52 protein-coding genes and 1 tRNA gene (1 of these 53 running past the window's edge) are annotated in these 57671 nt (G+C 38.7%); 48 read left to right on the top strand and 5 right to left on the bottom strand.

What is annotated here, in order from left to right; all coding sequences use genetic code 11:
* On the top strand, positions 1-55 hold the 3' end of the coding sequence (locus ACYQ2D_RS04200) for a uracil-DNA glycosylase (RefSeq protein ID WP_022303609.1). The gene continues 620 nt to the left of window position 1, outside the view; the window shows 55 of its 675 coding nt (coding positions 621-675); its start codon lies off the left edge, out of view; its stop codon occupies positions 53-55.
* Between the two features lie 36 nt (positions 56-91).
* Complete coding sequence (locus tag ACYQ2D_RS04195; protein ID WP_459784735.1) at positions 92-1720, top strand: putative polysaccharide biosynthesis protein; 1629 nt, start codon at positions 92-94, stop codon at positions 1718-1720.
* A 64-nt stretch (positions 1721-1784) separates the two neighbouring features.
* Here the strand turns inward: ACYQ2D_RS04195 and ACYQ2D_RS04190 are convergent, their stop codons facing one another.
* A complete protein-coding gene (locus ACYQ2D_RS04190) occupies positions 1785-6044 on the bottom strand; it encodes a 2-hydroxyacyl-CoA dehydratase (protein WP_187558117.1) in 4260 nt (1419 codons plus the stop codon).
* A gap of 313 nt (positions 6045-6357) precedes the next feature.
* On the opposite strand from ACYQ2D_RS04190, the gene tgt reads away from it, so the two are divergent.
* The 20 genes from tgt (at position 6358) to ACYQ2D_RS04090 (ending at position 27615) form a co-directional block, all read left to right on the top strand.
* A complete protein-coding gene (tgt, locus tag ACYQ2D_RS04185; protein WP_459784734.1) occupies positions 6358-7494 on the top strand; it encodes a tRNA guanosine(34) transglycosylase Tgt in 1137 nt (378 codons plus the stop codon).
* Between the two features lie 141 nt (positions 7495-7635).
* Positions 7636-7956: a preprotein translocase subunit YajC gene (gene yajC, locus ACYQ2D_RS04180; protein ID WP_459784733.1), complete on the top strand. Its 321-nt coding sequence runs from the start codon at positions 7636-7638 to the stop codon at positions 7954-7956.
* A gap of 153 nt (positions 7957-8109) precedes the next feature.
* Complete coding sequence (gene sdaAB, locus ACYQ2D_RS04175; protein WP_444139183.1) at positions 8110-8778, top strand: L-serine ammonia-lyase, iron-sulfur-dependent subunit beta; 669 nt, start codon at positions 8110-8112, stop codon at positions 8776-8778.
* Between the two features lie 19 nt (positions 8779-8797).
* Positions 8798-9679: an L-serine ammonia-lyase, iron-sulfur-dependent, subunit alpha gene (gene sdaAA / locus ACYQ2D_RS04170; protein WP_459785304.1), complete on the top strand. Its 882-nt coding sequence runs from the start codon at positions 8798-8800 to the stop codon at positions 9677-9679.
* Positions 9680-9822: 143 nt separating this feature from the next.
* Entirely contained in the window at positions 9823-10908 is a 1086-nt protein-coding gene (leuB, locus tag ACYQ2D_RS04165; RefSeq protein ID WP_022303602.1) for a 3-isopropylmalate dehydrogenase, read from the top strand.
* 31 nt (positions 10909-10939) lie between these two features.
* The gene (gene ilvD / locus ACYQ2D_RS04160) at positions 10940-12607 is read left to right on the top strand and encodes a dihydroxy-acid dehydratase (protein ID WP_022303601.1); all 1668 of its coding nucleotides are present in this window, start codon (positions 10940-10942) and stop codon (positions 12605-12607) included.
* Between the two features lie 23 nt (positions 12608-12630).
* On the top strand, positions 12631-14316 hold the full coding sequence (gene ilvB, locus ACYQ2D_RS04155) for a biosynthetic-type acetolactate synthase large subunit (protein WP_459784732.1): 1686 nt from the start codon (positions 12631-12633) through the stop codon (positions 14314-14316).
* A gap of 157 nt (positions 14317-14473) precedes the next feature.
* Positions 14474-15556, top strand: a complete 1083-nt coding sequence (gene serC, locus ACYQ2D_RS04150; protein WP_022303599.1) for a 3-phosphoserine/phosphohydroxythreonine transaminase — start codon at positions 14474-14476, stop codon at positions 15554-15556.
* A 2-nt stretch (positions 15557-15558) separates the two neighbouring features.
* Positions 15559-16722, top strand: coding sequence for a phosphoglycerate dehydrogenase (locus tag ACYQ2D_RS04145; protein WP_117456671.1), 1164 nt, complete (start codon positions 15559-15561; stop codon positions 16720-16722).
* An 87-nt stretch (positions 16723-16809) separates the two neighbouring features.
* Positions 16810-18048, top strand: a complete 1239-nt coding sequence (locus ACYQ2D_RS04140) for a DUF1015 domain-containing protein (protein WP_187558116.1) — start codon at positions 16810-16812, stop codon at positions 18046-18048.
* A 112-nt stretch (positions 18049-18160) separates the two neighbouring features.
* Positions 18161-20731 (top strand): 1,4-alpha-glucan branching protein GlgB, encoded by a 2571-nt coding sequence (gene glgB / locus ACYQ2D_RS04135; protein WP_459784731.1) that lies wholly within the window; start codon positions 18161-18163, stop codon positions 20729-20731.
* An 11-nt stretch (positions 20732-20742) separates the two neighbouring features.
* Positions 20743-21594 (top strand): mechanosensitive ion channel family protein, encoded by an 852-nt coding sequence (locus ACYQ2D_RS04130; RefSeq protein WP_117456674.1) that lies wholly within the window; start codon positions 20743-20745, stop codon positions 21592-21594.
* A gap of 113 nt (positions 21595-21707) precedes the next feature.
* Positions 21708-22373 (top strand): GerMN domain-containing protein, encoded by a 666-nt coding sequence (locus tag ACYQ2D_RS04125; RefSeq protein ID WP_117456675.1) that lies wholly within the window; start codon positions 21708-21710, stop codon positions 22371-22373.
* A gap of 194 nt (positions 22374-22567) precedes the next feature.
* Entirely contained in the window at positions 22568-23077 is a 510-nt protein-coding gene (gene bilS / locus ACYQ2D_RS04120) for a flavodoxin family protein BilS (RefSeq protein WP_117456676.1), read from the top strand.
* 18 nt (positions 23078-23095) lie between these two features.
* Positions 23096-23503, top strand: a complete 408-nt coding sequence (locus ACYQ2D_RS04115) for a TFIIB-type zinc ribbon-containing protein (protein WP_117456677.1) — start codon at positions 23096-23098, stop codon at positions 23501-23503.
* 54 nt (positions 23504-23557) lie between these two features.
* A tRNA-Thr gene (locus tag ACYQ2D_RS04110) sits at positions 23558-23630 on the top strand.
* A gap of 128 nt (positions 23631-23758) precedes the next feature.
* Positions 23759-23977 carry a hypothetical protein gene (locus ACYQ2D_RS04105; protein WP_459784729.1) on the top strand — a complete coding sequence of 73 codons (219 nt, stop codon included), beginning with the start codon at positions 23759-23761 and terminating at the stop codon, positions 23975-23977.
* Positions 23889-24692: a leucine-rich repeat protein gene (locus ACYQ2D_RS04100; protein WP_459784728.1), complete on the top strand. Its 804-nt coding sequence runs from the start codon at positions 23889-23891 to the stop codon at positions 24690-24692. Before ACYQ2D_RS04105 ends, ACYQ2D_RS04100 begins: the two co-directional genes overlap by 89 nt.
* A gap of 21 nt (positions 24693-24713) precedes the next feature.
* Positions 24714-26099 carry a vWA domain-containing protein gene (locus ACYQ2D_RS04095; RefSeq protein ID WP_459784727.1) on the top strand — a complete coding sequence of 462 codons (1386 nt, stop codon included), beginning with the start codon at positions 24714-24716 and terminating at the stop codon, positions 26097-26099.
* Positions 26089-27615, top strand: coding sequence for an ATP-binding protein (locus tag ACYQ2D_RS04090; protein ID WP_459784726.1), 1527 nt, complete (start codon positions 26089-26091; stop codon positions 27613-27615). The genes ACYQ2D_RS04095 and ACYQ2D_RS04090 overlap by 11 nt, the downstream gene beginning before the upstream one ends.
* A 57-nt stretch (positions 27616-27672) precedes the next feature.
* On the opposite strand, the gene ACYQ2D_RS04085 is transcribed toward ACYQ2D_RS04090, so the two are convergent.
* A complete protein-coding gene (locus ACYQ2D_RS04085; RefSeq protein ID WP_022303588.1) occupies positions 27673-28320 on the bottom strand; it encodes a tetratricopeptide repeat protein in 648 nt (215 codons plus the stop codon).
* A 179-nt stretch (positions 28321-28499) separates the two neighbouring features.
* Between ACYQ2D_RS04085 and ACYQ2D_RS04080 the strand changes: the two genes are divergently transcribed.
* The 14 genes from ACYQ2D_RS04080 to ACYQ2D_RS04015 all read left to right on the top strand — a co-directional run bounded on the left by ACYQ2D_RS04080 (position 28500) and on the right by ACYQ2D_RS04015 (position 43078).
* A complete protein-coding gene (locus ACYQ2D_RS04080; protein ID WP_372554187.1) occupies positions 28500-29435 on the top strand; it encodes an alanine-tRNA synthetase second additional domain-containing protein in 936 nt (311 codons plus the stop codon).
* A gap of 63 nt (positions 29436-29498) precedes the next feature.
* Positions 29499-30239, top strand: coding sequence for a zinc metallopeptidase (locus ACYQ2D_RS04075; protein WP_459784723.1), 741 nt, complete (start codon positions 29499-29501; stop codon positions 30237-30239).
* A 24-nt stretch (positions 30240-30263) separates the two neighbouring features.
* Positions 30264-30446 (top strand): hypothetical protein, encoded by a 183-nt coding sequence (locus ACYQ2D_RS04070; RefSeq protein WP_022303586.1) that lies wholly within the window; start codon positions 30264-30266, stop codon positions 30444-30446.
* 367 nt (positions 30447-30813) lie between these two features.
* Positions 30814-31809, top strand: coding sequence for a 2-hydroxyacid dehydrogenase (locus ACYQ2D_RS04065; protein WP_117456684.1), 996 nt, complete (start codon positions 30814-30816; stop codon positions 31807-31809).
* A 2-nt stretch (positions 31810-31811) separates the two neighbouring features.
* Positions 31812-32471 carry an epoxyqueuosine reductase QueH gene (locus ACYQ2D_RS04060; RefSeq protein WP_022303584.1) on the top strand — a complete coding sequence of 220 codons (660 nt, stop codon included), beginning with the start codon at positions 31812-31814 and terminating at the stop codon, positions 32469-32471.
* Between the two features lie 53 nt (positions 32472-32524).
* A complete protein-coding gene (argH, locus tag ACYQ2D_RS04055) occupies positions 32525-33904 on the top strand; it encodes an argininosuccinate lyase (RefSeq protein WP_459784721.1) in 1380 nt (459 codons plus the stop codon).
* Positions 33905-34021: 117 nt separating this feature from the next.
* Complete coding sequence (gene asd, locus ACYQ2D_RS04050; RefSeq protein ID WP_117456685.1) at positions 34022-35107, top strand: aspartate-semialdehyde dehydrogenase; 1086 nt, start codon at positions 34022-34024, stop codon at positions 35105-35107.
* Between the two features lie 79 nt (positions 35108-35186).
* Entirely contained in the window at positions 35187-37253 is a 2067-nt protein-coding gene (locus ACYQ2D_RS04045; RefSeq protein ID WP_459784720.1) for a DNA topoisomerase, read from the top strand.
* Positions 37231-37899, top strand: coding sequence for an acyltransferase (locus ACYQ2D_RS04040; protein WP_459784719.1), 669 nt, complete (start codon positions 37231-37233; stop codon positions 37897-37899). The genes ACYQ2D_RS04045 and ACYQ2D_RS04040 overlap by 23 nt, the downstream gene beginning before the upstream one ends.
* A gap of 52 nt (positions 37900-37951) precedes the next feature.
* Complete coding sequence (locus ACYQ2D_RS04035; protein WP_459784718.1) at positions 37952-38707, top strand: TraX family protein; 756 nt, start codon at positions 37952-37954, stop codon at positions 38705-38707.
* Between the two features lie 139 nt (positions 38708-38846).
* Complete coding sequence (locus tag ACYQ2D_RS04030) at positions 38847-40574, top strand: [Fe-Fe] hydrogenase large subunit C-terminal domain-containing protein (protein ID WP_459784717.1); 1728 nt, start codon at positions 38847-38849, stop codon at positions 40572-40574.
* Positions 40571-41743: a PP2C family protein-serine/threonine phosphatase gene (locus ACYQ2D_RS04025; RefSeq protein WP_459784716.1), complete on the top strand. Its 1173-nt coding sequence runs from the start codon at positions 40571-40573 to the stop codon at positions 41741-41743. Before ACYQ2D_RS04030 ends, ACYQ2D_RS04025 begins: the two co-directional genes overlap by 4 nt.
* A 292-nt stretch (positions 41744-42035) precedes the next feature.
* Positions 42036-42797, top strand: a complete 762-nt coding sequence (locus tag ACYQ2D_RS04020; RefSeq protein WP_459784715.1) for a Sir2 family NAD-dependent protein deacetylase — start codon at positions 42036-42038, stop codon at positions 42795-42797.
* A 125-nt stretch (positions 42798-42922) separates the two neighbouring features.
* Positions 42923-43078 (top strand): hypothetical protein, encoded by a 156-nt coding sequence (locus tag ACYQ2D_RS04015; protein ID WP_187558113.1) that lies wholly within the window; start codon positions 42923-42925, stop codon positions 43076-43078.
* Positions 43079-43179: 101 nt separating this feature from the next.
* Here the strand turns inward: ACYQ2D_RS04015 and ACYQ2D_RS04010 are convergent, their stop codons facing one another.
* Together ACYQ2D_RS04010 and ACYQ2D_RS04005 are read right to left on the bottom strand one after the other, a co-directional pair.
* A complete protein-coding gene (locus ACYQ2D_RS04010; protein ID WP_022303574.1) occupies positions 43180-44190 on the bottom strand; it encodes a GGGtGRT protein in 1011 nt (336 codons plus the stop codon).
* Between the two features lie 71 nt (positions 44191-44261).
* On the bottom strand, positions 44262-44954 hold the full coding sequence (locus tag ACYQ2D_RS04005; protein ID WP_022303573.1) for an iron-sulfur cluster assembly scaffold protein: 693 nt from the start codon (positions 44952-44954) through the stop codon (positions 44262-44264).
* Between the two features lie 228 nt (positions 44955-45182).
* Here ACYQ2D_RS04005 and ACYQ2D_RS04000 point away from each other — a divergent pair, with 228 nt between their 5' ends.
* Together ACYQ2D_RS04000 and ACYQ2D_RS03995 are read left to right on the top strand one after the other, a co-directional pair.
* Positions 45183-45485, top strand: a complete 303-nt coding sequence (locus ACYQ2D_RS04000) for a cysteine-rich small domain-containing protein (protein ID WP_022303572.1) — start codon at positions 45183-45185, stop codon at positions 45483-45485.
* A gap of 186 nt (positions 45486-45671) precedes the next feature.
* Positions 45672-46913, top strand: a complete 1242-nt coding sequence (locus ACYQ2D_RS03995; RefSeq protein ID WP_207726626.1) for an HAD-IA family hydrolase — start codon at positions 45672-45674, stop codon at positions 46911-46913.
* Positions 46914-46988: 75 nt separating this feature from the next.
* Here the strand turns inward: ACYQ2D_RS03995 and ACYQ2D_RS03990 are convergent, their stop codons facing one another.
* Positions 46989-47867, bottom strand: a complete 879-nt coding sequence (locus ACYQ2D_RS03990; protein ID WP_022303570.1) for a DMT family transporter — start codon at positions 47865-47867, stop codon at positions 46989-46991.
* A gap of 108 nt (positions 47868-47975) precedes the next feature.
* On the opposite strand from ACYQ2D_RS03990, the gene ACYQ2D_RS03985 reads away from it, so the two are divergent.
* From ACYQ2D_RS03985 to ACYQ2D_RS03940, 10 genes are all read left to right on the top strand, one after another.
* Positions 47976-48998, top strand: a complete 1023-nt coding sequence (locus ACYQ2D_RS03985) for a nucleoid-associated protein (protein ID WP_117456693.1) — start codon at positions 47976-47978, stop codon at positions 48996-48998.
* Between the two features lie 60 nt (positions 48999-49058).
* Positions 49059-50426 (top strand): sodium-dependent transporter, encoded by a 1368-nt coding sequence (locus ACYQ2D_RS03980; protein ID WP_187558111.1) that lies wholly within the window; start codon positions 49059-49061, stop codon positions 50424-50426.
* Between the two features lie 130 nt (positions 50427-50556).
* The gene (pyrH, locus tag ACYQ2D_RS03975) at positions 50557-51252 is read left to right on the top strand and encodes a UMP kinase (protein WP_022304118.1); all 696 of its coding nucleotides are present in this window, start codon (positions 50557-50559) and stop codon (positions 51250-51252) included.
* Positions 51253-51273: 21 nt separating this feature from the next.
* Positions 51274-51828 (top strand): ribosome recycling factor, encoded by a 555-nt coding sequence (gene frr / locus ACYQ2D_RS03970; RefSeq protein ID WP_022304119.1) that lies wholly within the window; start codon positions 51274-51276, stop codon positions 51826-51828.
* A 67-nt stretch (positions 51829-51895) separates the two neighbouring features.
* Positions 51896-52615 carry an undecaprenyl pyrophosphate synthase gene (gene uppS, locus ACYQ2D_RS03965; RefSeq protein WP_459784714.1) on the top strand — a complete coding sequence of 240 codons (720 nt, stop codon included), beginning with the start codon at positions 51896-51898 and terminating at the stop codon, positions 52613-52615.
* Positions 52608-53414, top strand: coding sequence for a phosphatidate cytidylyltransferase (locus tag ACYQ2D_RS03960; protein ID WP_459784713.1), 807 nt, complete (start codon positions 52608-52610; stop codon positions 53412-53414). The genes uppS and ACYQ2D_RS03960 overlap by 8 nt, the downstream gene beginning before the upstream one ends.
* Positions 53415-53430: 16 nt before the next feature.
* A complete protein-coding gene (gene dxr / locus ACYQ2D_RS03955; RefSeq protein WP_117456697.1) occupies positions 53431-54573 on the top strand; it encodes a 1-deoxy-D-xylulose-5-phosphate reductoisomerase in 1143 nt (380 codons plus the stop codon).
* Positions 54542-55867, top strand: coding sequence for an RIP metalloprotease RseP (gene rseP / locus ACYQ2D_RS03950; protein ID WP_459784711.1), 1326 nt, complete (start codon positions 54542-54544; stop codon positions 55865-55867). The genes dxr and rseP overlap by 32 nt, the downstream gene beginning before the upstream one ends.
* 99 nt (positions 55868-55966) lie before the next feature.
* Complete coding sequence (locus ACYQ2D_RS03945) at positions 55967-57232, top strand: peptidoglycan-binding protein (protein WP_207726625.1); 1266 nt, start codon at positions 55967-55969, stop codon at positions 57230-57232.
* 189 nt (positions 57233-57421) lie between these two features.
* The gene (locus tag ACYQ2D_RS03940; RefSeq protein ID WP_022304124.1) at positions 57422-57649 is read left to right on the top strand and encodes a helix-turn-helix domain-containing protein; all 228 of its coding nucleotides are present in this window, start codon (positions 57422-57424) and stop codon (positions 57647-57649) included.
* Positions 57650-57671: the final 22 nt, after the last annotated feature.

Here is a 57671-nt window from a genome sequence, read left to right as displayed (position 1 = left end):
ATTTTTAATTCAGCATGGAATTGAACCGATTGACTGGCAGATAGAAAATAGATAGAAAACAGATAGAAAACAGATAGAGGACACAAGAAAGATGAGTAAAAAAGAAAATAATAATACCCTGGTAAAAAATGCAACGTTTCTGATGGTTGCTGCTTTGATTTCCAAAATTATAGGTATGCTTTATAAGAGTCCGCTGACTACGTTAATTGGACGAGAAAGTTTTGCCTGTTTTCAGTTTGCACAGAATGCGTATTTTATTTTGTTGATGATTGCTTCCTTTAGTATTCCGCAGGCAGTATCAAAAATCATGTCAGAGAGAATTGCATTTAAACGTTACAGGGATGCTCAGAGAGTTTTTAAAGGAGCACTCTTATATGCTGTAATAGCAGGTGGAATTGCAGCACTTGTTTGTATTTTCGGTGCGTCTATTTTAGTACCGGATAATATGGCAAATGCGAGACTGGCGCTTCAGATGTTAGCACCAACGATTTTTGTATCTGGTATCTTAGGTGTGTTTCGTGGATATTTCCAGGCATATCGAAATATGCTTCCAACTTCGATTTCACAGATTTTAGAGCAGATTGCAGTGGCGACAGTAGCTCTTTTAGCTTCTGGATTTATGGTGCGCCACTTTGCTAATGCAGGAGAAGATACTCTGCAAAGATGGAGTGCAGCAGGTGCTACAATGGGAACAGGAGCCGGCGTCTGCACCGCCTTTTTATTTATGCTTTTTGTCTATAGAGTGAATCATAAGATGATTGCAAAGAAAATAAAAAATGACAGAGTATCGGTAAATGAAAGCTATCGCTCCATTATGAAAATAATTTTGCTGATTGCAGCTCCGATTATCTTAAGCGCATTTATTTATAACGTAAACGGTTATATTAATGGAGTGATGTATACTTCGATTCTTGGCTGGAAAGGTGTTCCAAACAGTCTGGTAAAACAGAATTATGCAGAGTATGGCTTCTTTATGACATTGATTAATATTCCGCTGACTCTTGCAAGTACCGCACCGACTTCCATGATGCCTGAAGTATCTGCACAGTATGCGATTGGTGATTTAGAAGAAACAAAAAGAAAGATTGACCAGGCAACATGGATTGCGATGCTGATTTCGATTCCGGCGTCTGTGGGACTTGCCGTGCTTGCACAGCCGGTTACACGCCTGATTTTCCCATCCACAGAGGGAGTTGCAGGACAGCTGATGGTGATTGGCGTTATTACGGTTATCTTAAACAGTACTTCAAATATTTCAAATGGTGTGCTTCAGGCAATCGGAAAAGCCAATATTCCTATGATTAATGCAGCAATTTCGCTGGGAGTCGATATTGTTTTCCTTGCTCTGGTGTTAGTATTTACCAATATGGGAATCTATGCAGTCGTACTTGCGATGGTGGTATATGCACTGGTTATGTGTGTCTTAAATGATCGTGCATTAAAGAAATACTTAGGATATAAAAATCCATGGAGATCTGCCTATTTTGTTCCAATCTTAGCATCGATTCCAATGGGAATCGTTGCAGTTGTTGTATATAAACTGGTGTACGTAGTGATTGGTTCGAATTTTATTTCCCTGATTCCATCGATTGCACTTGCAATGGTTGTTTATTTTGTGGGATATTTAGTGGTTGCAAAACCGAAAAAAGAAGATTTGGCAGCACTTCCGGGAGGAACAAGACTGGCACAGGTTGCACAGAAATTAAAGATTTTAAAATAAACCAAAAAGACCATTTCATCCATTCAATTTCGGATGAGACGGTCTTTTTTAGTTCAGCTAAGAATTAGCTATTTGTTTCATCAAGTCGTTTAAATGCAGTAGAAAGCATTAATTTAATTCGATTTAATTGGTTTACTTCACTTGCACCTGGATCATAGTCGATTGCCACGATGTTTGCCTTTGGATATTCTTTTCGGATGGCTTTAATAACACCTTTTCCTACGATATGGTTTGGCAGGCAGGCAAATGGCTGGATGCAGACAATGTTTGGAGCATCGGAGTGAATCAGCTCCATCATTTCTCCGGTTAAGAACCAGCCTTCACCGGTTTGATTTCCCATAGAAACAATTGGTGCAGCCATTTTTGCCAAATCTTCGATTTTGGCAGATGGTGTAAAGTGACGGCTCTTTTCAAATTCTTTATTGGCAGTACCTCGGATAAATTCAAGAGCTTTGATTCCAAGGTTTGCTGCATTTGCAGTGGATTTTTTAAATCCAAGTTTTTCTGCTTTAAAATTCTGGTTATAGAAGCAGTAGTTCATGAAGTCCAGTAAATCCGGACATACGGCCTCTGCACCTTCTTTTTCAAGCAGTTCTGCCAGATAGTTGTTTGCAGCCGGAAGGAATTTGACAAGGATTTCTCCGACGATGCCAACACGTGGTTTCTTTTCGTTTGTGATTGGCAGGGTGTCAAATTCTCGTATCATCTGGCGGCAGATACGGTTAAATTGTGCGAAACTTGCATGTTTTCCGGAAACAAATTCCATACAACGGCGTTCCCATTTGCGGTGCAGGGCATTTGCAGAACCCTTTACGGATTCATAAGGACGCATCCGGTAAAGACATTTCATGAGGACATCACCAAATACTGCACCGTAAGCGAGACGGGTTGCAAGTTTTGGTGTAATCTTAAATCCGGGATTGGCTTCGAGTCCGCTTAAGTTAATAGAGATAACCGGAATAAATCCTAAATCTGCTTTCTTTAAAGCACGGCGGATAAATCCAATATAGTTGGAAGCACGACATCCGCCACCGGTCTGTGACATGATAATTGCCACTTTATGTACATCATATTTTCCGGAAAGCAGAGCCTGCATAATCTGACCGACTACCATTAAGGATGGATAGCAGGCATCGTTATTTACATATTTTAAGCCAACATCAACCGCTTCTTTGTTATCATTTGGAAGTACCTCTAAATGATAGCCACAGGAGTTAAAAGCAGATTCCAGGATAGAAAAATGAATCGGTGACATCTGAGGACACAGAATCGTATAATCTTTTCTCATTTCCTGAGTAAACGGAACTTTCTTGATGGAGGATGGTACAATTTTGCGGGTAGCGTTTTGTTTTTCTTTAATGCGCAGGGCTGCGATTAAGGAACGAATACGGATTCTGGCAGCACCTAAGTTATTGACCTCATCAATTTTTAAGCAGGTATAAGTTTTTCCACTGTTTGAAAGAATTTCATTGACTTCATCGGTTGTAACTGCGTCGAGTCCACATCCAAAAGAGTTCAGCTGAATTAAATCCAGATTGTCTTTTTCTTTTACAAAGTTTGCAGCAGCATAAAGACGGGTGTGATACATCCACTGGTCATTGACACGAAGCGGACGTTCAATCGGTGCTAAATGAGAAATCGAATCTTCTGTCAAAACTGCAATTCCGTAAGTGTTAATCAAATCCGGAATACCATGATGGATTTCAGGGTCAATATGGTACGGACGTCCGGCGAGTACAATTCCACGACGACCGGTTTTTTCCAGATAATCTAAAGTTTCTTCCCCTTTTCTGCGGATGTCTTCCCGACAGTGTGCCATTTCAACCCATGCAAGGTGAGCTGCATTTTGCACTTCTGAAGCCGGAATATCCGAAAATTCTTCGATAAGGCGTTTCGTTACGGTTTCCTCGTTGGTTAGGGCAAGAAATGGATTATGAAAACGAATATTTGGATTGTCCAGTTCATCAATATTATTTTTAATATTTTCGGCGTAAGAAGTGACAATTGGACAGTTATAATGATTAATGGAATCTTCAAATTCCGTACGTTCATAAGGAACGCAAGGATAGAAGATGTAATTGACGTTTTGTTTAATCAGCCAGGAAACATGTCCATGTGCCAGCTTTGCAGGATAACATTCCGATTCACTTGGGATGGATTCAATTCCAAGCTCGTAAATCTTTCTGGTAGAGGTTGGAGAAAGGACAACCTGATACTTTAATTGTGTAAAGAAGGTATACCAGAATGGATAGTTTTCAAACATATTTAAAACACGAGGAATTCCGACTTTTCCTCTGACTGCCTTATCTTCGGTAAGCGGTTCATAAGAAAAGAGCTTTTTGTATTTGTATTCATAAAGATTTGGGATTCTTTCTTTATTTTTCTCTTTTCCAATCCCACGTTCACAACGGTTTCCTGAGATAAACTGACGACCTCCTGAGAATTTATTGATAGTCAGACGGCAGTTATTGGTACAGCCTTTACAGTTTGCCATTGTGGTTGTGTATTTTAATTCATTGATTTTATCAATGGATAACATGGTCGTTTCAGTACCGGCACTATAACGTTCTCTTGCAATCAAGGCAGCACCGAACGCTCCCATGATACCGGCAATGTCCGGACGGATGGCTTCACAGTTGGCAATTTTTTCAAAACTTCTAAGGACTGCGTCATTATAAAAAGTACCACCCTGTACGACGATGTGACGTCCAAGTTCAGAAGCATCGGAAACTTTGATTACTTTGTACAGGGCGTTTTTGATAACGGAATAGGCAAGACCGGCAGAGATATCGGAAACTTCTGCACCTTCTTTTTGAGCCTGTTTTACTTTTGAGTTCATAAATACGGTACATCTTGTACCGAGGTCAATCGGGTTTTTCGCAAATAATGCAGCTTTGGCGAAATCCTGTACACTGTAATTTAAGGAATTTGCAAAAGTTTCGATGAAAGAACCACAGCCGGAGGAGCAGGCTTCATTAAGCTGTACACTGTCAACGGTCTGATTCTTGATTTTGATACATTTCATATCCTGACCGCCGATGTCTAAGATACAGTCTACTTCCGGGTCAAAGAAGGCAGCTGCATAGTAATGAGAAACGGTTTCCACTTCACCTTCATCTAACATTAAGGCAGCTTTGATTAAAGCTTCACCATATCCGGTAGAACAGGAATAAGCAATTTTTGCACCCTGTGGCAGTTCTTTATAAATCTGCTGAATGGCGCGGATACTTGTAGCAAGCGGATTTCCGTTGTTATTGCTGTAAAAAGAGAACAGTAAAGAACCATCTTCACCGACAAGGGCTGCTTTGGTTGTAGTAGAACCGGCATCAATTCCAAGGAAACAGTTTCCTTTATAAGAGGCTAAGTCTCCTGTTTTTACGGTATACTGACTCTGACGCATGTTAAATGCATCATAGTCTTCTTTTGAAGCAAAAAGCGGTTCCATACGATTGACTTCAAATTCCATTTTAATGTTGGCAGAAAGACGGTCTCTCATCTCGGTAATAGAAACATCGGATGCATCTTCTTTGGCGTTTAAAGCAGAACCGATAGCGGCAAATAAGTGGGAATTTTCCGGAACAATGGTATGTTCTTCATCAAGTTTTAAGGTACGGATAAAGGCTTCTTTTAATTCAGAAAGAAAGTGAAGCGGACCTCCAAGGAAGGCAACATGTCCACGAATTGGTTTTCCACAGGCAAGACCACTGATGGTCTGATTGACAACTGCCTGAAAGATAGAAGCGGACAGGTCTTCTTTTGTGGCTCCTTCATTGATTAACGGCTGAATATCAGTCTTGGCAAATACACCGCAACGGGCTGCAATCGGATAAAGTGCTTTGTAATGTTTTGCATATTCATTTAAGCCAGGAGCATCCGTTTGAAGAAGAGATGCCATCTGGTCGATGAAAGAACCGGTACCACCGGCACAGATTCCGTTCATACGCTGTTCTACATTTCCGCCTTCAAAATAAATAATTTTTGCATCTTCCCCACCAAGTTCGATTGCAACGTCGGTAAGCGGAGCACGTTCCTGAAGAGAAGTAGAAACTGCGATAACTTCCTGTACAAATGGAACTTCTAAGTGATTGGCAAGGGTAAGTCCTCCGGAACCGGTAATAACCGGATGGACAGAAATTGCACCCAGTTTCTGATAGGCTTTATTTAAAAGAGAGGCCAGTGTATTTTGAATATCTGCAAAATGACGTTCATAATCAGAGAAGAGCAGTTCATTTTCCTGACCCAAAATGGCAATTTTTACAGTTGTAGAACCGATGTCGATTCCAAGTGGATAGACGAACGGTTTGGTATCTTGTAATGTTGGCATAAAGAAACCTCCTTAATTTGAGTAAATACCAATGTAAAAAAATGGGACGGCAAAAAGCCGCCGTTAATGAGTTATTTCCTATTTATTATAAAAAAAGAAAAAAAATATCGTAACAAATCCAAAAAAATTCAGACCGGTTACAAATCAAAGTACATTATACGACAAGATAGATAAAAAAACAATTGGAAATTTGTCTGACTTATGATAAAATATCTCCGTATCTATTGTTGTATTTAGAGACAGGTTTGAAGAAAATAATAGAGTACAAGACCAAAAATACAGGAAATTTTTCAATTAGAGAGAGGAAGTTTTTATGTATAAAATTTTAAAAAAAGATGGGATGGCAAAACGTGCTCACATGGAAACGGTGCATGGAAGCATTGAAACACCGGTGTTTATGAATGTAGGTACGGTAGCTGCAATTAAAGGTGCAGTTTCAACAACCGATTTGCATGAAATAAAAACACAGGTGGAGTTGTCGAATACGTATCATCTTCATGTCCGTCCGGGAGATCAGGTTATTAAAAAATTAGGCGGACTTCATAAGTTTATGAACTGGGATCGTCCGATTCTTACAGATTCAGGTGGATTTCAGGTGTTTTCGCTGGCAAAATTAAGAAAAATTAAAGAAGAAGGCGTTTATTTTAATTCTCATGTTGATGGAAGAAAAATCTTTATGGGACCGGAAGAGAGTATGCAGATTCAGTCGAATTTAGGCTCTACGATCGCAATGGCATTTGATGAATGTCCGTCAAGTGTGGCAGACAGAGAGTATGTTCAGAATTCCGTAGAACGTACAACAAGATGGCTTGCAAGATGTAAAGCTGAGATGAACCGCTTAAATTCTTTAGAAGATACGGTGAATCCGCATCAGTTGTTGTTTGGTATCAATCAGGGAGCAATCTATGATGATATCCGTATCGCACACGCAAAAGAAATTTCTAAAATGGATTTGGACGGTTATGCAGTTGGTGGTCTTGCGGTAGGAGAAAGCCATGAAGAGATGTACCGAATTTTAGACAGTGTAGTACCATATCTTCCGGAGAATAAACCAACTTATCTGATGGGAGTAGGAACCCCGGCAAATATTTTAGAGGCAGTTTCAAGAGGTGTGGATTTCTTTGACTGTGTTTATCCAAGCAGAAACGGACGACACGGACACGTGTATACCAACTTTGGAAAACTGAATTTATTCAATGCAAAATATGAACTGGACAGCCGTCCGATTGAAGAAGGATGCCAGTGTCCGGCCTGCAGAAGCTACAGCAGAGCCTATATCCGTCATCTTTTAAAAGCAAAAGAAATGCTTGGAATGAGACTTTGTGTGCTTCACAATCTGTACTTCTATAATACAATGATGGAAGAAATTCGCGGAGCAATCGAAGAAGGACGTTACGAAGAATATAAACAGGAAAAATTAGAGCGTATGGCAGCAGGACCAAAAGATTGATTTTTGGTAGAGAAGCTTGAAACCAGTCTTTGATAGAAAAACGAAAAATAAAAAATCTATGAAAAAGAACAAAAAGGCTTGAAGTCACGCATAAAATTGTGTATTATGGTAATAACGTTCAAATAGGCAGGAGGAACTAAAATGTTTTTAGCACAGGCAAGTGCAAGTGGAACAGGAGCAATGGCATCCATGTTAATACCGCTTGTTATATTTTTTGTTTTGATGTATTTCATGATTATGAGACCTCAGAAGAAAGAACAGCAGAGAGTCAGTTCTATGTTATCTTCTATGGAAGTAGGAGACAGCGTGGTAACAACCAGCGGTTTTTACGGAACTCTGATTGATATTACAGAGGAAGATGTAATCGTAGAATTCGGAAACAACAAAAACTGCAGAATTCCGATGAGAAAAGCGGCAATCGCGGAAGTAGAAAAAGCAAGCGATGGAATCGTAGAAAAATAAAACGGAAAAACAAAAATAGAAACAAAAAAACAGAAACAGATGTTACGGGCTTTTAGCAGGTGGCATCTGTTTTTTTAAATTCATAGGAAATTTCGTCCTGTGAATTCAAAAAAACATTAAAAATTCATTCTGTCTTAAAAAGGAGAAGAGGTTATGGCATTTATCAGTTTATTCGAAGTAATCGGACCAAACATGGTAGGTCCGTCGAGTTCACATACAGCGGGGGCGGTTTCTATGGCACTGCTTGCAAGGAAATTATTTCCGGCGGAAATCAAAAAAGTTGAGTTTACGTTGTATGGTTCTTTTGCAAAAACATATCGGGGACATGGAACAGACCGTGCACTGCTTGGGGGAATTATGGGATTTGAGACAGATGATTTGAGAATTCGGGATTCTCTTTCAATCGCAAAAGAACGAAATCTGGACTATCATTTTTCAATTGGACAGGATACAGGAGAAGAACACCCAAATACAGCAGATATTGATATGACAGGGGTAAATGGAGAACGGCTTTTTGTAAGAGGCGTATCCATTGGAGGGGGAAAAGTAAAAATTGTACGTTTAAATCAGATTGATGTGGACTTTACAGGAGAATACAGTACCTTAATTATTAGTCAGACAGACCGTCCGGGAGTTGTAGCGCATATTACAAAAGTGCTTAGCGAAAGAGAAGTAAATATTGCATTTATGCGTCTGTTTCGGGAAGAAAAAGGTGCAAAAGCATTTACAGTTGTAGAGTCAGATGAGAGAATTCCGGATGAGGTTGTGGAACGGATACGGGAAAATCCTCTGGTTTCGGATGTTATGCTGGTACAGATTTAAGAAGAGGCAGGAGAGAATGATGGATTTTAATTATGCAGGAGAGTTGTTAAAATTATGTGAGGAAACAAAACTTCCGATATCCGAGGTGATGAAACGGCGTGAAATGGATTTTTCTTCTATGACAGCACAGGAAGTTGAAGAAAAGATGAGAAAGTCGCTGGAAATTATGAAGACGGCGGCAAAAGAGCCTTTGGAAAATGAAAAACCGTCGATGGGAGGACTCATCGGAGGAGAAGCGAAATTATTATTTTCACAAAAAGGAAAAGAGAAAGATATCTGTGGAGATGTCGTGTTAAAAGCAATTACTTATGCGATGGCAGTTTTAGAAGTAAATGCCTCAATGGGTGTGATTGTTGCAGCACCGACGGCAGGTTCAGCAGGAGTCATTCCAGGGGTATTTCTTGCCTTAAAAGAAGAAAAAGCATTGTCAGATGAAATCTTATTAAAAGGTCTGTATACTGCAGGTGCAGTGGGATATCTGCTTATGAGAAATGCATCCGTAGCAGGTGCGGAGGCAGGCTGTCAGGCAGAAGTCGGTGCTGCAAGTGCAATGGCGGCAGCAGGTGTAGTAGAAATGTTTGGCGGAACACCAAAGCAGTGTCTGGACGCAGGCTCTCTGGCACTTTCTAATCTGTTAGGTCTGGTCTGTGACCCGATTGCAGGACTTGTGGAAGCACCCTGCCAGAACCGAAACAGTATTGGAGCGACGAATGCATTAATCTGTGCACAGCAGGCATTAGCAGGAATGAAAGCCCTGATTCCATTTGATGAAATGGTAGAAGCGATGTATCATGTAGGAAGAAGCCTGCCATTTGAACTGCGGGAAAGTGCACTTGGTGGGTGTGCGGGAACAAAGACGGGATGTCAGAAAACCTGTGAAATCTTCCGGAAAAATGAATAAAAATGCATAAAAAAAAGAAGTGTTATAGCTTATATAACGAAAAAGAATAGCCAAACACTTTATTATGCCTTGAAATAAAGCCCAAAAAGGATTATCATATTTAGATAAAAAGTGACAAAATTTCTGGAAGGGAGAGAGAACTCATGAATTATAATATTGCACTTATTTCAGGAGATGGCATTGGTCCTGAGATCGTAGCAGAAGCAAAAAAAGTACTCGATAAAGTGTGTGAAGTATACGGACATACTTTTTCATATAAAGAGGTTTTATTAGGAGGAGCATCCATTGATGCTCATGGTGTACCGCTTACAGAAGAAGCAATTGCCGATGCAAAGGCTTCGGATGCAGTTTTGATGGGTTCTATCGGAGGAGATGCAAAAACTTCCCCATGGTACAAATTAGAGCCATCCAAACGTCCGGAGGCAGGTCTTTTAGCAATCAGAAAAGCCCTGAATTTATTTGCAAACTTAAGACCGGCTTATCTGTACAATGAATTGAAGGGAGCCTGCCCGTTAAAAGAAGAAGTAATCGGTGATGGATTTGATATGATTATCGTTCGTGAACTGACAGGCGGTCTGTATTTTGGAGACAGAAAGACTTATGAAGAAAATGGTGTACAGACAGCAGTAGATACCCTTTCTTATAATGAAAATGAAATCCGCAGAATTGCAGTCAAGGCGTTTGATATTGCAATGAAGAGAAAGAAAAAAGTGACAAGTGTGGATAAAGCAAATGTGCTGGATTCTTCCAGACTTTGGAGAAAAGTAGTAGAAGAAGTGGCAAAAGATTATCCGGAAGTTACATTGGAGCACATGCTGGTTGATAACTGCGCAATGCAGTTAGTACATAATCCAGCTCAGTTTGATGTGATTTTGACAGAAAACATGTTTGGAGATATCTTATCTGATGAAGCAAGTATGGTAACAGGTTCTATCGGTATGCTTTCTTCTGCAAGTTTAAATGAAACCAAATTTGGTTTATATGAACCAAGCCACGGTTCTGCACCGGATATTGCGGGAAAAGGAATTGCAAATCCGCTGGCTACCATTTTATCCGCAGCAATGATGCTTCGTTTCTCTCTGGACTTAGACAAAGAAGCCGATGCAATTGAATCCGCTGTTCAGAGCGTTTTAACAGAAGGATACCGTACTGTAGATATCATGCAGGATGGAATGAAACAGGTAGGGACGGCAGAGATGGGCGATTTAATTGCAGGACATATCGCATAAAAGTATCGTATCAAGAAAGGATGTTAAGAAAATGAAAAGTGATGCAGTAAGAACAGGCATGCAGCAGGCACCTCATCGTTCCCTGTTTAATGCTCTTGGAATGACAAAAGAAGAGATGTCAAAACCGTTAGTAGGTATTGTAAGCTCTTATAATGAAATTGTACCAGGTCATATGAATCTGGATAAAATTGTAAACGCAGTAAAACTTGGAGTTGCCATGGCAGGCGGTACTCCGGTTGTATTTCCGGCAATTGCAGTCTGTGATGGAATTGCAATGGGACATATCGGTATGAAATACTCTCTTGTAACAAGAGATTTGATTGCAGATTCTACAGAAGCGATGGCTCTGGCTCATCAGTTTGATGCCCTTGTTATGGTGCCAAACTGTGATAAAAACGTACCGGGTCTTTTAATGGCAGCAGCAAGAATCAATGTACCGACTGTTTTTGTAAGTGGCGGTCCAATGTTAGCTGGTCATGTAAAAGGACAAAAAAGAAGTCTTTCTTCCATGTTCGAGGCAGTTGGTTCTTACAGCGCAGGTACAATGACTGCAGAAGATGTAGAAGAATTTGAAAATAAAGTATGCCCGACCTGTGGTTCCTGTTCTGGCATGTATACTGCAAACAGTATGAACTGCCTGACAGAAGTATTGGGTATGGGATTAAAAGGAAACGGAACGATTCCGGCTGTTTATTCTGAAAGAATTAAACTTGCAAAACATGCAGGTATGCAGGTAATGGAAATGTACCGCAGAAATATCCGCCCACGTGATATTATGACAAAAGATGCAATCATGAATGCGTTAACAGTTGATATGGCGCTTGGATGTTCTACGAATAGTATGTTGCATCTTCCGGCAATTGCACACGAAATCGGATTTGATTTTGATATTACATTTGCAAATGGTGTCAGTGCGAAAACACCAAACCTCTGTCATTTGGCACCGGCAGGTTCTACTTATATGGAAGACTTAAACGAAGCAGGCGGTGTTTACGCTGTTATGAACGAGCTGGCTAAGAAAGATTTATTAAATCTGGATTGTATGACAGTAACCGGAAAGACAGTAGGAGAAAATATCAAAAACTGTGTTAACTTAAATCCGGAAGTCATCCGTCCAATCGACAATCCATACAGCCAGACAGGTGGACTTGCTGTTCTGACAGGAAACCTTGCTCCGGATGGTGGTGTTGTAAAACGTTCTGCAGTTTGTGAAGAAATGATGGTTCATGAAGGACCGGCAAGAGTATTTGACTGTGAAGAAGATGCTATCGCAGCAATTAAAGGCGGAAAGATTGTAGCAGGAGATGTTGTAGTTATCCGTTATGAAGGACCAAAAGGCGGTCCGGGTATGAGAGAAATGTTAAATCCAACTTCTGCAATTGCAGGTATGGGTCTTGGTTCAAGCGTTGCTTTAATTACAGATGGACGTTTCTCAGGTGCCTCAAGGGGTGCATCCATTGGGCATATTTCTCCGGAAGCAGCAGTAGGCGGACCAATTGCACTGGTAGAAGAAGGTGATTTAATCCGTATCAATATTCCGGAAACAAAACTGGAATTAGTGGTATCAGATGAAGAGCTGGAGAGAAGAAGAGCAAACTGGCAGCCGAGAGAGCCAAAAGTAACAACTGGATATCTGGCTCGTTATGCTTCTATGGTTACAAGCGGAAACCGTGGTGCGGTTCTGGAAATAAAGAAATAAAAAAACGTTGGGAGGGCTTCGAGATGCAGTTGACAGGATCAGAGATTGTAATCGAATGTTTAAAAGAGCAGGGTGTGGATACCGTATTTGGATATCCAGGCGGAACCATTTTAAATATTTATGATGAATTGTATAAACACAGTGATGAAATCCATCATATTTTAACATCCCATGAGCAGGGTGCTGCGCATGCAGCGGATGGATATGCACGTTCAACCGGAAAAGTAGGCGTCTGTTTTGCAACCAGTGGACCAGGAGCAACCAATCTGGTAACAGGTATTGCGACCGCATTTATGGATTCTGTTCCGGTTGTTGCAGTAACTTGTAATGTAGGTGTTCCGCTTCTTGGAAAAGACAGTTTCCAGGAAGTAGATATTGCAGGTGTGGTAATGCCGATTACAAAACACAGCTTTATCGTAAAAGATGTTACAAAACTTGCAAAAACACTCAGACGTGCGTTTGCGATTGCAAAAAGTGGCAGACCAGGACCGGTCCTGGTCGACATTACAAAAGATGTAACAGCTGCAAAAACTGAATATACACAGGTTGAGCCAAAAGAAATCAAACCGTTTGTCTCTGAAATTAAAGAAGAAGATTTAGAAAAAGCGGTTGAGATGATTCAGGAAGCAAAACGTCCATTTATCTTTGTAGGTGGAGGTGCAGTGGCTGCCAATGCATGGAAAGAAGTTCGTGAACTGGCACATAAGATTCAGGCACCGGTTACAGATTCTTTAATGGGAAAAGGTGTCTTTGACGGCGAAGATGAACTTTATACTGGTATGCTGGGTATGCATGGAACAAAGGCATCCAATCTTGGTGTGACCAAATGTGATTTGTTGATTACGATTGGTGCAAGATTCAGCGACCGTGTAACCGGAAATACAAGAAACTTTGCAAGAAACGCAAAGGTACTTCAGATTGATGTAGATGCAACCGAAATCAATAAAAATATTTTAGTAGACTGTAGTGTTTTAGGAGACGCAAAAGTAATTCTTCAGAAATTAAATGAAAAAATATCTGAAAAAGAGCATAAAGAATGGATAGAAACCATAGAAGAATTAAAAGAAAAATATCCGCTTCGCTATAATCAGGAAGGTCTGACCGGCCCGGCAGTCATTGAAGAATTATATCGTCAGACGAAGGGAGACGCTATTATTGTAACAGAAGTTGGTCAGCATCAGATGTGGGCTGCACAGTATTATAAATATAAAATGCCGAGAAGATTTTTATCTTCCGGTGGACTTGGAACAATGGGATATGGACTTGGAGCAGCAATCGGTGCAAAAACTGCAAATCCGGATAAAGTTGTCATCAATGTAGCCGGAGACGGATGTTTCCGAATGAATATGAATGAAATTGCAACTGCGACAAGAAACAATATGCCGTTAATTCAGGTTGTCATCAATAACCATGTATTAGGAATGGTACGTCAGTGGCAGACTTTATTCTATGATCACAGATACTCAAATACAGTATTAAATGACAAAGTAGATTTTGTAAAACTGGCAGAAGCGATGGGAGCGGTAGGAATCCGTGTCACAAAAAAAGAAGAACTTGCCGATGCAATTAAAAAGGCAATTGAATTAAATACAACAGTTGTATTAGACTGCATTATTGATTCTGATGATAAAGTATTCCCAATGGTACCGGCCGGTGCAAATATTGAGGATGCATTTGATGAGGATGATTTAAGAGCAAAGAAAAAATAAAAAATAGCTGTTTTAGTCGAAAAAGAGTTTGGCTGGACAGATGGATGTCTTTGTAATAAAGACAAATGTTTATATTGACAAAAATATGTCAAAGATGTAGAATACTCTTTATACAAATAAAGAGTATTCTATTATTCTATACGGGAGGAACAAAGAAGTGAGCAGAGTGTATAATTTTTCGGCAGGACCAGCAGTTTTACCGGAAGAAGTGTTAAAAGAAGCAGCAGAAGAAATGTTAGACTACAATGGAAGCGGTATGTCCGTAATGGAGATGAGTCACCGTTCAAAAGTATTTGATGAAATTATTCAGACTGCAGAAGCGGATTTAAGAGACCTCTTAAAGATTCCGGATAATTATAAAGTACTGTTTTTACAGGGCGGTGCAAGTCAGCAGTTTGCTATGATTCCAATGAATCTGATGAAAAACAGAGTTGCAGACTATATTGTGACCGGACAGTGGGCAAAAAAAGCATGGCAGGAAGCCCAGAAATATGGAACAGCAAATAAGATTGCATCTTCAGAAGATAAAACATTTTCTTACATACCAGACTGTTCAGATCTTCCGATAAGTCCGGATGCAGACTATGTATATATCTGCGAAAATAACACAATTTATGGAACAAAATATAAAACATTACCAAATACAAAAGGAAAAATCCTTGTATCAGATGTGTCCTCCTGTTTCCTTTCTGAGCCTATGGATATAGAAAAATATGGTATTGTTTATGGTGGTGTTCAGAAAAACGTCGGACCGGCAGGTCTTGTGATTGCAATTATCCGTGAGGATTTGATTACAGAAGATGTACTTCCGGGAACTCCGACCATGTTGACTTATAAGACACATGCAGATGCAAATTCCTTATACAATACACCAAACTGCTATGGTATTTACATTTGCGGAAAAGTATTTAAATGGCTGAAAAAACAGGGCGGTCTTGAAGCAATGAAAGAACGTAATGAAAAGAAAGCAAAAGTGTTATATGATTATCTGGACAGCAGTAAATTATTTAAAGGAACAGTTGAGCCGGCTTCCCGTTCTTTAATGAATGTACCGTTTGTAACAGGAGATAAAGAACTTGATGCAAAATTTGTAAAAGAAGCAGAAGCAGCAGGACTTGTAAATTTAAAAGGTCATCGTACGGTTGGCGGTATGCGTGCAAGTATTTATAATGCAATGCCAATTGAGGGTGTGGAAGCACTGGTTGAATTTATGAAAAAATTTGAGAAGGAGAACGCATAGACATGTATAAATATCATTGCTTGAATCCAATTTCAAACGTAGGACTGGAATATTTTCCGGGAAAATATGAAAACAGTGAATCTCTTGAAGACAGCGATGTGGTACTGGTAAGAAGTGCAAATATGCATGAGATGCAGCTTCCGAAAAATGTTGTTGCAGTTGCAAGAGCCGGTGCCGGAGTTAACAATATTCCGTTAGAAGACTATGCAAAAGAAGGTGTTGTCGTATTTAATACTCCTGGTGCGAATGCAAATGGTGTAAAAGAGATGGTAATTGCAGGTATGTTACTTGCATCCAGAGATATCGTAGGTGGAATTGAATGGTTGGAAAAACAGGAAGCAACCGACGATATCGCAAAACTTGCAGAAAAGAAAAAGAAACAGTTTGCAGGCTGTGAAATCAGTGGAAAGAAACTTGGAATTATCGGTCTTGGAGCAATCGGTGTTAAAGTTGCAAATGCTGCGGTGCATCTCGGAATGGATGTTTACGGATATGACCCATTTATTTCTGTTGATGCGGCATGGAATCTTTCAAGAAGTATTCATCACATTAATGATTTAAATGTGATTTATAAAGAATGTGACTATATTACCATTCATGTACCGCTTCTGGATTCAACTAAGAAGATGATTGGTGCAGATGAAATCGCACAGATGAAAGACGGTGTGGTATTGTTAAACTTTGCAAGAGACTTGCTGGTAGATGAAGAAGCACTTGCCGAAGCATTAAAAGCAGGAAAAGTAAAGAAATATGTAACCGACTTTGCAAATCCATTAGTGGCAAGTACACCAAATACTTTAGTAACACCGCATCTTGGAGCTTCTACAGAAGAATCCGAGGATAACTGTGCAGTGATGGCTGTCAAAGAATTAATGGACTTTGTAGAAAATGGAAATATTAAACATTCTGTAAACTATCCGGATTGCAGTGCAGGAACTTGTGTGGATGTTGGAAGAGTGACGATTAATCATAAAAACATTCCAAATATGATTAGTCAGTTTACAAAAGCATTAGGTGATGCAGGAGTCAATATTTCAAATATGACAAATAAGAGTAAAGGTGATTTTGCCTATACCATGATTGATGTATCCACTCCGATTTCTTCAGAAGTGACAAAGGCATTAAAAAATATTCAGGGTGTTTATCGTGTCAGAGTGATTAAATAAAAGATAATTAAGAAAGGCAGGGCTGGCAGTTTTTTTCTGCATGGCTCTGTCTTTTTTACTTTATCCAAATTTAAGGAGAGAGGAAAAATGTCAGATATCAGACCGTTTTGTGCAGTGCGTCCAAACGAAACATTTGCATCTAAAATTGCAGCGCTGCCTTATGATGTATACACAAGAAAAGAAGCGAAAAAAGAAGTAGAAAAAAATCCATTGTCTTTTTTAAAGATTGACCGTCCAGAAACGATGTTTCCGGATGAGATGGATATGTATGCACCAAAAGTCTATCAAAAGGCTCGTAAGGTATTAGAAGAGATGATAGAAAAAGGAGAATTCATTCAAGATGAAACGCCTTGTTATTATCTTTATGAGCTGACCAGAAATGGTCACAGACAAACCGGAATCGTAGCCTGTGCTTCGATTGATGATTATTTCAATGGAACAATAAAAAAACATGAAAATACAAGAGAAGAAAAAGAACAGGATCGAATCCGTCATGTGGATACACTGGATACCCAGACGGGACCGATTTTTCTTGCCTATCGTTTGGATGCTGTTTTAAAAGAAATTATCGAGGAAACAAAGAGAAAAACTCCGGTTTATGATTTTATTTCAGAGGACAAAATTACACACAGGGTATGGGTGATTGATGAATCAGAAATGATGGAAAGAATACAACAATGTTTTGTAAAGATAAACAAAATTTATATTGCAGATGGACATCACAGGGCGGCTTCTGCAATCAAAGTTGGGTGTAAAAGAAGAAAAGAACATCCAGGTTATACAGGAGAGGAAGAATTTAATTATTTTTTATGTACTTTATTTGCAGAGGAAGAACTGGAAATCTTAGATTATAACCGTGTGGTAAAGGATTTAAATGGTCTTAGCGAAATAGAATTTTTAGAAAAAATCAAAGAAAGTTTTGAAGTGGAAGAAGCAGAGGAAAGTCCTTATGCGCCAAAACAGAAAAAAGAATTTGGGATGTATCTTGGAAAGAAATGGTATAAGCTTCAGATTAAAAAAGAGCAGGTTTCAGATGATGTAGTCGAAAGCCTGGATGTGTCTATTTTACAAAATAAATTGTTAAAACCGATTCTTGGAATCAAGGAACCAGGAAAAGACAACAGAATTATCTTTGTTGGAGGAATCCGCGGATTAAAAGAGTTGGAGCATTGTGTGGAAAATGGTTTTCAGGTGGCATTTTCAATGTATCCGACTTCTATGCAGGAACTTTTTTCTGTTGCCGATGCAGGCAGATTGATGCCACCAAAGTCAACCTGGTTTGAGCCCAAATTAAGAAGTGGTTTATTCCTTCATAAAATTGGGTAACGGTTAGTCAGAATTGAAAAAATATTCCGCTGTAAGTTTGTTTTTGTAATTTGTAGTGTTAGTTTACAATTTCACACTTTAATGTTAAAATAAACAAAAAGGAGAGTGTGTTATGTCTGATAAATTATATGAATACATGGATTGGCCTGAGATAGAGGCAGTTGTTTATTCTGAGGAGAGCGAGCCACGTAAGATTTTAGGACCTCGCGTGACAGAAGATGGAATTTTAATACAGAGTTTTTTGCCAAATGCGGTAAAAGCAAATATTATTGTAACAAAAACAAAAGAAACGTATGAAATGGTTAGGGAAGATGAAGCTGGTTATTTTGCAGTTTTAATTCCGGAAAAAGAGATTCCAAAATATAAAATCGAAATAGAAGATGAAGAAGGAAAAAAGAGTAGTTTTTATGACCCTTATGCATTTCCAAAACAGATTTCAGTCAATGAAGAACAGCAGTTTTGTGCCGGAATCAGTTATGAAATTTATAACAAATTAGGGGCACATGTAATGACAATAAATGGAATCAAAGGTGTTTACTTTGCAGTATGGGCGCCAAATGCCATGCGTGTGTCTGTCGTGGGAGATTTCAACCACTGGGATGGGAGAGCTCATCAGATGAACCGTCTTGCAGTGTCCGGCATTTTTGAATTATTTATTCCGGGAGTAAAGCCAGGTGCATTATATAAATACGAAGTAAAGGCCAAAGGTTCTCTGGTTTATTTAAAAGCGGATCCTTATGCAAATGAAGCAGAATTAAGACCGAAAAATGCATCCATAGTGGCAGATTTAAAGAGCTATAAATGGGAAGATGAAAGCTGGATGAAGAATCGAAAAGACGTCAATAATGAAGAAAAACCGATTCTCGTCTATGAAATGCATTTAGGCTCTTGGAGAAAACCGGAGGATCGGCTGTTTTATACTTACCGTGAACTTGCACCACAGGTTGCCGAGTATGTAAAAGAGATGGGATATACTCACGTGGAACTGATGCCGGTGATGGAACATCCGTTTGATGGTTCCTGGGGTTATCAGGTGACCGGATATTATGCACCGACCAGCCGTTATGGAACAAGTGAAGATTTTATGTATTTTGTGGATTATCTTCATAAACAGGGAATTGGTGTGATTTTAGACTGGGTGCCGGCACATTTTCCAAAAGATAATTTTGGACTGTCTAATTTTGATGGAACTTGTCTGTATGAGCATGCGGATCCGAGACAGGGCGTGCATCCACACTGGGGAACTTTGATTTTTAATTATGGACGTCCGCAGGTTTCCAATTTTCTGATTGCAAATGCAATGTTCTGGGCGGATAAATATCATGTAGATGGAATTCGTATGGATGCAGTTGCTTCTATGTTATATCTGGATTACGGAAAAAATGACGGAGAATGGATTCCAAATATTTACGGTGGAAATGAAAATCTGGAAGCAATTGAATTTTTAAAACATTTAAATTCTATGTTTAAGAAAAAATATCCGGATGCATTGTTAATCGCAGAAGAATCCACAGCATGGCCGAAAATTACAGGTGAACTCAATGATGAAGGACTTGGATTTGACTATAAATGGAACATGGGCTGGATGAATGATTTTATCGATTATATGAAAAAAGACCCGCTGTTTCGAGGTGGTGCACATGATGAATTGACATTCAGTATGGTATATGCTTATAGCGAAAAATTTATGCTGTGTTTGTCTCATGACGAGGTTGTACATGGAAAGGCTTCTCTTTTGATGAAAATGCCAGGAACAATGGAGGAAAAATTTGCAAATTTAAGAGTTGCTTATGGATTTATGACCGTACATCCTGGAAAGAAATTACTGTTTATGGGACAGGAATTTGCACAAGAAAGAGAATGGTCGGAAGAAAGAGGTCTTGACTGGGAACTGTTAGAGACACCGGAACATGCACAGTTTCAGGAATATGTAAAGGCATTGTGGAAATTTTACAGAGAGGCTCCTGCACTTTATGAGCTGGATGATGATCCGGATGGTTTTGAATGGATTAATCATATGGAATCTGAAAAAAATATGCTGACTTTAATCCGAAAATCAAAGAAAAAAGAAGAGACTTTGGTAATTGTCTGTAACTTCTCAGCACTGAAATATGAAAAATATCAAATGGGTGTTCCTTATGCCGGCAAATACAAAGAAGTATTTAACAGTGATGGAAAACAATTTGGTGGTACAGGAGCAGGAAATCCAAGATTAAAATCATCGAAAAAAACAGAAGCGGATGAGCGTAAAAATTCGCTTACAATTACGGTTGCACCACTTGCAATTCAGATTTTTGCGTTTAAGGAAGCGGAAGGAGAGAAAAAAGCACCGAAGAAAACAGTTCGGAAAGCACTTGAAAAGAAAATAGAAAAAGAACGGGAAAAAGAATTAAAACAGCAGGAAATTAAACTTCCAAAAGAAGAAGTAAAATCAATGCCGGAAAAATCGAAAGTAAAGCCGGAACCGAAAAAGCTTGAGGCAAAACCAGAGCCACAAAAACTGGAAGCAAAGCCGGAACCGGAAAAACTTGAGGCAAAACCAGAGCCACAAAAACTGGAAGCAAAACCGGAACCGGAAAAACTTGAGGCAAAACCAGAGCCACAAAAACTGGAAGCAAAACCGAAACCGAAAAAACTGGAGAGAAAACCAAAAAAGAGGGGAAGAACAGGAAGGAAAAAATAAGGAAATAACGTATGAAATTGGATTTATATTTAGCCCAGACAACAGAGTTGCAAAAAATAGCGAGCCGTCTGTTAGAGGGACTTCCTACCATTGAAAAATGGGTCTTTCGGGTTTTACTTTCCGTGATTGCATATTTTGTGGTCGGAAAGTTAATTAAGAAAGTCTGTAATTTCCTGAAGACGGCATTACAAACAGCAGGAGTGGAAGTTGGGGCAACCCAGTTTATCTCTTCATTTGCAAAAGCTGCAATGTATGTGGTACTTTTGATGATAATTGGAGTACAGCTTGGAATTAAGGAATCATCGCTTGTTGCAGTATTGGCATCTGCCGGTGCAGCTCTGGTACTGGCACTGCAGGGAGGTCTTTCCAACCTTGCAGGAGGGGTAATCATTCTTGTACTTCAGCCGTTTACCGTTGGAGATTATATTATTGAAAGTACAAATAAACAAGAAGGAACGGTTGTGAAAATCGATTTGTTTTATACTACTTTGACCAGTGTGGATAATAAAAGAATTATTGTTCCAAATGGTACTCTGACAGGTGCAAGCATTGTAAATGTAACTGCACAGGACAGACGAAATCTTGAGATTAAGATTATGATTTCCTATCAGGCGGATTTAATTAAGGCGAAATCTATTTTAGATAGGCTTTTAAGAGAAGATCCGACTACGATGTCAGATAAAGAAATGAAAGTATTTGTCGATGAACTGGCGGATGACGGTGTGATTATCGGATTTCGTGTATGGGTAAAAACAGAAGATTACTGGCCGACAAAATGGCGTTTAAATGAGGCAATCAAACTTGCATTTGATGAAGAAAAAATAGAAATTCCATACCCACAGTTAGATGTGCATATTAAGTAACAGGACACAAATCTGTATCTATTTTGCTATGCAGTGTTGATAGAAAATGAATACGCTGTCATGAAAAGTCTGCTGAACATAAGCGAACAAAACGTGCAGAAAGGAGCAGTCTTATGAGGAAATTTAGATTACTGCCGGTAATTGCGGTAAGTACAGTCTTGATGATGGGAATCACAGGCTGTGAAAGTACCACACAACAACCAGCAAAAGAAGAGACAAAAAAAGAAGAAACGAAAGAGGAAGAGACGAAACAGCCTGAAACATCCAAAGAAACGGATTCAGAATCAACAGAAACAAAAGATACAACAGAAGAAAAAGACGGAAAAGATTCTGAAGCAGAGAAAAAAGAAGATATTACAAAAGAAACAGAATCAGAAAAATCGCAGGAAGAACAGTTGACCTTATATTTGCCAAATGAAAATGCGGATGGCTGGAATGTTACAAAAAACCAGATAGAGCAGGTTACACCAGATATCATCATTGGACAGCTTGTAGGGGCAGGTGCAATTCCGGACAGCGTGACAGTAGTAAGTTTTGGAGAAGATCAGGGAGAAAATGGTTTGATTTTGAAACTGGATTTATCTTCTAATTTTGTAGAAGGACTTCTCAATATGGGAACGGCCGGCGAATATCTTACAATGGGAGCTGTGGTAAATAGTTTTCTTGATACTTATCAGGCAGATGGAATTGAGATAACAGCTGGTGGAAATGTGATTGAAACAGGTCATACGTCATTTGAAGGTGTGTTAAATCATTTCGATTCGAATGAAAGTCAATAATGCATAAGTTAAGATAGAGTGAGAACTGTTTTGAAATTTAAAATGATTTTTGGGGACATGGTATTTTGGATGCCATGTCCCCTTTGTTTATAGACAATTTATAATTTTTAATTGACAATACATATTATTTTGGAAATTTTCGTGGTATCATTAAACACAAGAAGAGATGAAGAGGATATGGAGTTGATCAGAGAATGAAAACACAGGTGTTGTATATGAGCAGAACTGGAAATACCGAAAAGATTGCACAGGCGATTTTTTCAGCAATTCCAGGAAAAAACAAAGATATTGCAAGGTTTGCAGGACAAACCGATTATGATATGGGAGATATTTATTTTATTGGATTTTGGACAGACAGAGGAAGTGCAAGTGTAGAAGTTTTGGATTACCTTGGTTCTTTACAGGGAAAAAAAATTGCCCTTTTTGGAACTTGTGGAATGGGAGAAAGCATTGAATATTATAGAAAAATAGAAGAACGTATCAAAGTATTTATTGAAGATGGAAATCAGTATCTGGGGTGTTTTTTATGTCAGGGAAAGATGCCGATGCAGGTGCGGGAGAAATACCTGAAAATGAGGCATCCTGGAAATGAGGGACAAATTCAGAAAATGCTGCAGAATTTTGATAAGGCACTGCTTCATCCCGACTGGAAGGATATGGAAAATGCCCAGAGATTTGTGCATAGAATATACAGTAGATTATAGAACAGGATGTGAGAAGAAATGAAAGAAAAAATTGGAAGATTTATGGCGGGAAGATATGGAAATGACAAATTAAATCAGTTTATGATGGCAGTATTTTTAGGATGCGCAGTATTAAATCTGTTTGTTCGGAATGCTTATGTTTCGACGGTTTTAAATTCATGGGAATGTTTATTGATTTTGCTGGTTTATATTCGGATGTTTTCCAGAAATATTTCAAAACGTTATGCAGAAAATCAGAAATATCTGGCATTGGAAAACCGTCTGCGTCGTTTTTTTGGACAGAAAAGATATCTGATGCAGCAGAGAAAGGAATATCATATTTATAAATGTCCAGGCTGTAAACAGAAAATCAGAATCCCGAGGGGAAAAGGTAAAATCAGTATCCGATGTCCGAAATGTGGAGAAGAATTTATCAAAAATAGTTAAAAAATAACTTGATTTTTTGTAGAAAATCTAGTACAATCATCTTTGCAGTGATAAGCTGAAATAGCTCAGTTGGTAGAGCACTTCACTCGTAATGAAGGGGTCGTGGGTTCGAGTCCCATTTTCAGCTTTTCCAAATTCAAGCTATCTGTCAAACTGGCAGGTAGCTTTTTTAATTTATTCCTTGTTCTTTTCCTGAATAAAACTTAAGGGAACTGGAAAGAGTATTTGTATGTTCTCGGGTAAAGGAGAAGAAGATTGAAAATAAGAATTATAATAGTTGCAGTGATAATCTGTTTCAGTATATCTGGGTGTGAAGCAAAAGACACAGCGCAGGACAGAGAACTGGTAAAAATCAGAACAATAGAGAAAGGGGACGAAATACAGGATGGAAAACTATGCTTTTTCTCCCTGGAAAGAGGGGAGAACACAGGAAGAGAAACAATATCTGCTACAGGCAGAGGAACTAGAGATTGAAGATGGAGTCGAAGCGATTGGAAATTATACATTTTATGGATGTAGAAATCTAAAAAGCTTAAAGTTTACCGATTCTTTGAAACAGATTGGTGGTGGTTCATTTACGGGGTGTTCAGCATTTAGAAAACTTTATGTAAAAATGAATAAAAACATGCCAAGCTGTATCAAAGATGTTGTTGCAGAAACCTTTCATGAAGTCTATGTGACAATTGAATTTCGGGAAACAGGAGAGTTTGCAAAATTAATCTTTCCGGAGTATTATGAAGAAGGTGTGGAAAATACACCGGCGAGAATTTTAGAGACACACTTTCATGGCTGCGGGTATCGTTATCGCCAGTGCTTTACAGATAAGAAAGTAGACTATCATCAATATGATTCCCTTTTTAAAGTAGCGAAGGTCTATGAAAAACAGGATATTTTAATTCCGATGGCGCTGGGAAGGCTGATGCATCCTTATGAGCTGGCGGAAGAACACGAAGCAGATTATCGGCAGTACATAACAGAAAAGCTGGAAGAGACCGGAATCTATTATTTAAAACGGGAAAACTGGCATGAGGGACTGGCTTATCTGATACAAAAGGGAGTCTCAAAAAGCGAAGAAGCGGAGCAGTTGATTACCCTTGCATCAAAAGCCGAGCATACAGAAGCAGTCAGCTTTTTGATGGAAGCAAAAAAGAAACGTTTTGGAAGAGTGAAAAAAACATTTGAATTTTAAAAGAAGAGTGATGGAACAGACATGGCAGAAAAAATAGAAAAGAGAATCGAAGAGGTATGTGAGCGCATGCTTTTTTCAGCGAGAAGTGAATTATATCTGCATCTGCGTTTTCTTGACGTAGCTTTATCGATGTTTTCTTATGCATTAGAACCGAATTTGGAGACAATCGGAAGTGACGGAAGAATCATTTATTATAATCCTGCCTATTTAGGTGGGATTTACCGACAGGGAAGAGTGATGGTAAATCGTGCTTATTTACATATTGTGTTTCACTGTATTTTTGCGCATCCATGGAAAGATACCAGAATTCGTAAAAAAAGGGCAGGTTATGAGCTTGGAATCAAAAGAGAATCCGGACAGGAAGATTTAACCGATTTATTGTGGGACATTTCCTGCGATATTGCAGTGGAACGAATGATAGATGATCTGTATCTGCATTGTATCCGAAAACCGTTATCGCCGTTTCGCAAAGAAACCTATGAGTGGCTGAAAAAAGAAAAAAGTGTGTTAAATGCGGAAAGTATTTTTTCGGCACTGGTACATCGAAAGACGGATGAAGCTCTTGCAGGGCGGTTAAAACAGGAATTTGAAGTGGATGAGCATCGTATCTGGAGGGAGCGAAATCGCCAAAATCAGAGACAGAATCCAAAAGAGGATTGGGATGATATCCGTGAAAAAATGCAGACAGAGATGGAAAGCTTTGGGGATGAGAAAGATAACGGCGCAGGGCAGAGTATGCTTGAAAAAATCAAGGCAGAAAACAGAGAACGGCATGATTATCGGCAGTTTTTAAAAAAATTTGCGGTGTTAAAAGAAGAACAGCAGATTGATGCGGATGCATTTGATTATGGCTTTTATGCGTATGGATTATCCCTATATGGAAATATGCCGCTGATTGAACCACTTGAGACAAAAGAAGTCAAAAAAGTAGAAGAGTTTATTATTGCGATTGATACGTCGATGTCCTGCTCTGGAGAGCTGGTCAAGCGTTTTTTGGAGGAAACCTGGTCAATTTTAAGAGAAACGGACAGTTTCTTTCATACTGTAAATATTCATATCATTCAGTGTGATGAAGCAGTTCGAAGAGATGATAAAATTACTTCAAAAGAAGAATTAGAAGAATATATGAAGAACCTTGAAATAGAGGGGAAGGGCGGAACGGATTTTGTGCCGGTATTTACTTATGTACAGGAGCTGCTTCGAAGAAAAGAATTTTCCAATCTTCGGGGATTGTTGTATTTTACAGATGGAAAAGGAAGGTTTCCAAAGAAAATGCCGCCTTATCAGACTGCATTTGTGCTGGTACAAAAAGAGTTTGAAGAAGTTGAAGTACCGCCATGGGCAATTCGGATTTATCAGACAGAAGAAGATGGATATGGATTAGGAGAAAAAAAGGATGAACATTAAACGAGCAAAAAATGAGATTAAAGATGCAATTGAAGCTTATCTTTTAAAGGATGAATATGGAAATTATCTGATTCCGGAAATCCGGCAAAGACCGCTTCTTCTTATGGGACCTCCGGGAATCGGAAAAACACAGATTATGGAACAGATTGCAAGAGAGGTTAAGATTAATCTGGTTTCTTATACGATTACGCATCATACCAGACAAAGTGCGGTCGGGCTTCCGTTTATCAAAGAAAAAGTGTATGATAACAAAGCGTATTCCGTTACAGAATATACGATGAGTGAGATTATTGCGTCTGTCTATGAACAGATAGAAAAGACAGGGATAAAAGAAGGAATCTTGTTTATTGATGAAATTAACTGTGTATCTGAGACGCTTGCACCGACGATGCTTCAGTTTTTACAGTGTAAGACCTTTGGAAATCAGGCGGTTCCAAAAGGCTGGGTGATTGTGGCGGCAGGAAATCCACCGGAATACAACAAATCGGTACGTGAATTTGATGTGGTTACATTAGATAGAATCCGAAGAATTGATGTAGAGGAAGACTTTCAGGTTTGGAAAGAATATGCTTATCAGGCAGGGATTCATCCGGCAATTCTGGCTTATCTTGAGATTCATAAACAGAATTTTTACCGGATGGAAACGAGTGTAGATGGACGTTTATTTGTGACAGCAAGGGGCTGGGAGGATTTATCTCAGTTTTTATATGCTTATGAACGTCTGGAAAAACGGGCAGACCGTGAAGTAATTGGACAATACCTGCAGTACTGGAAGATTGCAAAAGACTTTGCAAACTATCTGGAACTCTTTGAAAAATATAAAACAGACTATCAAATTGAAGCAGTGTTAGAAGGCAGATTTGAAAAATTTGCAATTGATAAATTAAAAATTGCTTCTTTTGATGAAAAACTCAGTGTAGTAGGATTATTAATCGGTCACCTTGGAAAAGAATTCTATACCTATTATGAGAATGATTTGTTTGTCACAGAACTGTTTGAACGGTTAAAAAAATTAAAACAGGAATTGGAAAATGATTCAGAGGAAACCGCAGGTGCAATTCTCGAAAACAGAATTACAAAAGAACAGGAACGGTTTGAGAAAAAAGAAGCTGCAAAGCAGTTAACCGTTCCACAAAGAACTGCACTGGTTCGGATGTTTGCATTTTTAAAAACTGTGCGTAATGTGGTCAAAGAGGAAGAAGAAAAAGGAACACAAAAAGAAGAAATCTTTGAAGTATTAGCCGGACTATTTAAAAAAGAGACAGAGAAGCGGGAAGAACAGATAGAACAAACATCCCAAAAATTGCAGTATGCATTTGATTTTCTGGAATTAGTCTTTGGAGAAGGACAGGAATTGGTTCTTTTTGTGACAGAATTAAATACCAATCCGTACAGTGTTTCCTTTATCAGTGAAAATGGTTGTGACAGTTATTATAAGTATAATAAAAAATTATTGTTTGAGGAAGAACAGGGCGAGATTTTAAAAGAACTGAATCAGATAGAAGAAGAGATGTAAAAACGACTCCTGCATACATAAAAGAAATGTAAATGTATGCAGGAGTTTTTTGGGGTATTATTCGATGCCGACTTCTTTATGAATTTCTTCAATTGCAAGTTTAAATCCATTTTGTGCAGCTTTCATACGCCAGGTGTCCGCTAAATCAATGTCTTTTTCAACGCCTTCTCCATAGCGATATAAGATAGAAAGATTGTACTGGGCAGCAGGGATATTTGCGTTTGCAGCTTTTTCAAAGAGCTGGAAAGCACGTTCCGGCATACATGGAACGGCCTGACCCATCAGGAAATAACTGCCCATACAGCACATTGCACGGTAGTCATTTTGTTCTGCTGCTTTTTTATACCAGTCAAATGCACGGCTGTAGTCAACAACGGTTCCGATTCCTTCTTCGTAACAGCGTGCCAGATTATATTGGGCATTTTTATCTCCGGTTTTAGCCGCTTTTTGAATATACTCCAGAGCTTTCTTTCCATTTTTTTCTACACCTTTTCCCTGTGCGTAAAACATTCCAAGATGCATCAGTGCTTCCACATGATTTTTGGAAGCTGCTTTTTCATACCATTCAGCCGCCTGCTTAAAATCTACTTCTGTGTTAATTCCATTTTCATAGTAATAGCCAACAGCATACTGCAAATCTTTCTGGCCGTTTTCAGCAAGGATTTTTAATTCATCCAGTGTAAATTCTGAGTTTTTAAGGTTCATATTTTTTCTCCAATTTCCTAAGTATTTCTTCTCTCTATTTTAAAACAATAAGAAGTAGAAAGCAATGGAATTTCTGAAAGAAACGTATTATAATAAAGACAGGTTGGGGAAAATAAAAAAGTATTCAAAAGCTGGTTTAAAATGCAGGTTTGGAATACATAGGAAAAAGGAGAAGGACTATGGTTTATAACAATGTACGACACGAATGTAATCTTTACAATTTCTTTTTTGCACCAAGGGGAAATCGTAGAATGATGGAGCTTGGGCGAAAAATTGCGCAGATGTATTTAAATCCGTTTGATAAGATCATCGGAATTATAGGGGCAAAAGACTGCGGAAAAAGTATGCTGATTAAGGGAATGTTTCCGGGAATTCAGATTGTAGAAGGTGACGACGAATTTGATTTTCAGAATATGCCGCTAATGAATGCAGAAGATGTTGGATTTTATACACCAAGAACCTTTCATGTAGATGTAAGAGCCGCGTCAAAATTTATTCCGCTTGAAAAAATTGCACAGGCAATTTTAGATGTGACAAAACAGCAGAAAAGAGTCATTGTAGAATACTTTGAGATGTTGTATCCTGTATTAAACAGAAATGCAGATTTGATGATTGGAATTGGTGAGGAAGTCATTGTAACACGTCCGTCTTTGTTTGGACCACTGCCTCAAAATATTGCCGATATTGTATATAAATCTTTGATTTATCGTAAAATGGCACACAGCGCAGAGGATTTATACGGTTATGTAGTCCGCAACATGGAGCGTCCGGATTATGTTCGTTCCGATATTCGTCATGGTTTTGTGCTGGATTACGTAGAAAAACCGATTAACTTTGATTTGGAATATATTGAAGATAAGATAAAGAGTCTGATTGCAAAGGATTTACCGATTCGCTATTATGATGAGGAACATATCAAAATCGGAGACGAAATTCTTGCATGTACCGGTCCTCTGATGCATGTGGAAAGTACCGGACAAATTGAAAATTTCTCGATGGTAAAAAAATTCTTCCATGATGCAAGATTTGGATATTATATTGTAGCGGGTACGGTTGGACACAAAGAAGAAGAAAGTGACCGCCTTAATACAATTGATATTATGACGGCAGAATAAGAATCCCAAAAGGGCAGGCAAAAACAAAACGGACAGCAGAGTAAACAGAAAAGAGGATAAAATATGATGTTATTAGCGCAGACAGATTTTTATTATGCAAACAGAGGAATGGGCTGGGGATTTGATGGAACTTATGTGCTGATTATATTGGCTTTTTTAATTTCAGCACTGGTTTCTGCAAAGATGAATGCCACATTTTCAAAGTACAGTAAAGTGCGTTCTTACTGTGGAATGACAGGAGCACAGGCAGCACAGCGCATTTTAAGCAGTGCAGGGATTTATGATGTCAGAATTGAACATGTAAGCGGAAAATTAACAGACCATTACGACCCTTCAAATAAGGTGTTACGTCTGTCTGATGCAGTCTATGGAAATACTTCCATTGCGGCAATCGGGGTTGCAGCTCATGAGTGTGGTCATGCAGTACAACACGCAAGAAATTATGTTCCGTTGTCTGTTCGTTCGGCAATTGTACCAGTTGCGAATTTTGGTTCACAGTTATCCTGGCCGTTATTTTTAGCTGGATTAATTTTTTCCTTTCGTCCACTTTTAATGATTGGAATCTTGCTGTTTTGTGCAGCACTTTTGTTTCAGATTGTGACACTGCCGGTTGAGTTTAATGCTTCTGCGCGTGCACTTCGGATGCTGGATGAGACTGGAATTATGGGCAGACAGGAAATTCGGGGAACAAAGAAAGTATTAAGAGCAGCAGCGATGACTTATGTTGCAGCAGTCATTGGCTCTTTGTTACAGCTTTTAAGACTTTTAATTTTATCAGGAGCATTTCGCAGAAGAGATGACTAAAGAGAACAAGAGGAGAAGAATAGAATGTTTGAGAGAATCGATTATATCGTAAAGCAGATTGATGGAGATTATGCTTATTTAGAAAGATTAGAAAAGCCGGAAGGACAGGAAGATGAGTTAAAATGTGTTGCGCGCGCTCTGCTTCCGCCGGAAATTATGGAAGGCAGTCATCTGGCGTATGAAATGCTTCAGTATACAATAATTTAAGAAAATCCCTGTTTTGTATTGAGTTAACCGCTTGACATTTACGAAACAGGGAAATTTTTTATGAATAAATGTTAAAAATATAACAAAAAATGCAAGCGAAATAGTCTGAAAAATTAGGCAGAACACAAAAGAAATAAATAAAATTCTTGTATAAAAAGAAATACAAGCCAAAAAAATGAATAAAAATAAGATTAGCTATACCTAACTATTGTGTAAAAAGTAGAAAAATGTTTATTTTTTAACAAACTATTGCTTTTTAAATTTAATCTTGATAGAATAAGTACGAATTAAGAAATCCGTTTTGGATATCCTAATAAGAGATTAAGAGACTACGAAAAAATGCTCAATGATGCAGGAGGAAATGACGATGAAAATTTTATTTTATGATACAAAGAGTTACGATAAAGAATCTTTTGAAAAACAGCTTGCAAACTTTCCGGAAGTGGAAATTGATTTTATGAAAACCGACCTTGCTCCAAAGACTGCACCACTGGCAAAAGGATTTGATGCGGTTTGTGCATTTGTAAGCTCTGATATCGGTACAGAGACTGTAGAAAAACTGCATGAAGCAGGGGTAAAACTGATTTTGCTTCGTTGTGCTGGATTTAACAATGTAGATTTAGAAAAAGCAGAAGAGTATGGAATCAAAGTGATGCGTGTTCCGGGTTACTCTCCGGAAGCAGTTGCAGAACATGCGATGGCACTGGCACTTGGAGTAACAAGAAGACTGCATAAGGCTTATGTAAAAGTAAGAGAAAATGATTTTAGTTTAAGTGGTCTGATGGGATTTAATTTTTATCAGAAAACAGCAGGAATTGTGGGAACCGGAAAAATCGGTGCAGCTATGGCGAGAATATGCCGTGGATTTGGTATGAATGTTATTGCTTATGATGTTTATAAAAATCCGGATCTTGATTTTGTAGAATATGTTTCTTTAGATGAGTTATTAGAGAGAAGTGATTTGATTTCCCTGCACTGCCCGCTGATGGATAACACATACCACTTGATTAATAAAGAAACCATTGCTAAAATGAAAGATGGAGTGGTACTTGTCAACACATCAAGAGGTGGTCTTGTCAAGACAGATGATTTAATTGAAGGAATCCGTGCAAGAAAATTCTTTGGTGTTGGTCTTGATGTATATGAAGAAGAGACAAAGAATGTGTTTGAGGACCGTTCCGATGAAATCCTGGAGCACTCCACAACCGCAAGACTGTTATCTTTCCCGAATGTAATGATTACTTCTCATCAGGGATTCTTTACAGAAGAAGCTCTTGCAGCAATCTCTGAGACAACACTTCAGAATGCGGTTGCTTTTGAAAAAGGAGAAAGCACAGGAAATGAAGTGGTAAAACAGGGGTAAGAATGAATCAGAAAAGAAATTATCAAAAAGAACTTGAAACTGTGATACAAAAGGAACAAAAAGAAGGCAGAACTCCGAAATTGTTACTGCATAGCTGCTGCGCTCCATGCAGCAGCTATGTGCTGGAGTATCTGTCTCCTTTTTTTGCAATTACGGATTTTTTTTATAATCCGAATATTTCGCCGAAAGAAGAGTATCAAAAAAGAGAAGAAGAACTAAAACGACTGATTGATGAGATGCCGATGAAAAATAAACCTGTATTTCTGGCAGGAGAATATCATCCGGAAGAGTTTTATCAAATGGCAAAAGGATTAGAAGATGTGCCAGAGGGTGGGGAACGTTGTTTTTTATGTTACCGGATGCGCCTGGAAGAGGCGGCAAAGATGGCAGTTGAGAAAAACTGTGATTACTTTGCGACAACACTCACGATCAGTCCTTTAAAAAATGCGCAGAAATTAAATGAAATCGGAGAAGAATTAGAAAAGAAATATGGAGTTCGACACCTTCCGTCGGACTTTAAAAAGAAAAACGGTTATAAGCGTTCAATTGAATTGTCAAAAGAATACGATTTATATCGTCAGGATTTTTGTGGCTGTGTCTTTTCCAAAAGAGAGCGTGACAGACGGGAGCAGGAAAAATCGCTTGCACCTCAAAACAGATAATGATAAACTGGTATACAAAGCTTATAAAAAATAAAGAAATGAGGGACAAAAGAATGGCTCAATTATGGGGAGGACGTTTTACCAAAGAAACCGATAAACTGGTATATAATTTTAATGCGTCCTTAAGTTTTGATTCCAAGCTTTACAAACAGGATATTACAGGAAGCATGGCTCATGCATCTATGCTTGCAAAGCAGGGAATTATAGAAGAACAGGAAAAAGAAGAAATTTTAAAAGGCTTAAAAAGTATTTTAGAAGATATTGAAAATAAAAAACTGGAATTTACAGAAGAATATGAAGATATTCACAGCTTTGTGGAAGCAAATCTGATTGACCGTTGTGGAGATGTCGGAAAGAAACTGCATACCGGAAGAAGCCGTAATGACCAGGTAGCACTGGACATGAAAATGTATGTCAGAGATGAAATTGGAGAAATTGACCTTCTCTTAAAAGAACTGTTGACGTCTATTTATAAGATTATGTCTGAAAATGTACATACTTATATGCCTGGATTTACACATTTGCAGAAAGCACAGCCGGTTACGCTGGCACATCATTTTGGAGCATATTTTGAAATGTTCAAACGTGACAGAAGCCGTCTTGCAGATGCGAAAAAGAGATTAAATCTCTGCCCACTTGGAAGTGGTGCGCTTGCAGGAACAACTTATCCGCTTGACAGAGCCTATACAGCAGAAGTACTTGGTTTTGACGGTCCGACATTAAACAGTATGGATTCTGTGGCAGACAGAGATTATTTAATCGAAACTTTATCTGCGTTATCTACTGTTATGATGCATTTAAGTCGTTTCTGTGAAGAAATCATTATGTGGAATTCCAACGAATACCGTTTTGTAGAAATTGATGACGGATACAGCACAGGAAGCAGTATCATGCCACAGAAGAAAAATCCGGATATCGCCGAGTTAGTAAGAGGAAAGACCGGACGTGTCTATGGTGCATTAATGTCCATTCTTACAACTATGAAGGGAATTCCACTGGCTTATAATAAAGATATGCAGGAAGATAAAGAATTTACGTTCGATGCAATTGATACGGTAAAAGGCTGTATTGCGCTGTTTAATGGGATGATTTCTACTATGGTGTTTAACAAAGACAATATGGAGAAGAGTGCCAAAAACGGATTTACTAATGCGACCGATGCAGCAGATTATCTGGTAAACAATGGTGTACCGTTCAGAGATGCGCACGGAATCGTAGGTCGTCTGGTTCTGCATTGCATTGATAAAGGAATTTCTTTAGATGAAATGTCTTTAGAAGAGTATCAGGAAATCAGTTCGGTATTTAAAGAAGACATCTATGAAGCAATCAGTATGAAAAATTGTGTGGAAAAACGAAATACAATCGGAGCCCCGGGAGCAGAGGTAATGACAAAAGTATTGGCACTTCATAAAAAATATCTGGAAGAAAATTAAAAAACACTTGCTTTTTACTAAGTTTTGGTATAGTATTGTTTAGGAAATACAAATGTACGTGAAAGGAAAACACGATACATAAAAAATAGAGAATTGGATAAGCAAGGAGAATTTATAATGAGTGAAAAATTAAGAGTTGGTATTTTAGGTGCAACAGGTATGGTAGGACAGAGATTTATCTCTCTGTTAGAGAACCATCCATGGTTTGAAGTGGTAACATTAGCTGCAAGTGCAAGAAGTGCAGGAAAAACTTATGAAGAAGCAGTTGGCGGGCGTTGGAAAATGGATACTCCAATGCCGGAAGCTGTAAAAAAATTAGTTGTTATGAATGTTGCAGAAGTAGAAAAAGTAGCTTCAACTGTTGACTTTGTATTTTCTGCTGTAGACATGAGCAAAGAAGAAATCAAAGCAATCGAAGAAGAATATGCAAAAACAGAAACACCGGTTGTTTCCAACAACAGTGCACACAGATGGACACCAGATGTTCCTATGGTAGTTCCGGAAATCAATCCACAGCACTTTGATGTCATCGAATTCCAGAAAAAACGTCTTGGAACAACAAGAGGTTTCGTAGCAGTAAAACCAAACTGCTCTATCCAGAGTTATGCACCGGTACTGACAGCATGGAAAGAATTTGAACCTTATGAAGTGGTTGCAACTACTTATCAGGCAATTTCCGGAGCAGGAAAAACATTTAAAGACTGGCCGGAAATGGTAGAAAACATCATTCCATACATCGGTGGAGAAGAAGAAAAGAGTGAACAGGAACCACTTCGTCTGTGGGGCGAAATCAAAGATGGTGTGATTGTAAAAGCATCTGAACCGGTTATCACAACACAGTGTATCCGTGTTCCGGTATTAAACGGACATACAGCAGCTGTATTTGTAAAATTCAGAAAGAAACCAACGAAAGAACAGCTGATTGAAAAATTAGTAAACTTCAAAGGTGTTCCACAGGAATTAGACCTTCCAAGTGCTCCAAAGCAGTTTATCCGTTACATGGAAGAGGATAATCGTCCACAGGTTACTTTAGATGTAAACTATGAAAACGGAATGGGCGTAAGCGTTGGACGTTTAAGAGAAGATACGGTTTATGATTATAAATTTGTTGGTCTTTCTCATAACACAGTACGTGGAGCAGCAGGTGGAGCTGTTCTGTGTGCAGAAACCTTAAAAGCAAAAGGATTTATCACAAAGAAATAATAAGAGATAAATAACGAGAGCAAAAAAATACATCAGGCCGGAGAACTCCCTCCGGTCTGATTGCGTGAAAGAGGAGTTTATGGGCAAATCATTATTTATAGCAGAAAAACCCAGTGTGGCACAAGAGTTTGCAAAGGCGCTGAAAGAATCAATGACAAGAAAAGATGGATATCTTGAGTCAGAACATGCCGTGGTTACCTGGTGTGTGGGACATCTTGTGACAATGAGTTATCCGGAAAAATATGATATCAAATACAAAAGATGGACGCTGGAAACCCTGCCATTTTTGCCAGAAGAATTTAAGTATGAAGTAATCCCTGCAGTAAAAAAACAGTTTGAGATTGTAAGCGGGCTTTTAAATCGAGAGGATGTTGAGACGATTTATGTCTGTACCGACTCTGGACGTGAAGGAGAATATATCTATCGTCTGGTTGCAATGATGGCAGGTGTAAAAGAGAAAACACAAAAGAGAGTCTGGATTGATTCTCAGACCGAAGAAGAGATTTTAAGAGGAATTTCTGAGGCGAAAGATATTTCAGAGTACGATAATTTATCGGAATCGGCATATCTGCGCGCAAAAGAAGATTATCTGATGGGAATTAATTTCTCCAGACTGTTATCCCTAAAATATGGAAATGCGGTGTCTTCTTATCTTGGGACACGGTATCAGGCAATATCGGTTGGACGAGTGATGACCTGTGTGTTGGGAATGGTTGTCAGAAGAGAACGGGAAATCCGTAGTTTTGTAAAGACACCATTTTATCGGGTTGTGGCTTCATTGGAGACAGAAGATGGAGTCGGAAAATTTGATGGAGAATGGCGTGCGGTAAAAGGCAGCCGGTATTTTGAATCTCCAAAACTTTATAAAGAAAATGGTTTCAAAGAGAAAAAAGATGCCGAAGAGCTGGTAGGGATTTTATCGACGGAATCACCTTGTCAGGCTGTGATTGAAAAAATTGAACGTAAAAAAGAAAATAAAAATCCGCCGTTTTTATTTAACCTTGCAGAACTTCAAAATGAGTGTTCCAGATTGTTTAAAATCAGTCCGGATGAAACGCTTAAAATCGTGCAGGAATTGTATGAGAAAAAACTGGTCACTTATCCGAGAACAGATGCCCGTGTGCTGTCTACAGCAGTTGCAAAAGAAATTTATAAAAATCTTCGAGGACTTCAAAGTTATACCAAGGCTGGAGAATTTGCAACAGAAATTTTAAATCAGGGCAGTTATAAAGGAATTGCAAAGACAAGATATGTCAATGACAAACAGATTACCGACCATTATGCAATTATACCGACCGGACAGGGAATGAATGCGCTAAGAAGTCTTTCTCTGGCTTCAGAAAACGTTTATGAAACGATTGTACGCAGATTTTTAAGTGTTTTCTATCCACCCGCAGTTTACCAAAAAGTCAGTCTGATATCCGTTACAAAAGAAGAACGGCTGTTTTCTTCATTTCGGATTCTGATAGAGGAAGGTTACTTGAAAGTAACACAAAATTCCTTTGCCAAAAAGAAGGCAGAAAAAGTGGAAACGGATGCAAAAGAAGGCGAGCAGATGGAAGATAAGACATTTTTAAGTGTTCTTCAGAGTCTGAAAAAAGGAAGCATTTTGCAGGTAAAAGGCTATCAGATTAAAGAGGGGGAAACATCTCCTCCGAAACGTTATACTTCCGGTTCGATGATACTGGCAATGGAAAACGCAGGTCAGTTAATTGAAGATGAAGAACTGCGTGCCCAGATAAAGGGAAGCGGAATTGGAACAAGTGCCACAAGAGCAGAGATTTTAAAGAAATTAATGATGATTTCTTATCTTTCTTTAAATAAAAAGACGCAGGTGATTACGCCGACTCAGCTTGGGGAAATGATTTTTGATGTCGTCAATGTCTCAATTCGACCGCTGTTAAATCCAGAGTTGACTGCAAGCTGGGAAAAAGGGCTGACGTTTGTGGCAGAGGGACAGATTACACCGGATGAATACATGCAGAAACTTGAACAATTTATTACAGTGAGAACCAATGCGGTACTTGGACTTAGAAATCAGTTCGCCCTCAGAAGATTTTTTGATGAGGCATCGGTTTATTATCAGTCAGGAAAAAAGAAAAGCCAGAAAAAGGAGAAAACAAATGGAACAGTTAAAAATCAGTGAATTGTATCAGGATTTAAATCAGACACTCGCAAAAGAATTATTAGAAAGCAAGACGTATCCATGGGAAGTACTGCCTCTGATTAGCGAATTTATTGTAAAACTTGGCAGTACCTTAAGTGAGGAAGAATATGAAAAACGTGGAGAAAATGTCTGGGTGGCAAAATCTGCAAAAGTAGCACCGACTGCATTTATCAATGGACCGGCGATTATCGGAAAAGAGGCAGAAGTTCGTCACTGCGCTTTTATCCGCGGAAATGCATTAGTGGGAGAGGGAGCAGTGGTTGGAAATTCTACAGAGTTAAAAAATGTAATTTTATTTAATAAGGTACAAGTTCCACATTATAATTATGTAGGAGATTCTATTTTAGGATATAAATCTCATATGGGCGCAGGTTCGATTACCTCTAATGTGAAATCTGACAAGAAGCTGGTTATTGTAAAAGCAAAAGATACGCAGATTGAAACCGGGCTGAAAAAGTTCGGTGCAATGCTTGGTGATGAAGTGGAAGTTGGCTGTGGCTCTGTCTTAAATCCAGGAACAGTAGTGGGAAGTCATTCTAACATTTATCCACTTTCTTCTGTACGAGGTGTTGTTCCGGCAGACAGTATTTATAAAAACAAAAATGAAATAGTTGAAAAACAGTAAGATGTACTCTTGGAATTTTCCGAGGATGAATTAAAAACGAAAAGAGGGTTTTATGGAATGGAAATTTTCTAAAAAACAGCTGCTGCCTCCGGTTTTATCAGGGAGTACGTTAAAATGGATTGCGATTGTAACGATGCTGATTGACCATATTGGAGCCGTTTTATTTGAAAACGGATTTATCAAAGCCTATAATCAACAGCTTTCGGGTGCATTTTCTTATTCTGTCACTCATGCAGTCTGGTATGCAGACATTTGGATGAGACGAATTGGGAGAGTTGCATTTCCAATTTTTTGCTTTTTATTAGTAGAAGGTTTTTTCCATACATCGAATCGAAAAAAATATGCACTTCGTCTGGGAATCTTTGCACTTGTGTCAGAGGTTCCCTTTGATTTAGCGTTTCGCAGTTCGATTTTGGAGTTTACCTATCAAAATGTAATGGTGACGTTGTTCATCGGATTTTTGACAATTTGGGCGATGGAGGTACTGCGCCGGAAAAATCCGGCATGGATGGCTGTTGCAGCAGGACTTGGAGTGTTGACCGGATATCTGGCAAGGAGTGATTATGGCTGGAAGGGAATTATTTTAATTCTGATTTTTTATTTATTTTATTATCAGTCCGTGGAAAAAACGATTGCAGGCTGTCTGGCACTTTTATGGGAAGCACCCGCTTGTTTTGCCTTTTTGTCAATTAATTTATATAACCATCAAAGAGGGAGAGGACACTCTTTCAAATACTTTTTCTACTGGTTTTATCCGGTTCATATTTTGGTTTTAGTTGGAATCCGGTATGGGCTGTTTGGAATCTGATAAAGTCTAAGAGAAATCGGCAGGTATGTAAAAACTTCAATGGCTATGAGAAATCCAGAATATTTCCTTGTGTAGTATTGCTGAGACGTGTATAATAAATACATAAAAATTAGTAGAAATCACCAAAGGAGAGAGCGCCATGTGGATTTTAAGATTCAAACCTGTGGATTGTAAAAACTGTTATAAATGTGTCAGAAATTGTCCGGTAAAAGCAATTCGGGTAAAAAATCATCAGGCTCAGATTATGCAGGATGCCTGTATTTTATGTGAAAAATGCACCATTGTCTGTCCCCAGCACGCCAAGGCTGAGAAAAATGATGTTCCAAGTTTAAAGAGAATGATTGTGGAGGGAAGAGAGCTTGTAGCAAGTGTAAACTCTGCTTATATTGCAAAGTATGGAGCCGGAAGTTTTCCTTCTCTTAGAAAAGCTCTGTTAGAGCTGGGATTTTCAGATGTACGTGAAGGTGCAGAGGGAGCTTATCTGGTGAAACGAGAATATGAAAGGTTGCTTGAAGAGGGAGAGAAGGATGTTATGATTAGCTCTATCTGTCCGTCGGTTGTCCGTTTGGTTAAGATTCATTACCCAGAATTGATGGATTCCCTGCTTTCCGTATTATCGCCAATGCAGGCACATGGAAAATATTTAAAAGAGCAGAATCGAGAATGTACGCTTGTCTATATCAGTCCATGTATTTCTCCGATTGCAGAATTAAATGAACAGATTAATGACGTGTCTTATGTTATTTCATTTGATGAATTAGATGACTGGCTTGCAGAAAATCAGATGTGTATTGAAGATGAGAAAGAGAATGTAGAACCGCGATTGTCCCGTATGCGTGCGCTTGGGGGAGGTATGAGCCGGATTATGAAAAAAAATCCGAAATACAGCTATATGAACATAGAAGGAATCGATAACTGTATTCGGGTTTTAAATGAATTAAAAGAAGGGAATATCCATCATTGCTTTTTGGAATTAAATGCCTGCGATGGGGGCTGTATCGGTGGTCCGTCTTTCCAGACAAGTAAAGTCTGCCGGCTTCAGAGTCAGCTTGAACTGGAAAAAGCTTCGATTTCCGATGCCTCAAATATAGAAAACGGCAAAGATTTTGATATTTCCGAAGAAATTAATATGAGCCGTGGGATTATTGGACGAGTTGTGGAGGAATCGTATCCAACGGAAGAAGAACTGCATGAAATTCTGGTAAAAATGGGCAAGACAAGTCCGTTAAAGGAATTAAACTGCGGAGCGTGTGGTTACAATACCTGTCGTGAAAAAGCGATTGCGATTTTCCAGAATAAGGCAGAGGTTTCGATGTGTATGCCTTATATGAGAGAGCGCGAAGCCAGTTATGCGAATAAGATTATCAATGCGATGCCTGGTATGCTTGTGACAGTAAATACAGAATTAAACGTCATCCAATTAAATAAAGCAGCAATGGACTTATTTGATATCCGAAGAAAGAAATCTATTATTGGACAGCCTGTCAGTGAATTGATGGATGACTATGCTTTTGTAAATATGCTGTCTTATGGAAAAACATTCTCACAGGATCAGATTTTTGTAGAAGAATTTAAGGTTTATTTAGACCGTGTGCTGACTTATGATAAAAGCAATGGTCTGATTATCTGTATTATGAAAAATGTAACAAAAGAAATTGCACAGCAGCAGGAAATTCAAAGAACCCGTATTGTGGCAGCAAGGATGGCAGATAAACTGGCAGATGAACAGCTTCGGATTGTACATAAGATTGCAGAATTGTTGGGAGAAACAGCGGCAGATACCAAGGTTGCCGTAGAAAACTTAAAAGAGACAATTCTTGCAGAGAAAAAAGAAGAGAAACGTGAAAAACCGGAGGTTTGGTTATGAGAGTGTATTTTGACAATCTGTTTGCGGATTTTGCTCATGTCAGCCTAAATAAGAAAAAAGAATCATTGTGTGGAGATTTTTATATCATGGAAGAAAGAGGGTCTGATACCGTTTTAGTACTCTCTGACGGACTCGGAAGCGGTGTAAAAGCAAATATCTTAGCAACATTGACGGCAAAAATGCTTTGTACTATGATGATAAAGAAAATTCATCTGGAAGAAGCGGTAAAAACGATTGCAGAGGCACTTCCTGTGTGTCACGAAAGACAGCTTGCTTATGCTACATTTCTTGCTATGAAGATTACAGGAAGGCATGTTTATCTTGCAACTTATGATAATCCGGGATTGATTTTGCTTCGCAAAGGAAAAGTATTTCATTACGAAGAGCAGATTCATTTGATTAATGAGAAAGAAATCCGTGAAGCAGAGTTTGATTTACAAAAAGACGACATGCTGATCTTGATGTCAGATGGAGTAACAAATGCCGGAATGGGGAAGACAACCAATGGAGGATGGGGCTATGAAGAAGTTGAAAAGTTTTGTGAACAGAAGTATAGACCGAATCTGAGCGCTCAGCGTATGGCGGTTGATATTGCAGAAGCCTGTGTGGATTTGAATTTAAATGAAACAGATGACGATATTACGGTGCTTACAATCCGTCTTTGCGAACCGTTAGTTACGAATCTGATGATTGGCCCTCCAAGTAAAATGGAAAAAGACGAGGATTTTTTAAGGGTCTTTTTTGAAGAAGAAGGGCAACATATTGTGTGTGGCGGAACAACTGCAAAATTTGTGGCAAACTATCTGGGAGAAGAAGTCGTAACAATTAAGGGGTCAGAAACAGATGCAGTTCCGGCGATGTCTACCTTAAAAGGGGTTGATATGGTAACAGAAGGTTATTTGACCTTAAAACAGCTTGTCGCCTATTCAAACCGATGGCTGTCTGACAGTATGGCTGTGATAAGTATCTCAAAACAAAAAGATGCCGCTGCAAAACTGGCAGTGGAATTATTTGAACGTTCTTCCGAAATCAATATTTTCTTTGGAAATGCAAGAAATCCAGCTTATAAAGAGCTGAATATTGATTCGAGTGAAAAGCTTCGGCTGACTTATAAATTAAAAGAACATTTGGAGCGGGCAGGAAAAAAAGTCCGTATGAATATCTGGTAAAAAAGAAAAGTATCTGTATAGGACAAAAAATCAAAAAAGTCCCTGCAGATACTTTTCTGGTTTATCAGAAAAAAGTTTTGTCATTCTATAGAAACCAGAATTAGGATTTTGGGAAAAAGAAGGACAATAAAATTTTAATTGCATAGATAATCAACAGAAATTAATAAAAAATTGAAAAATTAATAAAAAAATTGAAAAATATAGCAGAAAAAAAGTGTTTTAAAGATTAAGTTTGTGCACCAATCTTGCTGAAAATATAGTATAATAGCCCATATAGAAAGGGGTGGGCAAAATGACACGAGAAGAAAAATTACAACGTGCGTCTCAAATCATCAAAGAAAGTAAATATCTGGTGTGTCTTCTTGGAATGAGGGTGAGTTATCAAAGTGGATGTACGAACATAGGGGAGCCGGAGGATGCTTATGATATCGAGAGTCGATATGGGTATTCTCCAGAAGAATTGTTTAGTGCAGCGTTTTACAACACCAGACCATCTCAGTTTTATGAATTTTATAAAAATGAAGTTCTCAGCAAAAGAGGTAGAATAAATGAGGGTTTAAAACTGCTTGGTCAGCTGGAAGAGATGGGAATTTTAAAATCAATTGTAACAAGAGACATCTACTCTCTGCCGAAACGTGCAGGATGTAAAAATGTACTGGAAATCCATGGAAGTATTTATCGAAATATTTGTCCAAGATGTAGGAAAAAATATCCGTTGAAAGCTTTGCAGGAAAGAGAAAGAAGCGGGCTTCCATATTGCGAAAAGTGCGGTTCGATTATCCGTCCGGAAATTTACCTGAAAGGGGAGATGATAGATAATCGTCTGCTTACAAAAGCAGTAGATGAGGTTTCAAGTGCAGATGTTCTGCTGATGCTGGGCTGCTCGATGCGTTCTGAGCTGGGAAGTATGTTTACGAAGTACTTTAAGGGGGAAAAGATTATTCTGATGAATGATCAGGACCATTTTGCAGATGGAAAGGCAGATTTGGTTATCGATGGAAAAGCGATGGATTTGATGAAAGGACTTAGAACTTATATGGTTCCGAATAGTTGAAATGGGCATGCGTTTGCATAAATGAAAAACATTACATAAAAAAATGAAAAAAGAAATACTTTACAAAGTGTAATGCAGGAGATATAATAAGGAATGTATTTTGATTATTTGGAGGAGATAGAGATATGATAGAGAAAAAGATGGAATTATTAGAAGAAGAAAATGACCGTTTAAAAAAAGAGATAGAAAATTTAAGAGAAGCCTGTAAAGTTCAGGAACAGACAATTTCAAAATTATGGAATGCTTATGTTCAGTTAGAAGAGAAAGTAAATGATAAGTAAAAATCAATAAGCAGAGAACAGAAATAAAAAAAGGTTATCACCGCAGAAGTACGGTGGTAACCTTTTTTGTTAGATAAAAATCCTTAATTTTAAAGGAGTTATTAGAATTTACCAGCTTTAGCAGCTTCTTCTACGGCTACAGCTACGGCTACAGTCATACCAACCATTGGGTTGTTACCGGCACCGATTAATCCCATCATTTCTACGTGAGCCGGTACAGAAGAAGAACCAGCAAACTGAGCATCAGAATGCATACGTCCAAGTGTATCAGTCATACCGTAAGAAGCAGGACCTGCTGCCATGTTGTCTGGGTGAAGAGTACGTCCTGTACCACCGCCAGAAGCAACGGAGAAGTATTTTTTACCAGCTTCGATACGTTCTTTTTTGTAAGTACCTGCAACTGGATGCTGGAATCTTGTCGGGTTAGTGGAGTTACCTGTGATAGAAACATCAACGTCTTCTTTCCACATGATAGCAACACCTTCACGAACATCATTTGCACCGTAGCAGTTAACTTTTGCACGAAGTCCTGTAGAATAAGGTTTTCTGAATACTTCTTTTAATTCGCCTGTATAGTAATCATATTCTGTTTCAACATAAGTAAATCCGTTGATACGTGCAATAATCTGAGCAGCATCTTTTCCAAGACCGTTTAAGATAACACGCAGAGGCTCTTTACGAACTTTGTTTGCTTTTTCAGCGATACCGATAGCACCTTCAGCAGCAGCGAAAGATTCGTGACCAGCTAAGAATGCGAAACATTTTGTATCTTCTTCAAGAAGCATTTTTCCTAAGTTACCATGTCCAAGACCTACTTTACGCTGGTCAGCAACAGAACCAGGAATACAGAAAGACTGAAGACCTTCGCCGATTGCAGCAGCAGCGTCAGCAGCTTTTCTGCAGCCTTTTTTGATTGCGATAGCAGCGCCTACTGTGTAAGCCCATTTAGCATTTTCGAAGCAGATAGGCTGAATGCCTTCTACCATTTTGTAAACATCAAGACCTGCAGCTTTTGTTACTTCTGCAGCTTCTTCAATGGTATTGATACCGTATTTGTTCAGAGCAGCAAGAACTTGCTTCTCTCTTCTTTCATATGATTCAAATAAAGCCATTAATTTATCCTCCTATTCTTTCTATGACAGTCGCAGTGATAAAAATAAATTATGTAATCAGTCGTCAGAAATTATTCTTTTCTTGGGTCGATGATTCTCACTGCATCGTCAACACGGCCATACTGTCCCTGAGCTTTTTCAAATGCAGTATTTGCATCATCACCAGCTTTGATGAAGTCCATCATTTTACCGAAGTTGATGAATTTGTATCCAATGATTTCATCATCTTCGTCAAGAGCAACACCTGTTACATAACCGTCTGTCATTTCCAGATAACGAGGTCCTTTTGCAAGAGTTCCGTACATAGTACCAACCTGAGAACGAAGACCTTTACCTAAATCTTCAAGACCGGCACCGATTGTCAGACCATTTTCAGAGAAAGCACTCTGGCTTCTTCCGTATACAATCTGTAAGAACAGTTCTCTCATAGCTGTGTTAATTGCATCACATACAAGGTCTGTGTTAAGAGCTTCAAGAATTGTTCTTCCTGGTAAAATTTCAGATGCCATAGCTGCAGAATGAGTCATACCGGAACATCCGATTGTTTCAACTAAAGCTTCCTGAATAATACCATCTTTTACATTTAAGGTTAATTTACATGTACCCTGCTGAGGAGCACACCAGCCTATACCATGAGTAAAACCTGAGATGTCTTTGATTTCTTTTGCTTTTACCCATTTTGCTTCTTCTGGGATTGGAGCTGCGCCGTGGTTTACACCCTGATGTACCGGACACATTGTTTCTACTTCGTGTGAATAAATCATTTTAAAACTCCTTTCAAGAATATATAATTCAAGTGCGTTAGAAATTTAACGTCCTATTCTTCATTATTGTCTCATAAAAAGATAAAAAAATCCAGATCTATTTCAAAAAAAATTGAATCCAGAAAATTTAAACAATGAAAATGGTAACATAGTTGAGTTTGGAAAATAAAAATGGTATGATGAAAATAAAATAAAACTGCATAAAAAAGGCAGAGAAAGAAGGCAAAAATGAGAGTGGCAAACTATTGGGAGGGAAAGCATTATGCATTTTTCTGTAATAAAGAATGTGAATTTTTTCCATGTCATCAGACGAAACATCCGGAAAAATTCAATTGTCTGTTCTGTTATTGTCCCCTGTACGCATTAGGAGATAAATGTGGAGGAAATTTCCAGTTTACGAGAGATGGAATCAAAGACTGCAGTAACTGTGCGCTTCCGCATAATCCGGATAATTATGGATATATAACCGGAAAATATCAGGAAATTATGGAAATTGTAAAGCAGAATGCGGATTTAAAAGAAGAAAAATAAGAAAAACAGGTTACAAAAACCAAAATAATTGCAAAATGATTGATCGAAGAAATAAGATGGTTTGGACTTCCAAAATTTCGTATATCAAGGTATAATAGGACAACAGAAAAATGTAAAAAACTGTCTCTCAAGAAGAAACAGAGACAGTAAAAAATAAGATGTATGAAAGAAAATGGGAGGGCAAAGATGTATCAGGCATTACTTTTTGATTTAGATGGAACATTGACAGCATCAGGAGAGGGAATTACAAAATCCATTCAGTATGCATTAAGAAAAATGGGGTATGAATCTCTTGCGGAAGATTTGAAAAAATTAGAAGTTTTTGTTGGACCACCGCTTTTAGAACAGTTAATGGAATACTGTCAGATTGAGGAACCGGAAGCAGAACAGGGCGTTGCCTACTATAGAGAACGTTACAATGTGGTTGGATATTATGAGAATAAACCTTATAAGGGGATTCGCAAGCTTCTGCCAAAATTAAAGAAAAAAGGCTACAAACTGGCAGTTGCTTCTTCCAAACCACAGGGAATGGTAGATGCAGTGCTTGAACACTTTGAACTCAATGAATATTTTGATGTCATCGAGGGTAGTGATGTCAATTTTCCAAGAATGACAAAATCAGATGTGATTGAAATTGCATTAAAAAAACTAGGATTTTTTGAAGCAGAAAAACGAAAAGGTGTTGTCATGATTGGTGACAGAAAATATGATGTGGCTGGTGCGACGGCGTCTCGGCTTGATTGTATTGGAGTCGCTTATGGATATGGCGGAACAGAAGAATTAGAATCAGCAGGTGCGATAAAGGTAGTACAGACGGTAGAAGAACTCGGAGAATTTTTGGGAGTCAGTAAAAAAGCCAGATTCCATGATATTGGAAAAGAGTTATTTTCCACACCGGTTTATCCGGGAGACCCGGCACCGTCAAAAACTCCATTCTATGAAATTAAAAAGGGAGATGACTGTAATCTTACCATTCTTTCTTTTGGAAGTCATAATGGAACACACTTAGATGCACCGAAACATTTCTGTGAAGGCAAACATGGAGTTGACCAGATTCCACTTGAAAAATGTCTGGGTGAATGTAAAGTGATAAAAGCTGAGGGTGTAATCGGAAAAGAAGAGATGGAAGCTTTATTAGCAGATGGTACAAAGAAGCTTTTAATCAAAGGAGAAATTCTTCTGACACCGGAAAGTGCAAAAGTATGCGTAGAGGCCGGACTGGATTTGATTGGAGTAGAAAGTCAGACCGTTGGAGGAAAAGGAACGCAAAAAGCGGTGCATCAGACTTTACTTTCAGCTGAAATTGTAATTTTAGAAGGGTTAGTGTTAGGAGAAGTGACACAAGGAACGTATTTTTTAAGTGCTCTGCCGATGAAAATGGAAGGGCTTGATGGCTCTCCGGTCAGACCGGTATTGATTGAGTATTAAGAAGAAAAAAGAGCTATCTCTGATAGGTAAAAAAATAACCGGACGGGTTTTCCTGTCCGGTTTGTATGTTAAGGTTTAAAGTTCAGCTAATAAAATCGCAGCGAACATAAGGACACAGCCAATCAACTCCCGTGTGCTTAAAGTCTGATGTAAAATCACCCATCCGGCAAGGACAGAGATGACAGATTCCAGACTTAAAATTAAAGAGGCAATGGTTGGATTTAAATTTCTCTGGCCGATAATCTGTAGGGTATAAGCAACACCGCAGGAAAGGATTCCGGCGTATAAAATCGGTGCCCAGGCTGCACAGATACTGGAAAGCTTTGGATTTTCCAGCACGAACATTGGAATCGCAGATAACATTGAGGCAATAAAAAGCTGGATACAGGAGAGTTTGACTCCGCTTACTTTAGAGGAAAAGTAATCAACTACTAAAATGTGAAAAGAGAAAAATAAGGCACCAAGAAGTATCAGGGCATCTCCTTTGGTAAGTGTAAGACTTCCACTCATACATAACAGATAAAGACCAACAAGGGCAATCAATACACTAATCCAGATTTTTAAATTTACTTTTCGTTTCAAAAAGATACCCAGAATCGGAACGATCACGATATAAAGTGCGGTAATAAATCCGGCTTTTCCGACTGAAGTATATAAAATTCCGATTTGTTGCAAAGAAGTCGCAATAAAAAACAGAATACCACAGGAGATACCTCCAAGAATGCTCTCTTTTGGCCGGTCATGCAAAGTATCTTTGTCAACTTTTTTTGCAGTACGTTTTTGGTTCCAGAAGATAACAGGAATCAAAACGAGACTGCCAACAAAACAACGAACAGCATTAAAAGTAAAAGGACCGACGTAGTCCATTCCAACACTTTGGGCGACAAAAGCAACGCCCCAGATAAAAGCGGCGAGAAATAAAAGCAGAGAGCTTTTGAAAGATTTAGTTTTCATAATAGAAAAACTCCTTCATATTTGTATAGTTTGTATAGATTATAGCATTCAAAAAAGTAAACTGCAATTACAGAATAAAAGATAGAGAAAATAGAGGAGAAAAAAGAAATGATAGCAAATAAAGAAGAGATTAGAGTTGGGCAGGTTATTGTACACATCTTAGATTCTACCGTTGGGATGCCTGTGCTTTCTGACACAGTATTAGATTATGGTTCAGACTTTGCTGATTTTATCAAAGCACATATCTTTAAGACAGATAACAGTGATGATATCAGAAGATGCGTATTTGAAGAAGAGTCTGCAATTTATAGTTATCTTCAAGAATGGAACAGTGAAAATTTTGTAGATCTCTCAAAAAAAATAGCGGAAGAATTATTTACGATTATGAATCAGAATATTGAAATTCCACAGGCCGATTTAATAATAGCAGAATATGAATTGGAAAAACGAAAATATCTTGCAATTTTAAAAATGGATTATAAGAGTTTTTACACTCATTTGACCAATTCGGATCCGTGGGGAAATAATAATGAGATTATCAGACAAAAAGCGATTTTGCCAGGGGAAAACCAGAAACTTTCAGAGGCAGCTCTCCTCGATTTTGAAGCCCCTCAATATGTGCGTTTGACCGAAAAGAAGTATGAGATAAATGGTGTCAAATCCTATTATTTTTCAAAGTTATTCTTAAAATGCAAGGCATCGCTTTCCGCAAAAAGCCGGTTAAATCTTGTCAGCAAAGCAGTATCCGAGGTTCAGAAAAAATTTTATCATGAATCCGAACAGTTTGAAGTCCAGATGGAGACAAAGAGTATTATCAATGAAGAGTTTTCTAAAGATGGAGTACTTGATGTACCGGTTGTAATGGATAAAATTTTTAAAGAACATCCTAATATGAGAAAAGAAGTTGAAGAAAAATTAGAGAAATACAATCTTGCAAATACAACTGTAGAGCCGCAAAATCCGACAACGACGAAAAAATTTACCAAACAGCATCTGATGACGGACACGGGTATTGAATTGAAAATTCCCATGGAAGAATATAACAATAAAGACAGAATAGAGTTTATTACCAATTCGGATGGGACGATTTCCGTGTTAATTAAAAATATCGGCTGCATTGAAAGTAAGTAGAAAACATGATATAATATATTGTTTTCAGTCAAAAAAGAAAAGTAGGAGGTTTTACTGAATATGAAACGAGAAAAGTTTTCTTCCAGACTCGGATTTATTCTGATTTCGGCAGGATGTGCAATCGGGCTTGGAAACGTATGGCGTTTTCCATATATTTCGGGAAAATATGGCGGAGCGGCATTCGTACTGATTTACTTATTCTTTCTTGCAATTTTAGGACTGCCGATCATGGTTATGGAATTTGCAGTCGGACGTGCAAGTCAGAAAAGTATTGCAACTTCCTTTAATGTACTTGAGAAAAAGGGAAGTAAGTGGCATGTTTACCGTTATTTTGGTATGGCGGGAAATTATCTGTTAATGATGTTTTATACAACCATCGGAGGCTGGATGCTTCAGTATTTCTTTAAGATGGCAAAAGGTGATTTTGTCGGATTAAATGCAGAACAAATCAGCAGGGTATTTGGAGAGGTTTCCACAAGCAAAAACAGCATGATTTTCTGGATGTTTGTGATTGTTGTACTTGGATTTTTAGTCTGCTCTCTTGGACTGCAAAATGGTGTAGAGAAGATTACTAAAGTCATGATGGTAGTGCTTCTGGCATTGATGTTGGTGCTGGCAGTCCGCTCCTGTACGTTAGATGGTGCATCAGAGGGATTAAAGTTCTACTTGCTTCCGGATTTTAAGAAGCTGACAGAATATAATGTCACAGAAGTTGTATTTGCAGCGATGGGGCAGGCGTTCTTTACTTTAAGCCTTGGAATCGGTGCACTTGCAATTTTTGGAAGCTATATTGGAAAAGAAAGAAAACTGACCGGAGAAGCTATCAGTATTACAATTTTGGATACCTTTGTTGCAATTGTTGCGGGATTGATTATTTTCCCGGCCTGTTTTGCTTTTGGCGTAGACCCTGGAGAAGGACCGGGACTGGTATTTGTAACTCTGCCAAACGTATTTAACGCAATGGCAGGTGGAAGAGTCTGGGGAACATTCTTCTTCTTATTTATGACATTTGCAGCGTTATCTACAATCATTGCAGTATTCCAGAATATCATTGCATTTGCACAAGATTTATGGGGATGGGGGCTTAAAAAGGCAAGTTTTGTCAATATGATTGCAGTATTTGTTTTATCCCTGCCATGTATCTTTGGAATGACCATCTGGAGTGACTTTACGATTCTTGGAAAAGATATTATGGGATTTGAAGATTTCCTGGTAAGTAATAATTTATTACCACTTGGTTCTTTAGTTTATCTGATGTTTTGTGTCTCTCGTTATGGATGGGGATGGGACAACTTCTTAAAAGAAGCAAATACAGGAGCAGGAATTTCTTTCCCGAAAAAAATTCGTTTTTATCTGAACTATATTCTGCCGTTGATTGTACTGTATATCTTTTTCCAGGGATACTGGAGTCTGTTTCAGAGTTTATAGAAAAATTCCTTGAAATCGCTTAAGTTTACAGGTATACTTAGGTCAGGATATGCAAAAAGGCAGATTTAAGAATGGAAGAAATCCTTAAGACTGTCGGAATAAAAAATTAGGAAATACAAGAGGAAAAACCATGAAGAGAATTTTATTAAAATTAAGCGGAGAAGCACTTGCAGGTCCAAAAAAAACAGGATTTGACGAAGCAACAGTTATGGAAGTGGCACGTCAGGTAAAGACTTTGGTGGACGAGGGAATTCAGGTTGGAATCGTAATTGGAGGCGGTAATTTCTGGAGAGGCCGTACCAGCGAAAATATCGACCGTACAAAAGCAGACCAGATTGGTATGCTGGCAACTGTTATGAATTGTATTTATGTGTCAGAAATTTTCCGTGCAGCAGGAATGAAGACAAATGTACTGACTCCGTTTGAATGTGGTTCTTTTACAAAATTATTCTCAAAAGACCGTGCAAACAAATATTTTGAAAAAAATATGGTTGTTTTTATGGCTGGCGGTACCGGACATCCGTATTTTTCAACGGATACAGCAACTGTACTTCGTGCAATTGAAATTGAAGCAGAGACTATCTTCCTTGCAAAAGCAATTGATGGTGTTTATGACAGTGACCCGAAAACAAATCCGGAAGCAAAGAAATATGACGAAGTCAGCATTGATGAAGTCATCGCAAAGAATTTACAGGTTGTAGATATGACCGCTTCTATTTTATGCAGAGACAATAAAATGCCGATGCTGGTATTTGGTTTAAATGAAAAAGACAGTATTGTAAATACTGCTCATGGAATCTTTACAGGAACAAAAGTATTGGTATAAAAGCAGGAGGGATTTTTTAATATGGCAGACGAAAGAATTGAAAAATATGAAAGCAAGATGACAAAGACTCTTGAGAGTCTGGAAAAAGAACTGTCCACAGTTCGTGCAGGACGTGCAAATCCGCATATCTTAGATAAAATCACAGTAGACTATTATGGAGCACCAACTCCACTTCAGCAGGTAGCAAATGTTACAGTACCGGAAGCAAGAATGATACAGATTCAGCCTTGGGAAGCATCTTTAATCAAGGAAATTCAGAAAGCGATCCTTTCTTCTGATTTAGGCTTAAATCCAAATACAGATGGAAAAATAATTCGTCTGGTATTACCGGAGCTGACAGAGGAACGAAGAAAAGAACTGGTAAAAGATGTAAAGAAAAAAGGGGAAGCTGCAAAAGTTGCAGTCCGCAATATCAGAAGAGATGCCAACGATGCGTATAAGAAACTGGCAAAACAGGATGTGTCTGAGGATGAAATCAAAGAACTGGAAGACAAAATCCAGAAACTCACAGACAAGTTTGTGAAAAATATTGACAAAGCAGTAGAAGAAAAATCAAAAGAGATTTTAACTGTATAAGCTGTATAAAACAGAGGGGGCACATACATATTACGTATTGTGCCCCTTTTATGCGTAGGAGGAAAAAATGGTAATACCGAATCATGTGGCAATTATTCTGGATGGAAACGGACGCTGGGCAAAAAAGAAAGGGATGCCAAGAACGTATGGGCATGTCAAAGGCTGTGAAAATCTGGAAAAAATCTGTTCTGTTGCAAAAGAACTGGGAGTAAAATATCTGACCGTATATGCATTTTCTACGGAGAACTGGAAACGATCCAAAGAAGAGGTGGATGCGCTGATGAAATTATTCCGTAATTATATGAAAAAGTGCATTAAAATTTCAAGGGATAATAAGATGCAGGTACGTGTCATTGGAGATCCGACAGCATTTGACCCTGATTTACAGGAAAAAATTAAAGAGTTAGAAGAATATTCCAGTCAGTACGATGAATTATATTTTCAGATTGCTTTAAACTATGGAAGCCGTGATGAAATTAAAAGAGCGGTACAGAAGATGGCAGAGGATGTAAAAGCAGAAAAGTTAAATCCGGAAGAAATTTCGGAACAGACGATTTCTGATTATCTTGACACGAAAGGACTTCCTGACCCGGATTTGTTAATCCGCACCAGTGGAGAAGAGCGTCTTTCAAACTTTTTAATGTGGCAGCTTGCCTATACAGAATTTTATTTTACCGATGTGGCATGGCCGGATTTTAATAAAGCAGAGTTTGAAAAGGCAATTGTAAAATACAATCAGAGAGACCGTCGTTTTGGTGGGGTAAAGGAGGAGCCGGCAAATGTTTAAGACGAGACTGATTAGCGGAATTATTCTGGTCATCATTGCACTTGCAACGATTATTCCGGGAGGTCCGGTGCTTTATGTGACTTTGCTTGCAATTTCTTTGATTGGCATGCAGGAATTATACCGTGCGATGAAAGTGCGTGAGAAAAATTTTAATTTTCTGGAACTTGCGGGTTATGCCGGTGCAGTTTGTTATTACCTTTCTTTATTAAAAGGTGGAGAACTCCCGCAGATGGCATTGATGTTTGCACTTGTGCTCTTAATGGCTGTGTATGTATTCACGTATCCAACCTATCATGCAGACCAGATTATGTCGGCAATGTTTGGAATTCTCTATGTGGCAGTTATGCTTTCTTACATCTATAAGACCCGATGCTTAGAAGGCGGTGGCTGGCTGGTTGGTCTGATCTTTTTAAGCTCCTGGGGAAGTGATACCTGTGCATACTGCGTGGGAATGTTGATTGGAAAACACAAGATGGCTCCTGTTTTAAGTCCGAAAAAATCAGTAGAAGGCGGAGTTGGTGGAGTAATCGGCGCAGCCCTGCTTGGTGCAATTTATGCACTGGTTATCTCAAATTGGAATGGTACGTCCACTCATACGCCTCTTATGTATGCCTTAATCTGTGCAGTGGGCGCACTGATTTCCATGGTAGGAGATTTGGCTGCATCGGCGATTAAGAGAAATAAAGAAATTAAAGATTATGGAACATTAATTCCTGGACATGGCGGAATTTTAGATCGGTTTGACAGTGTAATCTTTACCGCACCGTTTATTTATTTTCTGTCCATAATACTTTTGTAGAAAGGATTGAACTTACATGAAGAAAATTGCGATATTAGGTTCGACAGGTTCAATAGGAACGCAGACGCTTGATGTCATCAGCAAAAAAGAAGATTTGGAAGTGGTCGGGATTTCTGCTGGAAGCAATATTGAGATGCTTGAAGCACAGATTCGTCGGTTTCATCCTCTTTTAGCAGCTGTTGGTGATGAAAAAAAAGCACAAGAATTAAAAATCAAAGTGGCAGATACAAACTGCAGGGTAGTCGGTGGAATGGATGGACTTTTGGAACTTGCTCAGATGGAAGAGTCTGATATTTTAGTGACTGCGATTGTGGGAATGATTGGAATCCGTCCGACAATTGCCGGAATTGAAGCCGGAAAAGACATTGCTCTGGCAAATAAAGAGACTTTGGTAACGGCAGGGCATTTGATTATACCGCTTGCAAAAAAATGTAAAGTGCGGATTCTTCCGGTGGACAGTGAACACAGTGCGATTTTTCAGGCATTAAACGGAGAAGAAAGCAGACGGATTCATAAATTATTAGTGACTGCTTCGGGCGGTCCGTTTCGTGGAAAAAAACGGGAAGAATTGGAAAATGTACAGGTAGAAGATGCCTTAAAGCATCCAAACTGGTCAATGGGACAGAAAATTACGATTGATTCAGCAACACTGGTCAATAAAGGGTTAGAAGTAATGGAAGCAAAATGGCTGTTTGGAGTTCCGGTTGAACAGATTCAGGTTGTCGTTCAGCCACAAAGCGTGATTCATTCAATGGTGGAATTTGAAGATGGTGCAGTTATGGCACAGCTTGGAACCGCAGATATGCGTCTGCCAATCCAGTATGCCTTATATGGCGGAGAACGTCGCTTTTTAGATGGAGAACGTCTGGATTTTGCAGCATTAAGATCAATTACATTTGAAGAACCTGATATGAAAACCTTCCGTGGGCTTCCACTTGCAATCAAAGCATCGAAAATTGGCGGTTCTATGCCGACAGTGTTTAATGCGGCAAATGAAAAAGCGGTTGGAATGTTTTTGAAAAAGCAGATTCGTTTTCTTGACATTTATTCAATTATTGAAGAAACCATGCAGACACATACTGTAATTGAGCGACCGGATGTAGAGACAATTACGGAATTAGAGCAGGATGTATATAGACAGATTGGAGGCAGATGGTAAGTTGTCGAAGCTATTAAATATACTCGTCGCGATTATTATCTTTTCTGTGATTGTAGTGTTCCACGAATTAGGACATTTTCTTCTGGCTAAGAAAAATGGAATTGAGGTAACTGAATTTTCTCTTGGAATGGGTCCACGTCTTTTATCGACGGTAAAAGGAAATACACGCTATTCTCTAAAACTATTTCCAATTGGCGGTTCCTGCATGATGGTAGGAGAAGACGGAGAAGAAGATGGACCAGGTTCTTTTGGGCATGCATCTGTCTGGGGACGAATCAGTGTAGTTGCAGCCGGACCAATATTTAATTTTATTCTTGCATTTGTGTTTGCATTGGTCATTACGAGTGTGATGGGATATGACCCGCCAAAGGTACTTTCGGTGGAAGAAAATTCTCCGGCCGAAGAGGCAGGATTACAAGTGGGAGATATCATTACGAGTTTTCAGGGGAAACATATTTCCATCGGCAGGGATATCAGTTTGTATGAATCTCTTTATGGAATGCAGCAGGATCAGATTAAGATGACTGTAAAAAGAGACGGAAAAAAGATTGATTTAAATTTTAAAGCTGCAAGTGAAAAGAAATATATGTTAGGCTTTTCTTATGTTCCGGATGGAGAACCGGAAATTACGGAAGTCTTTGTCGATGGAGCGATGATGAAAGCCGGAGTGCTTGCAGGAGATGTGATTACCGCAGTAGATGGAACGAAAGTTTCGACAGGAGAAGAACTTCAGACGTATCTGGGAGAGCATCCGCTTGGAGAGAATGCTGTGACGATTACGGTTTCGAGAGATGGAAAAGAGAAAGAATTTACGGTTCAACCAACGGTACGGACACAGGTCAGCACTGGATTTGTCTATAATCTGTATCGGGAAAAGACAAATTTCTTTGGTGTGTTAAAATACAGTGCAGTGGAAGTCCGATATTGGATTTCAAGTACGATTGACAGTTTGGGACTACTAATCAAGGGGACGTTTCGTGTCAACGACCTGTCAGGTCCGGTCGGAATTGTAGATGCAATCGGAAGTTCCGTAGAAGAGGCAAAATCAGAGGGAACCGTTGTGATGTGGATGCAGATGTTCTACTGGGCAATTCTGTTATCTGCAAACTTAGGTGTCATGAATCTTCTTCCGCTTCCGGCACTTGATGGGGGACGACTGGTATTTTTACTGATTGAGGCGGTAACGAAAAAGAAAGTCAATCCGAATATCGAGGGAATGATTCATTTTGCCGGATTTGTACTTTTAATGGCTTTGATGGTTTTTGTATTTATGAATGATATAAAACGTTTATAAGGGAAAGAAAAATGGTTTGAGGTTTTGACCTTGAACCATTTTTTCACGTTTTGGGAAAGAGAGGCATATCTTAAAGCGATGAGCCTTTTGAGGTGTTTTATGCGAAGAAACGGACTAAGAGCAATGCAAAATGACCAGATTGATAAAGGCGGTCTTAAGATTTCAGTTGTCTCGTCGAACAGAAATCGTCCAATTGCAAATGCGAGGATTGAAATCACTTATACAGGAGAACCGGAGAGGATTGTAGAGCGTCTGATAACAGATGAAAATGGTCAGATTCCTGAAATTGAATTGTCAGCACCGCCGATTGAGTACAGTATGACGCCGTCTGAGTATCAGCCGTATTCCGAGTATGATTTTCGGATTACGGCGGATGAGTTTGAACCAATTACAATTTCAGGTGCAGAAATTCTGCCTGAGATTACTGCACTTCAAACGATAAAACTCAATGAGAGAAGTATAAGAGAACCATTTGAGGTTATTACAATTCCAGACCATACCCTGTATGGAAATTATCCACCGAAGATTCCGGAAGATGAGATTAAACCGGTGGATGAAAGTGGAGAAATTGTTTTAAGCAGGGTCGTAATACCGGAATTTATTGTGGTACATGATGGTTCACCGGAAGACTCTACGGCAAATGATTACTATGTGCGATATCGGGATTATATTAAAAATGTAGCTTCGAGTGAAATTTATGCGACCTGGCCGAGAGAAACGATTAAGGCAAATGTACTGGCAATTATGTCATTTACTTTAAATCGGGTGTATACAGAATGGTATCGAAACAGGGGATATGATTTTACGATTACTTCCTCTACAGCGTTTGATCATAAATGGATTTTTGGAAGAAATATTTTTGATACGATTTCAGAAGTGGTAGATGAAATCTTTTCGTCTTACCTGTCACGGCCGGGAGTACGTCAGCCGATTCTGACTCAGTACTGTGATGGGGAACGGGTTTCGTGTCCTGGCTGGATGACCCAGTGGGGCAGTAAATATCTTGGGGATGGAGGGTATTCGGCCATTCAGATTCTTAGAAATTTCTATGGAAGTAATCTGTACATTAATACAGCAGAGGAAATCTCAGGGATTCCGCTTTCCTGGCCGGGATATGATTTGGATATCGGGGCTTCCGGAGATAAGGTGTCACAGATTCAGGAACAGTTAAATGCAATCCGTGAGGGGTATCCGGCACTGCCGAAGGTTCGGGTAGATGGAATTTATGGAGAAGGAACACAAAGAGCTGTTCGGGAATTTCAGAGAATCTTTGGGCTTCCGGTGACAGGAATCATTGACTATCCAACCTGGTATCGGATTCAGGATATTTATGTTGGAGTGACAAGGATTGCAGAATTAGTATAATTGATTGAATTATTTGAATTGCCAATATATAAAAAGAAATTATTTAAAGATTCCATTAAAAGATAAAAATATTTCAAAAAGAAAGATAAATTATTCACAAATACAGTATGGATAAGCCATAAAATATGTTGCATAATGAAGGGGAGAAAGGATACGGTAAATGGATTGGAAAAAGGAGAAGATAAATTTATGAAAGAACAGGATAAAAGATTACAGGATTTAGGGGTACAGATTTCAATTTATCGGAAACAGAAAAAGATGACACAGGCACAGTTAGCAGTAGAGATTGGTATTAGCCGGACACATATGAGTAACATTGAGGCATTGAATATGCCGACTCAGATTTCGGTGGATACATTATTTAAGATTGCGGATGTACTGGGAATTAAAGTTTCTAATTTGTTTGAAGAGATTTAAATAATGGTGATATGATATGAGT

Source organism: Blautia stercoris (genome assembly GCF_054657695.1).
Note: the sequence above shows the minus strand (reverse complement) of the source record. Positions and strands in the feature narration are given on the sequence as shown.

What these genes read in the sequence shown, in the direction of transcription:
- ACYQ2D_RS04195 (WP_459784735.1), top strand. Translation starts at nt 92, where the DNA reads ATGAGTAAAAAAGAAAATAATAATACCCTGGTAAAAAATGCAACGTTT.
- ACYQ2D_RS04190 (WP_187558117.1), bottom strand. Translation starts at nt 6,044, where the DNA reads ATGCCAACATTACAAGATACCAAACCGTTCGTCTATCCACTTGGAATC.
- tgt (WP_459784734.1), top strand. Translation starts at nt 6,358, where the DNA reads ATGTATAAAATTTTAAAAAAAGATGGGATGGCAAAACGTGCTCACATG.
- yajC (WP_459784733.1), top strand. Translation starts at nt 7,636, where the DNA reads ATGTTTTTAGCACAGGCAAGTGCAAGTGGAACAGGAGCAATGGCATCC.
- sdaAB (WP_444139183.1), top strand. Translation starts at nt 8,110, where the DNA reads ATGGCATTTATCAGTTTATTCGAAGTAATCGGACCAAACATGGTAGGT.
- sdaAA (WP_459785304.1), top strand. Translation starts at nt 8,798, where the DNA reads ATGGATTTTAATTATGCAGGAGAGTTGTTAAAATTATGTGAGGAAACA.
- leuB (WP_022303602.1), top strand. Translation starts at nt 9,823, where the DNA reads ATGAATTATAATATTGCACTTATTTCAGGAGATGGCATTGGTCCTGAG.
- ilvD (WP_022303601.1), top strand. Translation starts at nt 10,940, where the DNA reads ATGAAAAGTGATGCAGTAAGAACAGGCATGCAGCAGGCACCTCATCGT.
- ilvB (WP_459784732.1), top strand. Translation starts at nt 12,631, where the DNA reads ATGCAGTTGACAGGATCAGAGATTGTAATCGAATGTTTAAAAGAGCAG.
- ACYQ2D_RS04145 (WP_117456671.1), top strand. Translation starts at nt 15,559, where the DNA reads ATGTATAAATATCATTGCTTGAATCCAATTTCAAACGTAGGACTGGAA.
- ACYQ2D_RS04140 (WP_187558116.1), top strand. Translation starts at nt 16,810, where the DNA reads ATGTCAGATATCAGACCGTTTTGTGCAGTGCGTCCAAACGAAACATTT.
- glgB (WP_459784731.1), top strand. Translation starts at nt 18,161, where the DNA reads ATGTCTGATAAATTATATGAATACATGGATTGGCCTGAGATAGAGGCA.
- ACYQ2D_RS04130 (WP_117456674.1), top strand. Translation starts at nt 20,743, where the DNA reads ATGAAATTGGATTTATATTTAGCCCAGACAACAGAGTTGCAAAAAATA.
- ACYQ2D_RS04125 (WP_117456675.1), top strand. Translation starts at nt 21,708, where the DNA reads ATGAGGAAATTTAGATTACTGCCGGTAATTGCGGTAAGTACAGTCTTG.
- bilS (WP_117456676.1), top strand. Translation starts at nt 22,568, where the DNA reads ATGAAAACACAGGTGTTGTATATGAGCAGAACTGGAAATACCGAAAAG.
- ACYQ2D_RS04115 (WP_117456677.1), top strand. Translation starts at nt 23,096, where the DNA reads ATGAAAGAAAAAATTGGAAGATTTATGGCGGGAAGATATGGAAATGAC.
- ACYQ2D_RS04100 (WP_459784728.1), top strand. Translation starts at nt 23,889, where the DNA reads ATGGAAAACTATGCTTTTTCTCCCTGGAAAGAGGGGAGAACACAGGAA.
- ACYQ2D_RS04095 (WP_459784727.1), top strand. Translation starts at nt 24,714, where the DNA reads ATGGCAGAAAAAATAGAAAAGAGAATCGAAGAGGTATGTGAGCGCATG.
- ACYQ2D_RS04090 (WP_459784726.1), top strand. Translation starts at nt 26,089, where the DNA reads ATGAACATTAAACGAGCAAAAAATGAGATTAAAGATGCAATTGAAGCT.
- ACYQ2D_RS04085 (WP_022303588.1), bottom strand. Translation starts at nt 28,320, where the DNA reads ATGAACCTTAAAAACTCAGAATTTACACTGGATGAATTAAAAATCCTT.
- ACYQ2D_RS04080 (WP_372554187.1), top strand. Translation starts at nt 28,500, where the DNA reads ATGGTTTATAACAATGTACGACACGAATGTAATCTTTACAATTTCTTT.
- ACYQ2D_RS04075 (WP_459784723.1), top strand. Translation starts at nt 29,499, where the DNA reads ATGATGTTATTAGCGCAGACAGATTTTTATTATGCAAACAGAGGAATG.
- ACYQ2D_RS04070 (WP_022303586.1), top strand. Translation starts at nt 30,264, where the DNA reads ATGTTTGAGAGAATCGATTATATCGTAAAGCAGATTGATGGAGATTAT.
- ACYQ2D_RS04065 (WP_117456684.1), top strand. Translation starts at nt 30,814, where the DNA reads ATGAAAATTTTATTTTATGATACAAAGAGTTACGATAAAGAATCTTTT.
- ACYQ2D_RS04060 (WP_022303584.1), top strand. Translation starts at nt 31,812, where the DNA reads ATGAATCAGAAAAGAAATTATCAAAAAGAACTTGAAACTGTGATACAA.
- argH (WP_459784721.1), top strand. Translation starts at nt 32,525, where the DNA reads ATGGCTCAATTATGGGGAGGACGTTTTACCAAAGAAACCGATAAACTG.
- asd (WP_117456685.1), top strand. Translation starts at nt 34,022, where the DNA reads ATGAGTGAAAAATTAAGAGTTGGTATTTTAGGTGCAACAGGTATGGTA.
- ACYQ2D_RS04045 (WP_459784720.1), top strand. Translation starts at nt 35,187, where the DNA reads ATGGGCAAATCATTATTTATAGCAGAAAAACCCAGTGTGGCACAAGAG.
- ACYQ2D_RS04040 (WP_459784719.1), top strand. Translation starts at nt 37,231, where the DNA reads ATGGAACAGTTAAAAATCAGTGAATTGTATCAGGATTTAAATCAGACA.
- ACYQ2D_RS04035 (WP_459784718.1), top strand. Translation starts at nt 37,952, where the DNA reads ATGGAATGGAAATTTTCTAAAAAACAGCTGCTGCCTCCGGTTTTATCA.
- ACYQ2D_RS04030 (WP_459784717.1), top strand. Translation starts at nt 38,847, where the DNA reads ATGTGGATTTTAAGATTCAAACCTGTGGATTGTAAAAACTGTTATAAA.
- ACYQ2D_RS04025 (WP_459784716.1), top strand. Translation starts at nt 40,571, where the DNA reads ATGAGAGTGTATTTTGACAATCTGTTTGCGGATTTTGCTCATGTCAGC.
- ACYQ2D_RS04020 (WP_459784715.1), top strand. Translation starts at nt 42,036, where the DNA reads ATGACACGAGAAGAAAAATTACAACGTGCGTCTCAAATCATCAAAGAA.
- ACYQ2D_RS04015 (WP_187558113.1), top strand. Translation starts at nt 42,923, where the DNA reads ATGATAGAGAAAAAGATGGAATTATTAGAAGAAGAAAATGACCGTTTA.
- ACYQ2D_RS04010 (WP_022303574.1), bottom strand. Translation starts at nt 44,190, where the DNA reads ATGGCTTTATTTGAATCATATGAAAGAAGAGAGAAGCAAGTTCTTGCT.
- ACYQ2D_RS04005 (WP_022303573.1), bottom strand. Translation starts at nt 44,954, where the DNA reads ATGATTTATTCACACGAAGTAGAAACAATGTGTCCGGTACATCAGGGT.
- ACYQ2D_RS04000 (WP_022303572.1), top strand. Translation starts at nt 45,183, where the DNA reads ATGAGAGTGGCAAACTATTGGGAGGGAAAGCATTATGCATTTTTCTGT.
- ACYQ2D_RS03995 (WP_207726626.1), top strand. Translation starts at nt 45,672, where the DNA reads ATGTATCAGGCATTACTTTTTGATTTAGATGGAACATTGACAGCATCA.
- ACYQ2D_RS03990 (WP_022303570.1), bottom strand. Translation starts at nt 47,867, where the DNA reads ATGAAAACTAAATCTTTCAAAAGCTCTCTGCTTTTATTTCTCGCCGCT.
- ACYQ2D_RS03985 (WP_117456693.1), top strand. Translation starts at nt 47,976, where the DNA reads ATGATAGCAAATAAAGAAGAGATTAGAGTTGGGCAGGTTATTGTACAC.
- ACYQ2D_RS03980 (WP_187558111.1), top strand. Translation starts at nt 49,059, where the DNA reads ATGAAACGAGAAAAGTTTTCTTCCAGACTCGGATTTATTCTGATTTCG.
- pyrH (WP_022304118.1), top strand. Translation starts at nt 50,557, where the DNA reads ATGAAGAGAATTTTATTAAAATTAAGCGGAGAAGCACTTGCAGGTCCA.
- frr (WP_022304119.1), top strand. Translation starts at nt 51,274, where the DNA reads ATGGCAGACGAAAGAATTGAAAAATATGAAAGCAAGATGACAAAGACT.
- uppS (WP_459784714.1), top strand. Translation starts at nt 51,896, where the DNA reads ATGGTAATACCGAATCATGTGGCAATTATTCTGGATGGAAACGGACGC.
- ACYQ2D_RS03960 (WP_459784713.1), top strand. Translation starts at nt 52,608, where the DNA reads ATGTTTAAGACGAGACTGATTAGCGGAATTATTCTGGTCATCATTGCA.
- dxr (WP_117456697.1), top strand. Translation starts at nt 53,431, where the DNA reads ATGAAGAAAATTGCGATATTAGGTTCGACAGGTTCAATAGGAACGCAG.
- rseP (WP_459784711.1), top strand. Translation starts at nt 54,542, where the DNA reads ATGTATATAGACAGATTGGAGGCAGATGGTAAGTTGTCGAAGCTATTA.
- ACYQ2D_RS03945 (WP_207726625.1), top strand. Translation starts at nt 55,967, where the DNA reads ATGCGAAGAAACGGACTAAGAGCAATGCAAAATGACCAGATTGATAAA.
- ACYQ2D_RS03940 (WP_022304124.1), top strand. Translation starts at nt 57,422, where the DNA reads ATGAAAGAACAGGATAAAAGATTACAGGATTTAGGGGTACAGATTTCA.